Genomic DNA, 54537 nt, shown 5'->3' on the forward strand with positions numbered 1-54537 from the left:
CACCTCGGCCACCCGAGAGATCACGCTCACCTTGCCGGCTCAACCGCGACGACCCGTCAAGGCGCAACAGCAAGAACCCACCCGACCCGTCCCCCTCCCGGCAGTCGATCTGGCGCCACGCCCGTAACCGGTCCTCACCGACCCGGGTACGTCGGTCCGCGTGTGGGCAACGCACCCGGGGATCCCTACGGGCTGCAGGGACAGAAGGGCTACGGCTCCAGGGCCGACGGCTGGACTGCGAGGTAGGCGTCGACCCGCTCCCGACGCAGGACCTCCTCCAGCCGCTCCTCCTCGAACTCGAGGTTGCAGTGGTTACCCTCGACGCAACCCTTCGCGCCACAGCCGTGCGGGTCCACGTAGCGGACGGCGCTCTCGCCGATACGCGCCATGAGCCACCGGGCGCGGGCGGCGTCCACGTGCCCGGCTGCGACCAGGTCGAAAAGCTCCAGCACCGCCGGGACCTCGACCAAGGCGCCCCAGCCCGGCAGACTTCGACGCTCCGGGGAGCAATCCTCATAAGAGAGTCCGCCGCGCAGCCTGATGGCCTCGATCGAGTGGTCCCCGAGCTTCAACCTGGCGTGCATGGCGACTCCTTCACAGGTGAAGCCGGGCCGTGGCAAGACGAAGAACCAAGGTCCCGGCCGAAGATCCGTCGGCCGATCAACGCCCGGACCACCGGATGGTCACGAGTTCGCTGCCAGAAGAGCAGCCATCAGAGGCCCGGAGGACCCGCCCGCTGCGGCACGGTCCTCCCGGCCCTTCCCCTTCACGGACTCAACGGCCCCTCGGCAACGATCCCCGCCACCGCCCGGTCCGCCTGCCGGTTCACCCGCACGGTCAGCACCCGCTCCAGAATCTGGACCTGCCGCCGCCACGCCACGCTGGAGCAAGCAACCCGCAGCCGGCCCCGGTCATCGAGTCCGAGCGGGCGCACCCCGGCCGCAACCTCATCCCCGACCGCCGACCGCCACCACTGCGGCACGAAGCCCATGTCAGTCGGTCTGGCCGTTCAACCGGCGCAGCTCCACCAGGATCGAGGCCTGGCCCTTCATCAGAGTTTCCAGCGCCTTGCCCTGGGCTTCCAGCGTCGTGGCCTGTGCCGCCAGTGCCGACCCGTGCTCCTCCAACGACCGGCTGTGGCTCTCCAGCAGTCGGCTCTGCTCGGCCTGCCCGGCTGCCAGCGCCCCGACCGCCTCAGCCAGGCGCTCCAAGGTGCGGCCCTGAGCAACCAAGGCGTCACGCTGGGCGACCTGGTCCTCGCGGATCGCGTTCAGCACCTGGGTGTGCCCGCGCAACGACGTACGGACCTCGGCGCTGTCGCGGTCGGCCATCGCCGCCATCGTGCGCGTGGCCGCGGACTCCTCCCGCAGACGGTCGACCTCCGCCTCCAGCGCCGCCAGCCGCGCGCGCAGATCACCATCGCTGTCGCTCATGTTTTCCATTGTCCAGATCCCTCCCCCAGTGCCCCAGTGACAGTGAGCCGCGGTCACCGACGAATCCGTCCACCCTAGCGCGCGACGACCGGCGCCAAGCCGGTCGCCAAGGTCATGCGGCACCGCTTCGCCGCGCGGCCGCCTGTGCGGCGCGTAGCGGGCCGGCCTACTCCTGGTCGGGGACAGCCTTGATGGTGCGCCGCCGACGAGCGTCGACGTTGCCGACCTTGCGGGGGCCTTCGGCGCGGGCGTCGGGGGTGATCTCGGGTGCCTCCATCGCCTCACCGACCAGGCGGCGGATCTCAGGGTTGGAAGCGAAGAAGAACCGGGGGTTGACCCGGTAGCTTCCGGGGTCGGGGTGATCGACCAGGTGGAGCGTCTCCAGGCGGGCCAAGGCCTCGTACGCGGTCGACGTCGAGGTACCGCAGTCGTGGGCGATCTCCTCGACGTCGGCGGTGATCGGGTCGAACACGGCGCCATGGCTGGTGAGCCATTCCAGGACGCTGCGCTGGCTGGCGCTCAGGTTGAGCGTGTAGACGGGCGGCATGCCAAGGCTGTCCGGGTCGAAGCCGCCGTGGTGGCTGTGGGTGGCGGCGCTCATCGGGTACCTCCGGTCATCGTGTCCCTGGCCGTGGTGGTGCGGCGCGGTCCGGGCGCCTTGGCGGCGGCCTTCTCGGCCGCCTTCTTCGCGGCGGCGATCGCCTTGGCATCCGGCGTGATGGGCGGCGGATCCAGCCGTCGGCATGCCTGCACCTGGGCGTCGCCAGAGCCCTCCCAGAAGCGCCGCGGGTTCAGCTGGTACGTCTGGCTCCGAGGGCTGGTCTTGAGCAAGATGTTCAGCTTCACCAGGCGGGCGAGCGCCGTCTTCGCGGTCGTCTCCGTCGCCAGGATCGCCTCCGCCACGGCGACCGCGGTCACCTTCACCGCCGCGCCGGCCCCGCCGTTCGAGCGCACCCAGTCGATCGTCGCCCACTCCGCCCCGGACAGCGCCAGCGAGTACAGCGGCGCGTCGTCCGTGTAGGCGTTGAGGGTGTAGGAGCCGTCCATGGTGTGCGGCGTCCGGGGCTTCGGCGCAGGCAGCACCGCCCCCGTGTCCAGGTTCACCAGGGCGATGTTGCCCCTGCGAGCCATGCTGCTCCTCACCATGCTGTCGCGGTCCGCAACCGGTCCAACGACCGGTCCGCCTTCAGGTCCCTAAGGGCTGATTTTTCAGACGTTAGCTCCGGAAAACCCGACCTTAATGGCAAGAACCTACAGGATGGGACCCAGAAAACGCAGGTTCCCTGCAGCGTGTCGAGCCACACTCCCCCCGGCGGCCTCTGCCGTAACGTCTGGTTTTCTGGCAGCAACGTCTGGAAAACCAGACGTTAGCAAGGGGAAAACCGCAGGTCAGGGCATATGTCTCTTCTTAGGTAGTAAAGGTGCACGTCCGTACCTGGCTCCGCCACCCATGCCTCGGTGACCTGGCACCGCTGGGGCCGTAGGCCCCAGCTCGGTACAGGCGAGCTGGCAGTGGCTCTCCGGCGGATTGGCTGTTCGTGCCGCTGCTGTTGTCCGGGCTGAGCACCGAGGCTGGCCTGCTAGCCGCAGGTGGTAGAGGTCGCGGCTCCGCTCGGGTTGCTGCTGCTGTCAGGTGCATCGGTACCGGTTGCAGGGCGGCCCCGGGCCTTGTTCCCGGTGGTGAGGGTGGGCATCACGGCGTTTGTCAAGTGGGTGGTGACATCGGCCACCGCTCGGAGGCGGGCAAGTCGAGCAGGTGTCGGGCAGGCCGGACGGCAGGTCTCCCTGACCAGGGCGGACGCCAGCCACTTGATCCGGGGCAACTGCCCAGGGAGGGCCGTCAAGGCCCGAGCGGTAAACGCGCGAGCATGCGAGTGCGTTTAGGGCAGGCGGCAGCGCATGTCCAGCCCGCGCAGGGCTGGTGGGGGGTGTGGGGGGAGGAGCCCCCCACATAGGTAGGCGGGTCCAGCGCCGCCGGGCGCTGGCCACGGGTGCGGGGGCGGAGCACGCCGCGCCCAGCCACCCGGTCCGCTGCCGACCGCAACGTCGTTGTGGTTGCCGCCCCGTTCCGGCCGGGGCGGAAGGGCACCTGGGTCACCGACGACGTGGCGAGATCGAGGGGCCGACGTGCCAGGAGCCAGCTGGTCGGTTCGGTTAGGGCTCGATGTGCACGGTGACGTAGAGGTCGCCGGGCTGGCCTCCGTTGTAGCCGCTACCGCCCAGGCCGCGCAGACGCAGGCGTTGTCCCTCGCGGACGCCGGCGGGGATGCGGACGTTGTGCTCGTACCGCCTGGTCACGACGGTGCCGGTGTCCGAGCAGGTGGAGCACCAGGCGGTCCTGCGCTTGGAGCCGCGGCAGTCGGGGCAGGGGGTGTGTTCGCTGCGGCGGATCGGGATGATCTCGCCAAGGGCAGCTTCTGCGGCGGTGAGGGTGACATCGCAGGTACTGTCCTTGCCCTTCTGCGGGGCGCTGGGGTTGTAGTACCGGTCGGTGATCGCCCTGAGTTCGCGGGCCGTCTCCTGAGCGGTGGCGGGGCGGTGGTCAGGAGACTTGGCCAGGAGCCGGACGATCAGGTCCTCAAGTTCGAGGGGGACTTCGGGGCGGAGGGTGCGCAGCCGGGGTGGGGTGTCGTTGGCGTGTTGGTGGGCGTAGCGCCAGAATCCGCCGGTGCCGTCGAAGGGGCGTTGGCCAGCTGCCATTTCGTGGATGACGCAGCCGAGGGAGTAGAGGTCGGAGCGGTGGTCGAGAGCGCCGTTGAAGGCTTCGGGGGCCATGTAGGCGGGGGTGCCGATCAGGATGCCGGTGGCGGTGATGTCGTGCCGGGTGTCGGCGCTCTTGGCGATGCCGAAGTCGACGAGCTTGGTGCCGTTGTGTTCATCCCTGATGATCATGATGTTGGACGGCTTGATGTCGCGGTGGATCAGGCCCTCGCGGTGGGCGGCGGTGAGGGCGTCGGCAACACACCACGCGATGTACAGGAGGTCGGGCATCGGCAGGGGCCCGCGTTCCTGGACGGTGCTCAGCGGGGTGCCGTCGATCAGCTCCATGACGAGGTAGGACAGCGGTCGGCCGTCGTGTTCGGTGGTGCCGACATCGTGGACGGTGACGATGTGGGGGTGGGAGAGACTTCCGGCGACGGTGGCCTCGCGGGTGAACCGGGCGCTGTGCGCGGCGTCGTCTTCGAGAAGGAGCTTCACCGCGACGGGGCGACCGATCTTCGGATCGTAGGCCTCCCACACCTGCCCGAAACCGCCTGCGCCGATCCGCTGGACGAGCTCGTAGCGCCCGTCCAGCACGGTTCCCGCTTGCACGAACTCCCCTTCCGGTAGCGGCCGCCGTGTGGTCCGTCGGTCACGCTACGCGGAACTCCCCGCCTGGGGCAGGGTGAAACCCGAACGCTGGCGGAGGGTCGGCCGTACAGCGAAGGGGCGCCCCGCTTTCGCGTACATGTGACGTGACCCCAGGATCACGTCACATGTACGTGAAGCTCATCAGGGCCTGGGACTTCGGGTGCAGCGCAGTCGGCTACCGGGCGGACGGCGGAGTGACGGCGTTGGCCATGGCGGCGGCCAGGGCCTGCGCGTCGTGGTGAGCTCGCTGCCACCAGGCGGCGCCCGGGTGGTGACCTGCGAGGTCGGCGGCGGGTTTCATCGTGGCGGCGAGGCCGGCGAATGCCTTGTGCAGTTGGACCGCCAGCTGGTCGTGGTCGGGGACGCCGGCGCGGACGGACCGGCGCAGCGAGCGGGTTGCGCGTGTCAGCTCCTCGGCCGCCTCCAGCGCGGTGGCGGGTGCCCGCTCCTGGGGCGGGGTGTTGGTGAGAATGCGGATCAGCTCGGCGAGCTGGTCGGTGGTGAGGTTGGTGCGCAGTTCCTGGGCGTAGTCGGCGAGTTCGGCGTTCTGCTGGGCGGAGGGATCGTCTGCGACGCGGGTTCGGCCGCCGGGCGTGCCGGTGAGCACTCCCTTGCGCTTGAGTTCGGTGATGACGCCGAAGGCGGTGGCGGTGGTGGTGCCGTGTTCGCGGGCGAGTTCCCGGACGGGCGGCACGGTGTCGCCGGGCCGCAGCCGGCCTTCCCGGATGTCGGCGAGCAGCGCGTCGGTGAGCCGCTTGGAGCGGCCGCGGACGGCGTCCTCGTCGGGCTCGTCGCCGGAGGGGTTCGCGACGCGGGTTCGGCCGCCGGCCGGTCCGGTGAGCAGCTTCTCGTCCTTCAGCAGTCCGATGGCGCCGGAGACCGTGGCGTGGCTGACGCCGTACGCGGCCGCGAGCTCGCTGCCGCCGGGCAGTGGTTCGCCGGGCTGCCACCGGCCGCTGTCGATCTCGGCGCGCAACGCGGCCGCCAGGCGCAGGGTCCGGCCCTTTCGGGGCCCGGGGAGGTCGACGTTGGTGGTGGTCGTGGTGTCCACGGTGGGCTCCGGTTCGTGTCGGTCCCGGCCGGCGAGGGCGGGAGGCTGCGGACGTACGCTGATGGCCGGGCCCCTCGCGATTCGAGCGTGAGGGGCCCGGCCATCTTCCCGGGTTGTGCTGATGTGGGGTCAGGGTCCGGCGATGACCCAGGTCACGAACACGGACTTCATCTGCTCGTGCACCCGGTAGACGACGCTGATGCGGTCGCCGGTGTCGGCGGCCGGGTCGGTGCGGGCGGTGTAGTCGTCGACCTCGGGGTCGGTGCCGCCGGGCACCGGGATGCCGAGCCGAGGGTAGAGCGCGAGGCGTTCGACGAGCTTCTCGACGGCGTCCAGTTCGCCGGGGCGCAGCTGGGCGAGGGCGGCTTCGGCGGCGTCGGAGAGGAAGACGTGCAGCGGCTCGCGCGGTTCGGTCGGCTGGTCGTCGGTCACCGGTCGCCGCCGGCGGCGCGCACCCGGGCGAAGACGTCGCCGGCCGGACTCCAGTGCTGGCCGCCGATGGGCGCGGCCAAAGAGGCCATGGCCTGCTCGTCGGTGCGCAGGGTCAGGCGGTGGCGGTAGGTGGCGGCGACCTCGGCGACGGCGGCGAAGTCGCCGATCGGGGAGGCGTCGAGGGCGGCGGCCAGGGCCTGCTCGAACTGCTCGCGGTCGCCGGGCAGGCCGTAGCGGGACAGGGCGGTGCGCAGCTCGTGCAGGGTGGCCGGCCGGGGAACGGCCGTGTCCTGGTGGTCGGGCTGGGTGGTCACCTGGTCCTCCTCGGTGGTGGCGGCCGCCGTGGTGGCGGGCCGCAGGTTCGACGGTAGCGGTCGACGGGCGGGCAGTGGAGCGGTCCTGGTCACGCGGCACCGCTGAGGGTCACCGGCTGGCGGGCCTTGCGCAACGGAACGGCGTGGCCGCGGGCGACGGCGAGGGCGGCGTGGTGGCGGGCGAGGGCTGCGCGGGCCCGGGTGGTTCGGGCCAGGGCTTCCTCGTCTTCGACGCAGGGGCGGTGGGCCCCCTCAGGTTCGCGCAGGCGGTTGTAGTGCTGGCGCAGGATCTCCTCCCGGGCGGCGGCTTCTTCGTCGACCGCTGCCTGGCGGGCCTGGGCCTGGTCGCGCATCTGTTGGCGGAGCTGCTGGTAGGCGGTGTGGTCGGCGAGCGGGGGCCGGGCCGGCTGCGCGGCGGGCCGGTCGTCGCGGCGGGTGGGCCGGTCGTCGGGGTCCTGGTCGTGCTGCACGACGGGGGCGGGGCCGACGCGGACGTCGATGGCCCGGACGGTGCCGGGTCGCAGCTGCTCGAGGTCGGTGAGGATGCGGCGGTGGTGGAGGCGGAGCTGGGCGGCCCAGGCCGGGGAGTCGGCGACCACGCGCAGGCGGCGGGTGGTCGGGTCGTAACCGACGAGGTGCCAGTGGCCGGCCGCCTCGGCGCCGACGATCGAGGGCCAGCGGTCGCGCAGGCCTCCGCCGGCGGTGCCGAGGGTCCAGCCGTGGGCGGCGACCAGGGTGAGGAACACGTCCGCGATCGGCTCGGGTTCGCGCGGGCCTCGCCGCACGGCCGTGGTCTGCCGAGTGGCGCGCTGGGCGGGGGCGTTGCCGCTGGTGCGGGCGGCCTGGCGGGCGGCGCGCAAGGCGGTACGGGCGAGGTCGGCCCCAGTGGACGTGGTCATCAGCGGCTCCCAACGAGTTCGCGCTCACGGCGGCGGGCGGCCAGCTGCTCGCGGAAGGCGACGCCCTCGGAGTTGTCCACGGTCATCCAGGTCGGAACCGTGACCGGAGGCAGTTCGGCGCCGCCGATTGCCCGAGGGACCTCGGACAGGGCGGGCTGGTCCAGCAGTGGTGCGCACAGGCCGCACGGCAGCACGGTCCGCATGTGCCGGTCGCAGTACGCCAGTTGCTGCTCCTCGACCTGCTCGGTCTGGCCGTCGATGTCCGCCGGCCCCAGGGCCGGGGCGGTGCGGGCCTTGGCCAGGACCTGGTCCCGCTCGGCCTGGCGGCGCTTCGCGTGCCGGTGCCGGGCGCCCTCGACGTGGTACGCGCAGGTCTGGCACTCGCCGCCGAGTTCCACGTCGGTGCCGGACTCGCAGGTGGGCAGGTGGCAGCCGCGCCGGACCAGGCCGCGGTTGCGTCCCGGGGCGGCGAGCCAGGCGTACGGGTCACGGATCTTGTCGCGCTCCAGGACGTACCGGCGCTCCAGGCGCTGGGCGACGCGCTCGACGTCGCCGCCGACCTCGCGGATCGCCTGGCCGACCGCCCGGGCCACCTCCTGCTGCTGCCAGCGGTTCATCCGGTTCACCAGGTCGGGCACCAGGCGCAGGACCTGGTGGACCTCGGCGCTGACCGTCATCGACGGCACGGCGGAGGCCTCGGTCTTCGAGTTCGTGGTCGTGCTGGGGGTCTTCTGCAGTTCCGGCGAAGCCGCGACCAGACGGGCCACGACGGAGGTCTGCTCGGCGACGGCGGGCACCGGATCGACCAGCGCGGAGTCGCTCGCGTACACGCGGGTGTCGCGCGGTACGGACGTCTCGGCTACGCCGGAACCGCAACCACCAACGGCGCGCAGGGGCTTGTTGGGAAGAGCTTGATCAAGAGAGCTTGATTGTGGAGCCGAAACGAGGGGGGAGGGGGGAGTCAGATCGAGGGGGGAGGGTGGAGCCGAAACGAGGGGGGTCTCCACCGACTCCATCAGGGAGAACAGGTCGAGCTGACCCGCGCAGCCGGACACCTCCTCGACGTCGGCCGGTTTCGCCTGCGGCCGGGCCTGCTGGGGCTGCGCGAACAGCGCCTCCTGCGTCACCACGCCGACCAGCGGGACCGGGTGCACGGTGTACCGGTACGCCCCGCCGACCTCCCCGTCCCGGGAGACCCAGCCCTCCGCCACAAGCTGCGCTGCGACCACGCGGGCGGTCTCGGCCCGCAGCCCGCACAGCACAGCCAGCTGCCGCGCCGAGGTCGTCGTCTCTAGGTGCTCCCGGTAGGACAAGGCCGCGTAGACCTTGAACCTGGTGCCAGACAGCAGGTTCCGGGCGACCGCCGAGATCCACACCGCGCGCACGTCCCGGCCGGCCTGCTCGACCCGGCGGGCGATCGTGCCGCCCTGGCGGTGCTCGCACTCCACCAGGACGCCCTCGGCCTTGCGCAGCAGCGCGGCCACGGTCCGCTCGTGCAGGCCCAGCCCGCCCGCGATCGTCGCGTTCGACGCCCAGCAGTACCCGGCCTTGCTCCGGCAGTAGTCGCCCACCACGGTCACAGCCCGGATCTGGTCCCCAGTGAACCGGGCGAGCCAGGCGACCGGGAATCGGGTACCAAACGCGTCCTCGGCTTCGGTACGCGCGGGAGCCGGGGACTCCATCGACCCGCTGACCCGCTGGCCGGGAACGGCCGGCACGGCCAGAACCGCACGGTTCGGACCCGATCGTGTGACACCGAAGCCCTCACCCGAATGGGTGATGTGCGTCACATTGTCGACAGCGTGCGCGGTGGATCCAACAACCGGTCCCTGAACCGGTCCCCCGACGAATCCCATGGCAGGAACGGGGGAGGAGAGATGTCCCCCCTCTCGGACCGCATCGTCCAAGCTCAAACCGGGGACACCACCCGCCGCGACGGGGACACGGAGGGACTGGAATGGGGCTGTGAGCTGCTGCAAAATGACAGAGCCTTCCTAGGCGCATGTAACCGGCCCACTGCTGCGGGTCGGTGAAACAGCCGCCCCGCACCAACGGGTCGGCAAGACGGACCCCCTCGGGGGTCCTGGTTCTGGAGAACCTGCAGTGCCGCCCTTCCCGGGCCCCGGCCGCCAAGCCGGAGCCCGTTCCGGGCCCTCGTCCGATCGCCAAATCGGACGGATCACGTAAGACCGCAGTCCAGTGGTTGGCCCCACTGGAAGCGGTCCGGGGTTGCTGGCCTCGCCAAAGGCCGGCGCCCCCAAGACGACTAAGTCACACTGACCCCCTTCGGGGGAGAGGTGTGTCCGGATACGACGACGGCACCCCGCCGGAGCGACCTCGAACCGGTCGCCTCTACGGCGGGGTGCCGCGCGTGTGCCTGCTGGCGGGTACGGGTACCCTTCACTGCGTCACCACCTTCCGCGTGGTCGACCGGGACGGGCCCCCGGCCAGGGGCGCCGATCCACTCTGATGCCGTCCGGGCTTGCTCAAGGTCCGGGCGGCAAAGTTCGTTTTGGATCACTGTCGGAGCAAGCCTATCCCTGTGGATAGCACGATGCGTAGCCGCTAGTGCACCGTGTCGATCTGATGATCCAACGGCCAGACGGTCTGACAAGTCCCTGCTCACTTGGACTCCCGCAGAATCCTGAGGGCACCTTCAGCCGAGAGTTCGCCGTTGTCCTTCGCATCCGTCCAACGGTGGAGCGTCTGGGCCACAGCGCGCAGCACCTCGTCCGGCAGGCCTGCCGCCCGCAGCGTGTCGGCGGCCTCCTCCAGCTCCGGCGCCCACCTCCATGCCCGGGCCGCGGTCTTGGCGATGTAGTTGGTCTCAACCAGGTAGCTGCCTGACCGCTTGCTGGCCACGTCCAGCAGTGCCTGGTCGACACCGTGATGTTGTGCGAGACCGTACGAGAGCGCAGCCAGCACCCGGGACGCTTTCTGGTAGGCGGTGTAGGAGACCTTCAGCGCGGACGCCTGACCGATCTCCTCTCCCAGGAACGGCGTCGAGACTGCCGTTCCGGAGAACAGTCCCGAGACCAGGCGGGCAGCATCCGGCGGGCCGGAGAGGAACAACTGCGCGCGCTTGCCGCCGACCGGCGGGGAACCGATCACCGAGCCGTCGACCAACGCCCGAGCGCTCCCACTCACCAGGTCGGCGATCCGCCGCACCCGGTCCGGGCTGATCGCGTTGCTCTCGACGTACACGCCAGCGAACCTGTGCCCGGCGACCTTGCGAGCAACATCCTCGGCAACGGCCGGCGGGCACAGGCTCAGCACGACCTCGGCTCGCTCCAACAGCGCGCACAGCTCGGCCACCGGCTCCAGCCCGGCCTGCTCGGCACGCCGCACGGTTGCGGCGCTACGTCCGGCCGGGCACCAGAGAACCCGGCTGCCGACCGACACCGCACAGGCCGCGACGGCCGCGCCCATGCTGCCCGGGTGCAGTACACCAAGAACCGGCTGGGGCGACGTCACTGGGCGCTCCCGTGAACGTGCGCGAGGGCATCCACGGCGGTCTGGGCGATGAAGTCCGGCTCCGCCCCACCCGCCCAGGGACGGCCATGAGAGATCCAGATGGTGCGCAGCCCGGCGTCTCGACCGCCGACGACGTCCAGTTCGGCGTTGTCTCCGATCATCCACCCGCCCCGGGAGAGGTCCCGGCCGACGCTGGCGGCCGCGGCCTCGAAGATCCGGCGGTCCGGTTTCCGGGCGCCGATCTCTTCGGAGATACACACGTCGTCGACCACGTCGGCGATGCCGGAGGCCTTCAGCTTGGCGCGCTGGATCTGCGCGCCGCCGTTGGTGACGACGACGACCTGGCGGCCGGCCTCCCGTACGGTGGTCAGTGCCTCGATCACGCCGGGGAACGGCGTCACCGACGCGGCGAGCTCCGGCTCGTACCGCGCCCAGAGTTCGCTGGCCGACTCCGGGAGTTCGAGCTCCGTGCACAAGCCCTCGACCACGCTAACGTCCGCTCGGATCCGCATGGCCTCGAGCATCTGCTGCTCGGCCGCCGGACCCAGACGGTTTTCCGTGCAGTACCCGGCCACCCAGTCCGTTACCGCGGAGAGCCGGTTGATCAGCGTGTCGTCGAAGTCGACCAATACCAGGTCGCCGTGTGGTGCGGTGAGCGCCCGGCGGATCTGTGCGGCGGCGGCTTCGGGCCCAACCTCGTTCGTGCGGATGGTCAGGTCGAAGCGGAAGTTCGGGTTGGCGTCGAGGTCGGCCCGGGTCGCATCCCACGCGGCCAGCCGCGCCGGAGTGTCCGTGTCGCCCCGACCCGCCGACCGGGCCTCGGTCGTCTCCCGAGGGCACCACAGCAGGACGGTCAGCCAGTCGGCCGGGTAGCTCTCGAGTACCGCCCGCACACCGTCGACCTGGCCCAGGTGCATCACCGGAACCCCAGCTGTGAAGGCCTCGTCCAGGCCAGGCCGGTCCGTCACGTACGTGCTGTCATACCGGGAGTTCTCGTAGACGACCGCGCCCGACGACCGCAGCTCCTTCAACTGCTCCGGCGTACCCATCCGGTAGCCGGCTGACCGGCCCGGTCCAACTTTCACCCGCGAGAACAGGGCGAAGTCGGGATCGAGTGAGGTGAGGGCTCGCGTGATGGTGTCCTTCCCAGCAGCGGGCGGCCCGTAGAGGATCACCCCCACACCGCGCTTGGAATGCTGCTCATTCATGCGTACACCTCCCGGATCGCCTGCCGGGCCTGGTCGGCGAGCGAGATTGCCGCGCCGAGTCGGTTGTCGACGACCAGGTGCGGCACGGCCGGCCGCAGATCGACGTCGATGGTCTGGAGGTACTCGTCCCAGCGCTGAAGCTTCCAGGCGTCCCGGGCCGCGGAGCGGAAGGTGATGTACTCGCGCATCGACTCCGGGTCGCACTGGACCCAGATCGGCGCAACGTCGACGCCGAGCGATGCGCAGCGGTTCGTGAGCCGCTGCATCCATTCCTTGCTGGTCATCTCGGCGATGAACGGCGCGGTCATCACAGTGGAGATGCGGCAGTTGATGTTGGCCCAGGCCGCCTGCATCAGGCAGTCGTACTCCACGTTGCGCACCTGCTCCCGGTACAGATCGGTGTGCCGGTCGTTCGGGTCACCGCCGAGTGCCACCAGCAGCCGTTCCACCAGCGGCCGGGTCAGCGGGTCCTTGTCCAGCAGCGGCCAGCCGGTCAGCTGGGCGAGGAATCGGGCGAACTCCGTCTTCCCGGACCCGGCGTAGCCGCCGACCAGGACCACGACCGGCCGATGCGGATCGCCGCCGGTGTGCCGACGCTTCCAGGCGTCCAGGATCCGCTGCTGTACGCCCATGTGGTCGGCCTCGTCGTTGCCGGGGGCGATCCGGTGGATCGCTCGCTCGACGGCGAGAACGTGCGTTCCGTTGTGATCGTCGCTGGCTGGCGTCAGACGGAACTTCGTCTCCTCGCCCGGCAGTGCGGCTCGGAATCCGAGCTCCGGATCCGTCGCCCTGTAGAGAAGGCAGTACGCCCGACGGTAGTGCGGTCCGGGATAGACCTCACCCTGCTCGTGCTGCCACAACGTCTGCGGATTCGCGGCCGGGATGCCCTTGAGTTTGGCCTCCTCGGCGACCTGGCGCAGCCGCTCCCCCGCCTTCTCCAACGTCAGCCCGTGCGCCTCCCGCTGCGCGCGCAGCAGGTCAGGCCGCCACCCCGGACGGCTCTTGGCCATTTCCCCACCCTCCAGTGTCACCATGCCCGGCAGCCTAGGGCTGACCAGCCAAAACCCGTGTGTACGCAGATGTGAATACGTGTGTATGAACGTGTTGATGGAGCTGATGACACGTCTGTGATTCTTCGTCAGGTCCCCAGCCGCTGTGATGGACCTCGCAGCAGCTGGGTGATCTGAAGGAATTGGAGGTATGCATCAGTGGTCGTCTTCGGTGACGCCAACCCCATGCGGGAAGCGAGCACTCGGGTGCCGGCTAATCGTGTAGCCGATCTCGAAGAGCTCGCTACTCATGCGCGTGTCGTTGACCTCGGCGACCTGCCCGGTCGGCGAGGTGGTGACCCGCAGCACGCGCAGAAGTGGGACGCCAACATCGGTCGGCAGGTGCAGAGCTTCGGCTTCCTCGGGCGACGGCATGCGGGCGGAGACGCTCTCGCTCCACTCCAGGGGACGGTGGCCCATCTCCTCAAGCCTGTCGTAGATGCCGCCTGGTCCGGTGTCGGAGTCGGCGAGTCGAGTGCCGCGTGCCAGGTCCGCCGGCAGGTAGCTGGTCGCGAGCTGTTTGGGCGCACCAGTTTCCGGATCGCCCATCACCCGGTCGCGTACCAAAACCTCGGATCCGGGCTCCAAGCCCATCAGCGCGGCCAGGTCGATCGGAACCACACCCCAGCGGATTGTGGGGGGCTGCAGAGCCTTCCAGGGCTGGGCGGTGGGATCGAAGTAGTAGCCGATCTCGTCGCGGAAGACCTCGCGGGAGCGGGTGACGCGGAGCTTCTCGGGACGCTCGCGGACGATCGTCCCGCGTCGGCGTACCGCGATAACCAGCCCCTCTTGCTCCAGCAGTGCGATGGCGCTGCGGACTGTTTGGTAGCCCGCGCCGTACTGCTCCTGGAGCTCTGTCAGCATCGGGAGTTTGTCACCGGGCCGGTAGTGGCCCTCGGCGATCTTCTGGCGCAGGTCGGCGGCGATCTCGCGATACGAGGCGGCCACGGCGGTCACCCCTTTCTAAGGCTGGACGGGTCAAGTCTAGCGATAGCTCTATCAGGCGCTGACGGTCCGACACAATGCCGGCGGCGGGTTATAGCTATCGGTATTGACATCATGCCGCCCGTCCGCTCTACTTGGCAATAGCGATAGCTATAACGCTCCGTTAGGGGCGGTAGCTCGCCGTGGCCTAGCCACATGCGCCACATCCCCCATAGCTCGACCTGCGCCGGCCGATGGTGAAGACCAGACCCGGGGGCTTGCGCAGGACCCGCAGCAGCTGTGCTGCCCAGGTCTCGCGGACGACGTGTCGTTCGTGAGGTGTGGAGAACACAGCCGCAATCCAGCCCCTTCGTACTCGGGAGACCGTGATGCGCAGCAACTCTCGGCCGGCTCTCCGGCTCAGCTCTCTCCGCCCCAACCAGATCGAGATGACCCCCGGCATCCCCTTCTCCCTGATCTGCCCCGACTGCTCGGTCTGGCGCCGCATCAACCGCAGCAAGATCCAGCCCCACTTCCTCGACGACGAGACGACGTACTGCCCGGCCAGCGCCCAGCGCGTCGAGCAGGACGTCACCCCCGAGCAGTGGGCGGCGCGGATCGAAGAGGGCGTCGCGGAGATTGCCTCCCGCCGACCGACCAAGGTGCTCCGCAAGGTGCCGACCCCCAAGCCCCCGGCGGTCACCCAGCTCAACCCCGCCCCGGCCACCGCGGACAGCGCCCGCCAGACGTACGAGGCGCACCGCAATGGCTGCTCGGTCTGCACCGGCCGCAAGCACTGCACCGACGGCGGGCGCCTGGCCGCCACCTACCTCCGGCTGCTGCGGCAGGAGCCGCAGCGCCGCGCGGCCCAGGCCCGCACTGAGCAGGAGCAGCGCCGCACCGAGCGCCGTCAGGCCCAGCAGCAGCCGAAGCGCCGGGCGGCCGAGTGGCGCCGGGTCGACCGGGCTGTTGAGGACGCCAACACCCGGCGGTCCGAGCCGCTCAAGGGTGCGCGCAGCCCGATCTTCCCGCTGACGATGCCGAAGGGCACGCCCGCCGAGCCGCTCAAGGAGCGCCCGAAGCGCTCCCGCACCCGCGCCGCCGCCTGACCCTCCGCCAGCACGAACCACCAAGGCCGCCGCCGACCCTATCCCGGGTGGGCGGCGGCCTTGGCTGCTCGTGCAGCCAGAACGCACAGAAGGCCCCCGGGGCGGTACCCCCGAGGGCCTTGGTCGGTCGCACCACCCACCAGCAGTAGACGAGAGGACAACGACCGTGGAAACCATGATGGCACTCTCCGTCGACACCGCGGAGACCGCCGGCACCACCGACTTCGACGAGCTGTACGGCCGGTACTCCACCGCGCTGCTCGTGGCCGCCGCCGAGCAGCTCGCCGAGATCAACCCGGCCGCGACCGACCTCGACGAGGACCTCGCCGACGCCGTCTGGGACGACGTCGCCGCCGGCCTCTACCCCTCCGGCGCCTGCGGCCTGGACGGCCTGCTCGTCCTGCTGCGCGACAAGGCCCGCAAGGTCCGCGCCCGCGCGGCCGCCGCCTCCCGCGCGATCCGCGAGGTCGTCATCGACCTGGACGACCTCGCCGACACCGCGCCGGTCACCGCGATCCCGACCGCCCGGCCGCTCCCGGCCACCGTCTCCAACGCCGTCGCCGACCTCCGCACCCTCCCCCTGGCCGGGTGACGCGATGAGCAGTCAGCACCTGGGCGACGCCGAGTTCGCCCGCCGGATGGAGGAGATCCGCCAGGCCCAGGAGGCCGCCGAGCGGGCCCGCCAGCAGGCCGAGCAGATCCGCCAGCAGCAGGCCGCCAGCCAGGGAGGCACCCAGTGACCATCACCCACGTCGCCGTCTGCCGTTCCTACGCCGGCGGTACCCCCACCCCGCCCGCGCCCCCGGCCCCGCCCTCCCCCACCCCCAGCGGTGGCCAGTGAGCAGCCCCGAGGACCAGGCCTGGACCAGCAAGCAGATGGACGAGCTGCTCCGCCGGGCCCGCGAGATGTACGCGAAGGCGAAGGCCAAGAAGGCCGGCGGACAGCAGCAGTAGCCCGACCCCCGCCGTCGCGCCCCGCCCCGGACCACCGCCGGCGGGGCGCGGCGGTGTTCGGCGGTGCCCGCCCCCGCGCGCACCTATATAGAGGAGGAGCCCTCGTGGCGACCCGACGCACCCCGGCGCGCCGCCCGACTGCGGCGAAGACCCCCGCCAAGAAGACCATCGCCCCGGTCGCGGCCGAGCAGCCCGCCGCGACCCCGGCGCCCGTCGTCGTCGACCAGGCCGTGACCGACGCGGCGCTCGACCAGGCCCGCGCCGAGCTGGCCGACGCCCGCGACCGCGCCGCCGACCTCCTGGGTCTGGCCGAGCAGGCCACTGTCGACGCCGCCGCCCTGACCCGGGCCGCCGACGAGCAGGCGGAGCAGATCCTGAGCGGAGCCCGCCAGCAGGCCACCGACCTGCTGGCCGGTGCCGAGCAGGACGCCCAGGCGCTGTGCCAGGAGACCCGGTCCGCCGCCGGCGCCGAGGCCGAGCAGCTGCTTGCCGACGCGAAGGCGCGCGCCGTCGAGCTGCTCGCCGACGCCGAGACCGCAGCCGACCAGGTCCGTGCCACCGCCGGCGGCGAGGCCGAGCAGCTGCTCGCCGACGCGACGGAGCAGGCCCGGCAGGCGGCTGCGGTGCTCACCGCCGAGGCCGAGGCCGAAGCGGGGCGCCGAGCGGAGCAGATCCTCGCGGACGCGACCGAGACGGCCGGGCAGCTGGTGGAGGCCGCCGAGACCGAGGCCCGGCAGATCCGCCGGAAGTCGGCCTCCGACCTCACCACCGCCCGCGAGCAGCTCGCCGACGCCACCGAGGCCCTGGAGCGCACCCGGAGCCGGGTCGACGACTACCAGGCCGAGGCCGAGCGCGACTTGGCGGGCCGTCGGGCGCTGGCCGACCAGGCCTGCCGCGACGCGCTGGCCGCCGCCGACCAGGCCCGCGCGGACGCGGCCGCCGATGCTCAGCGCATCCGCGACACCGCCGCCGCCAAGGCCCGCCAGCTCGCGGAGGCCACCGAGGCCCAGGCCGAGGAGCTGCGCCGCCAGGCCGAGGACCTGCGCGTGCGGCTGGAGGAGATGGCCCGGGCGGACGCGGACGAGATCCGCGAGACGGCCCAGGCGGAGGCCGAGCGGCTGCGCGAGCAGGCCGAGGCGGAGGCCGAGTCGATCCGGGAGGAGGCCGCCCGCCAGGCCGCCAGCCTTCGCGAGCGCGGCCAGCAGCACGCCGACTCCCTGCGCACCGGGGCCGAGAGCCGGGCCGCTGACCTGGAACGCCAGGCCAAGGCGATGCGCGGCAAGGCCGAGGCCGAGGCGCAGCGGATCGTCAACCAGGCCCGCATCGAGGCCGAGCAGCTCATCGGCGGGGCGGCCGGGCAGGTGGTCGAGGCCGAGGCCAGGGTGAAGGTGCTGGTCGCCGAGGAGCGGCGGATCACGGCCAAGCAGGCGGCGCGCAAGCGTGGCTGGGCCTCGAAGGCCCGGCGCCGCGCCACCCAGCTGACCGGCTGGGCGTGGACGAAGGCGCCGTGGCTGGCGCTGGGCGCCGGCGTCGGCCTGACCGCCAGCGGCGAGTACGCGCTGGCGATGTTGGTCGGCATCCCGGCCGCGATCGGCTGGCTGCTGCCGGTGGCGATCGATGTGTGGGCGATGTCCGCGATCCGCGCCCACAAGAAGGGCGAGGTGTTCATCGCGCTGATGACGATGATCATCGCGAACGCGGTCTACCACATGGCCGACGCCCACCTCGTCGGCGTCGCGCGCGGCGCGGACGGCACGTGGCACGCGAAGTGGCAGTTGATCGTCGGCGTTGCATGCATCGCACCGATCGTCGTGTGGCGCGTCCACGCGCTCATCCCGCACGCCCCTGCAACGCACGACGACGACACCGCCCCGGCGGACGAGCCGTCTGCAACGGAGCCCGACGGGACTGAAACGGGTGCTGCAACGGCCCCGGTTCAGCCCGCCCCGGTGCCGGTGCCGGCTGCCCCGCCCGCGCCCGTTGCACGGCCCGCCGCCCTGGGTGAAACCGCAGGTGGCGCAAGTCGTGCAACGGGTGGCGCTGCAACGCGGCTGGCGCTCGCGGCCGGTGAAACGGGTCGCAACGCGGGCGCTGCAACGGCTGCAACGCGCGGGTCGGCTGCAACGTCCGCCGCCGCGTCGACGCCCGCCGGTGCAACGACGGTGAGCGTTGCACGGGTCCTGACCGAGACCGACATCGAGGTCATCACCCGGCACGTGCAACAGCACCAGGGCCCGCCGGAGAAGCTGCCGTTGCAGCCCATCGCCGACGAGCTCGGCGTCTCCAAGTCCACCGCGTCGCGGCGCGTGGCCGCCTACCGCGACCTCGCCAAGGCGAGCTGACGAGCACCCGGCCTCTCCGGTGGCCACCAGGGCGCGCCCTGGTGGCTGCCGAAGGTGCCGACGGCACCGAGCACCATCCCAAGACCCGTGCATCCGGCCGGAGCCCGGGTCGACAACCTTCCCCACCAGCGCGTGAAAGGACGGCCACCGTGGCCCACGACGACGACTACAACAACGACTTCGGGTGGAAGTCCGACCAGCTGCTCGCCCCCGGCGGCATGGCGATGTACACCGACCAGATCCGCCAGATCTTCCGCGACCACCGCGGGGACTTCCGCGACCTGGCCAACGACCTCCAGGGCGACCTCAAGCACAACCCGCCCGCCGGCGACAACGGCCTCCAGGCCAACTACCACGCCTGGAAGACCGCCCGGATCCTCCACCAGATGGCGGGCCACGCGCAGGCCATCATCACCCTGGCCGCCAAGCTGCGCGCCACCCACCAGGACATCTACGTCGAGCTGCCCAAGCGCCGCGAGGCGAAGGCCGAGGCCAAGGCGCTGGAGAAGGCCAGCCAGGGCGCGCAGGTGGCCCGCACCGCGGGCAACGTCAACGACCTGGTGCGCCAGATGGCGGCCCACACGGCCGGGCAGGCCGATGGCGACCAGGCCGGGCAGCCGACGGCCACGCCCGCGCAGGTCGGTCATCTGCCGGTCTTCGACATGTTCAAGACGGGCACCGGCCAGTGAGCGGCACGGCGCTCGACAAGGCGGCGCGCCAGGCGGTGGAGCGCCGCCTGGCGAACCTGACGAAGTTCTACAAGGACCGCCAGGACGCCGCGACGAGCGACCATGAGCTCGCCGCAGTGGTGCTCGACCGGGCCCGCGCGATCGCCAAATTCGCCGAGAAGAACGGCGATCCGACCAAGTGGTACGCGCTCGCGCAGTACCTCGACGCCTGGTGCAACCAGCACGGAGGGTGACCGGGCCAAGGGCCCGAAATCATCATCATCACCGGCTCCGCGAGCTCATCACGGGGCCCCAAGGCGCGGGCGCGGTTGGCGCGCGCGAGGCGCCCAGAACACAGGCTGTCTGTGAACAAAGTGAGGGGGGCGTGTTGTGCCGCACAGACGACGGAAACGTGGTCACCCTGCACCCCCGGATCGGTCTGCGCCCGCCCATCGGGCCGACCCCGAACACCCCCGCGCCGGCACCTTCCCCGGCGCTTCCGGCACCCGCCGCCGAGGCGTCGCCGCCCTCCTTCCCCCGGGTCCGCCACCGCCGTGCGGCGGCCCCGGCCGTCCTTCCGACGACCCTCCCGGAGAGCACCGCCGGGGGCGGGGAGACGGTTGTCGCCGCCCCCTCCGGCTCCCCCGCACCGGGCCCGGGCGGCCCGGCGCCGGTCCGCGACGCGGTCGCGCTGTCGATGGTCACCTTCGCCGCCGTCGCCCTCGCGGCGGCCCGCGGCACGGTCGGCGTCGCGTCCTGGATCAGGGCCCGCGCCGACCAGGTGAAGGAGGCCGCGGAGAAGGCGAAGGACGCCAAGGCGGCCAAGTCCTCCACAGCGGCGGGCGGCGGCCGGGTCCAGTCCGGCCCTGAGTGGGGCCAGCAGGCCCGCCAGCGCCAGGGCGCAGCAGGAGGGTCCGGCGGCGGCCGTTCCGGCGGTGGCAGCGGCGGACAGACCGGCCGCGGCGGCGCCCAGGTGCCCGCCACGTTCCGCTCCGGCCCGACCGCACCGGGCAAGGGCGGCGACCGGCCCGGCGCGCAGCAGCGCGGCACGGGCGGCAAGACGGGAGGCCCGGACCGGCCGAGGCCGGACGCCGGCCTGGCGGCGCGGGCCGGTCGCCCGCCCGGCAGGGGCCGCGGCCTGGCGGACCGCCAGCGCGACGAGGCCTCCGGCGCCACACCGGAGCGTCCGAAGCGCAGGAAGGACAAGGACCGCAAGGACAGTGACGGCAAGTCCGGTGCCGGCGGGAAGGACAGCACCGGCTCGGGCGGATCCTCCGGCGGGGCGAAGAAGGGCGCCGGCTCCGGCGGTTCGTCGGGCACCGGCTCGGGCGGATCCTCCGGCGGGGCGAAGAAGGGCGCCGGCTCCGGCGGTTCGTCGGGCACCGGCTCGGGCGGATCCACCGGCACGAAGAAGGGCGCCGGCTCCGGCGGTTCGTCGGGCACCGGCTCGGGCGGATCCTCCGGTGGGGCGAAGAAGGGCGCCGGCTCCGGCTCAGTCGGGGGCGGGTCCACCAGCGGAGGCAAGAAGGGCGGCACCGGCAGCGGGTCGGGCTCGGCATCGGACCGGGGCCGCCGCACCACGCTGGGCGAGGCGATCAGCGAGGAGGCCGAGCGGCGCCTCGACAAGCGTCGCGAGAATCACCGGCCCGTCTGGCGCGCCCCGAAGAAGCGCAAGCCTAAGAAGAAGGAGAAGAAGAAGCCTTCGCCGACCACCGGATCCGGCACGCCGAAGATGGCGACGGCCAGCTCCACCAAGGCCGGCGTGAAGCCGCCCACCAAGGGCAAGGCGCCCGGAGCCTCGACAACCAAGGCCACCACCGCGAAGGCGAAGAAGACCAAGACCACCGGCTCGGGCAAAGGCCCAGGGGCGTACGCGAAGCGGGCCGCGGCGAAGGCCCGGGCCGCCTGGGCCAAGCGGCCGAAGCGCGGGGCGAAGCGCCCGGCCTCCGGTCCGGCCGCAGGCGGCCCGTCCTCGACGGGCACCACGTCGGCGAAGGCCGGGACGCGGGCCCGCTGGGAGCGCACCAACGCCCGCACCTCCGCCAGCGGCTCCACGACGGGCCCCCGGTCCACGGGCACGCGGACCGGGACGGGGCCGTCGGCCGACCGGGGCCGGGCGGCCCCGCCGCCCGGGATGCGCCACGAGCCGCCCACGCTCACCGTCGAGCAGATCCGCAAGCCGCCCCCGGCGCCAGCGCCGACCGGCCCCGCCGTCACCGCGTCGGCGCCCAGGCCCGCCCTGGCCGCCGGGGGCGGCACGACCACCGCCGTGAGGAACCACATGACCGCATCCGTCGAGGTGTACGCGCCGTCGGCTGACTCCGAACTGAACATCTACGACCTGGTGGAGGCCGACGAGGCCGCCGCCGAGGAGATCCTCGACCGCGTCGACGAGGCGAAGGACGCCGCCGACGCGTGCGAGGACCTGGAGCACCACCTGGAGAGCCTCAAGGCCCAGGTGCTGAAGCTGAAGATCCCCGGCCGCCTGCTCGGCTACTGCGACCGGCTGCTGGAGAAGGCCGGCCGGGTCAAGAGCGAGGCCGAGGCCCTGGCCGCCGCCCTCCCGGCCGCGTCCGAGGCCATCAAGACCGCCGCCGACAACGCGGCCGCCAAGCACCAGCGGCCCGCCGACGTCAACCGCGACCACGGCTACGCCGCCCCGGCCGAGACCGACTACCACAAGGAGTAGCCCCCGTGTCCGATCTCCTGCCCGCCGCCCGCCAGGCCGTCGGTGCCGCCGTCGAGGTCATCGCCGACGGCGTCCGCTACGGCATCCTGATCGCCCGTCTCGCCAAGGCGGGCCTGGCCCTGCGCCACATGGCCGACCTCGCCAACTCCACGTTCGAGTACGTCGGCGACTGTGCCGCGTCCGTCGACCAGCTCGCCGAGATGGCCGCCGGGATGAACGTCGACGCCGACACCGTCGCCGAGCACCACCAGGCCGCGACCATCATGCGCGGCGCGCTCGCCAACGCCACCACCATGGCGAACGAGTGCCGCGAGATGTCGAGCCTGTTCGACGAGGCCTCCGCCGCGCACCAGGCCGACTACGGCGACGTCGCCGAGGCGTTCCAGAACATGCCCGTCGAACCGGCGGACCGCGAGTTCTACGCCAACCGCTGACCCGCACCCACCCCGCTGCCGCTGCCCGGCACCGCACCCCGCGGTGCCGGGCAGCGCCGCACCCGCCCCGGAAGGACCGCCCCCGTGGCCCCCGAGAACCGCGACACCACCAAGCCGCAGACCCTGCCCGCCCGCCTGCTGGCCGCCCTCGTCGTCACCGCTGGCGCCCTGTGGCTGCTCGGCGAGCTCTACGCCCGCCTCACCCACTGAGAGGAGAACCCGCCGTGCCGAAGCTCGACCGGGCCCGCCACCTCGCGGGCCGCGCCGCCACCGCGGCCGGGGCCGCAGCCCTGACCGCCAGCATCTTCACCCCGCACGTGCTGCCCGTCGCGACCCCGGTCGTCCTCGGCACCACCGTCCTGTCCGCCGCCTTCTCCATCCAGCCCTGGCGGCGCAGCACCCCCGGCGTGCTCAGCGCCCTGTACGCGACGCCGTCCGCGATCCTGCTCGGCGAGATGGTCACCTTCCGGATCATCCCGGGCGTGCACTGGGGCGAGGGCCTGGCCGTCGCCGTCTGGGCGGGCGTCACCTGGTGGCAGCGCCCCTCCCACCTGGCCCGTGAACTGGTCCGCCCCAGCGCCGCCGTTTCGGCCACCCCGGACTACCGGCCGCAAGCCCTGGTGCCCACCACGCCGGCGGAGCACCTGGTGTGCTCCTGGGCGCAGTGGGCGCAGATGGAGCGGTCCCCGGCAGCTGGCACCTTCCTCGAGCACGCGGTGGTCGAGGGCCGCACCGAGTGGCGGGCGCAGATCGTCGCCGAAGGCGGCCGCCCGGTGCCGGACATCCCGATCGCCGCGATCTCGGCGATCGCCAACATCCCCGAGGAGTTCATCTCCATCTCGCCGGTGAAGGGCCACGGCGCCGGCCGCCGCCAGCTGGTCGTCACCGAGCGCACCGGCGCCGACGTCGCTCAGCAGGAGATGGACCCGTTCACCCGCTGGGAGAAGGAGATCGCCCCCGGCGCCATGCCCCACTCCCAGCTGATCGCGATCCGGCGAGGCAACACCAAGACCGGCGAGATGGAAGAGGTGCTGCGCCCCGAATGACCACCACCATGGCCCCGGCGCCGCTCGGCCTGGACGTTGACGTCATGGAGCTGGAGGTCCAGGTCCCTCCCGGCAAGCTCCTCACCTACGACCTGCGGGCCCTGGCCTCCTCCCTGGAGATCCTCGACACCTCCTGCATGGCGGTCGAGACGGACGGCCTCACCCGCGCCCTGGTCACCATCTACCGCGACCCGCCGCTGGAGAAGCTGGAGCCGGTCCGCGGCGAAGACCTGGTGATCGACGCGCAGGGCTGGCTGACGGTTGGCCGCTACCACGACGGCCAGCCCGCCCAGATCCGCCTCTACGTCCCCGGCTCCGGGGCGCAGCGCGGCGCCCTGTTCGGCACCACCGGCGCCGGCAAGTCCCGCGCGCTGCAGCTGATCCTGGCCGCCGAGAAGCGCTCCGGGATCGTGTCCTGGCTCGCCGACCTCAAGGGCGGGCAGTCGGTGCCGGAGGCCGCCGGTCAGGTCGACTGGCGGGTCACCACCCAGGAGGGCCTGCTCGCGATGCTCCAGGCGGCGGTGCGCGTCGCCGAGGAGCGGATGCGCCGCTACGCCGCGATGGGCCGCAGCTCGTTCATCATCAACCGGCCGGACCCGCTGTTGAGCGTGCGGATCGACGAGGCGAACCGGGCGCTGGAGAAGGGCGCGCCGTACCGGGACAAGGTCGCCGCTCTGATCAAGGAGCTCGGCCGCACCGGCCGCTCGGTCGGCGTCGGCATCTCCATCGCGGCGCAGGCCTCGCACGTGGACGAGCTCGGCGGCTCCGACACCCTGCGCGGCATGCTCAAGGAAGGCGAGACCATCCTGCTGCGCTGGTCCAGCTCGATGATGCAGTCGCTCGTCTCCGACGGCCTGCTGCCCCCGGGCACGCACATCGTCCCCATCCCCAAGCGCTCCGGCCCGCCGCTGCTGCGCTCCCGGTTCGCCTCCGCCCGCGGCATGGTCAAGCCCAAGCCCGGCGGCAACACCGGCGGCATGGCCTACCTCCTCGGGAGCGACCGGCCGACCGCGATGATGCGGTTCTTCCCGGTCGGCTCCATGCACGAGGTCGAGGGCCTGGACCCGCTCATCCTCGACCTGTACGGGCCGGGCGAGCCCGCCCACCTCGAGGCCACCTCGCACGAGGCCGCCGGCGCCGTGTACCTGACCCGCGACGGCGACGGCCCCGTCGAGCTGGTCGAGGCGGCGAAGGTGGAGACGGAGCGCCTGGCCGAGCAGGCCGCCGCCGAGCAGAAGAGCGCCGGCTCCGGCAAGGCCACCGTCGCCGCCCGCATCGTCCGCGTCCTGGAGGACGCCGGCGAAGACGAGGACGGCGAGGTGGCGCTCGATTTCGACGAGCTCCTGGACGTCGTCAACGCCGACGGCGGCAAGCCCGTCGGCGCCCCGGTCCTGCGCAACAACCTCACCGCCCTCGGCAAGGTCAAGCGGGTCATCGCCCTCGGCGGCGGCCGCTACACCCTTCCCAGCTGACACCCCGCCACCCCAGCCCGGGGCAGCCCGACGCGGCTGCCCCGGCCCCGTCCTGCCCTGGAGCCCCCGTGGTCGTCTCCGCTTCCCTCGCCTTCGTCTTCGGCATCGCCACCGTCTTCCTCTACCGCAGCGGAGCCGTCCGCGTCCTCTCCGGCCTGACCCTCATCCTGTTCGGCTTCACCCTCGCCAGCACCGGCCTGGGCCCGACCATCAACCAGCTCCTCACCGGCCTGGTCCACCTCATCGGCAGCATCCGCGTCTGACCACCCACCAACCGCGCCCGCCAGCACCACCGACCGGAAGGACCCCGCCGTGAACACCCGCCCCGCCCACTCCCAGCTCGGCACCGGCCAGGTCAGTGCCGTCGACCTGTTCCTCGCCGAGGCCTCCCTCGACCCGCGCGTACGGCTCCGCCCGGCCGGCACCCTCGAGGACGCCGCCACCACGCTCGCCGCCCACCGGGCACTGGTGGAGCTGCGGCTCCTCAGGGCCCTGCCCGCCGCGCCCCGGCGCCCCGAGCTGCAGCCCGGCCCGCCCCGCCAGATCGTCTTCGTCGCCGACGAGGCCGCGTACCTGATCGGCCAGCCGCGCAGCGGCAAGCAGTCCCCCGAGGCCGCCCGCCTGATCCGCGAGATCCTCGCGCTCGGCCGCACCACCCGCCTCCCCAACTGACCATCCTCGCCACCCCGACCGTGCCCGCCGCCCGCCACAGGGCGGCGGGCACGACCCGTCTACCGAAGGGACACCACGCCATGACCTCCGCCGCCGCTCTCGCCCGCTACACCGAACTGACCCGCCAGCACGAGGAGACCGCCCAGCTCGCCGACCCGGCGCCCCGCCCGCCGGCCGACCAGCTCATCGACACCGCCACCGGCACCGCCGCCATCGGCCGCTACGCCGACGGCACCGTGGCCCGGGTGCCGCTGTGGAACACCAACGGCGCCGTGCACCTGCACATCAGCGCCCGTACCGGATCCGGGTCCAGCACGCTGATCGACCACCTGGTCGCCGCCGAGCACGCCTGCCCGCTCACCGAGCCGTGGGTCGCCGACCCCTACGGCGCCCGCCCGGGCCTGGCCGCCCGCACCGCCACCACCAAGGCCGACACCGTCACCCTGCTGCGCGAGGCCGTCGGTCTGCTGCACGGCCGCCTGGGCGACCCCGGCGACCGCGCGGCCTACTCCCCCAGCCCCGAGCGCCCGCTGATCACCATCACCCTCGGCGACTGGCCCCACCTGTCCACCTGCGAGGAGACGGTGCGCCTGGCCGAGGAGATCGCCCTCACCGGCCGCCTGGCCGGGATCAGCCTGCGGGTGGAGAGCTGGGGGCTCTTCCCGGCCGCGACCCCGCTGATCACCACCGCCCTGGCCCACGCCCACCAGGTCGCCCTCACCGCCCGGCTCACCCCGGGCCTGGGCACCCACGCGACGCACCCTCTCGCCCCCGCCCGGCTGTTCCGCACCTGGACCCCCGAGCAGTAACCCGCCCGCTCCCGGCCTCTCCGGGGGCCGCCGGACCCGCCGTCACCGGCCGGGCCCGGCGGCCCCAGAAGGCGCCGCGGCGCCCCCACCCACCCCGCTTCCCCGAAGGAGACCCCCGTGCCCGGCACCGACATCCCGAACAACGACTCGCAGGTCATCCTCCTGGAGCGCGGCTACGTGCCGACGAACATGGACGGGCAGCTCGTCGCCGTGCCGCTGGGCCCGGATTACGGGGACGCCACCTGCGTGCCCGCGCTCGTCGACGGCCAGGCCGTCGCCGTGCCCGTCTTCGACGTGAGCGCCCACCTGGACGCCATGGCCGCCCGCCTGGCCGACCACCGCCGCGCCGTCGACGCCCAGGCCCCCGTCCCTGCGGCCGCACCGGCCGTCGACCCCGGCCTGTCGCTCGCGGTGCGCCAGTACGTCCTGTACGGCTCCATCGCCTCCCTGGCGGCCGGCGGGGCGGTGTGGATGCTGGGCGCCGCCGTCGCCGAGGTCGCCCCGCACGCAGACGCCCTCGGGGACCTCCTCAAGTGGGCGGCCGTGCTCGTCGCGGCCGTGGTGCTCGGCGTCTCCGGCCTGCTCGGCAAGCTCCGCTCGGTCGCCTCCGGCTCCGCGTCCGGCGCGGGCACGAGCGCCAGCGGCGACGGCGCCAGCGCGACCGGCACCGTGCTCGCCCTGGTCCACCGCACCCACCAGACCAACATCGGCCGCCAGAGCGCCGGGTGGCGCGGCTCCATCACCAACAACAACGGCTGACCGCAGACCACCAAGGACACGCCCATGCGCTTCGCCCGCCTTCTCCCACGCCTGGCCCGCCGCCCCGCCCCGGCCTGGCCCGACGAGGAACTGCCCAGCGTCTACCTGCCCGCCTGCGCCGAACCGCCGGTCCCCCACCCGGAGCCCGAGCAGGACTGGTGCACCTGGCCCGACGAACTCGTCGTGCCGCCCGCCCTCGCAGCCGAGCGCCTCTGATCCGGCCGCCCGGCCTCGCCCCCGGCCACACCCGCCCACCCCGCCGAACGCCGGCCGGGTGGGCGGGCCCGTGTCCGGGGCCGTCACCGGCCGACCGGCCCGCACCACCCGACCACACCGGAACGGAGAGCAACAGCGTGCGCGCGATCGACCTCGACCCCGAAGGCCGCCACCACGGCGGCCTGCCCACCTACCCCTGGAAGTTCGGCCCCGAGGGCCTGGCCACCCGCCGCCAGCTGCGCGCCATGGGCCTGCGCCCGGCCGCCCAGGAGCCCACCGCCCAGGTGGTGTGCCGCCGCGGCCGCCGCCACGGCTACCTGTACCGAATCGACGCCGCCAAGCCCGTGCGGCCGATGACCCCGGGCCGGGCCGCCGCCCTCGACCGGGCGATGGCCGCCCGCCAGACGTGCCCGCTGTGCCTCGTCCGCTACGACGCCTGCCTCCCGCTCAAAACCCTCGGCTCCTGCCTCCCGTGCTCGGAACTGTCCGACGACGAGCGCGACCAACTCGCCGCCCTCACCACCGCCGCCTGACCCACCGTCCTTGGAGGACACCTTGAAGCTCCGCGTCTTCGCCAACGTGCTCGCCGAGGCCGTCGCCTTCGCCGCCCGCGCCCTGCCCACCCGCGCCCCCGTCCCGGTCCTCGCCGGCATCCTGCTGCGCACCGACGAGCACGGCCTGCACCTGGCCGCGTTCGACTACGAGACCGCGGCGACCACCCGCGTGGACGCGGAGATCGCCGACGACGGCACCGCGCTGGTCTCCGGCCGCCTCCTCAACGAGATCTGCAAGACCCTGCCGAAGGCCGCCGAGGTCGACATCGAGCTGTCCGGCTCCCGGCTGCTCGTCACCTCCGGCACGGCGAAGTTCACCCTGCCGACCCTGCCGGTCGAGGAGTACCCGCAGCTGCCCGGCGTACCGGACACCGTGCTCACCGTCCAGGCCGACGCCCTCGCCGACGCCGTCGCCCAGGTCGCCGTCGCCGCGAGCACCGAGGAGAGCCTGCCGGTGCTGACCGCCGTGCAGCTGCTCCTCGAGGACGACCGGATCACCCTGGCCGCCACCGACCGCTACCGCTTCGCCGTACGTGAGCTGACCGTCCAGCCCACCGGCACCCTCCCGGCCGTGACGCCCAAGACCGGCAAGAAGAAGGACAAGGCCGACGACGGCGCCGTCCTGATCCCGGCGAAGTTCCTCGCCGAGGCCACCCGCGCGATGACCGGCGAGCACCCGGTCGCCGTCGGCTGGTCGGACGGCCAGCTCACCCTCACCACCGCCGGCAGCAGCATCGGCACCCGGCTCCTCGACGGCGACTTCCCGCGCCACCGCGGCGTGTTCCCCACCCCCGCCGACGCCGAGCTGACCGTCACCGTCCCCACCGACGAGGCGCTGGCAGCGCTCAAGCGCGTCGCCCTGGTCGCCTCCGACAAGACCCCGGTCCGCCTGACCGTCACCGACGACGGCAGGCAGCTGTGCCTGGAGGCCGGGCACGGCGACGACGCCCACGCCGTCGACCGCATCCCCTGCAACACCACCGGCCACCTCGACGGCGGCACGATCGCGTTCAACCCCGGCTACCTCGCCGACGCCCTCAAGGCCCTCACCGCGCCCGAGGCCCGCCTCCACGCCACCTCGGCCACCAAGCCCGCCCTGCTCACCGGGCACTCCGGCGAACTCGCCGACACCGACTACCAGCACCTGCTGATGCCGATCCGCCTCAACGGCTGATCCCGCCTCACCCCGCCCGCCCCGCACCGACGGGGCGGGCCCCGGCACCAACCCCCGGCACACCGACCCGAACAGGAGCAGCACCCCGTGAACCAGCACACCGAGCCCACCGCCCCCCAGGAGCAGCCGAACGTCAGCGTCCGCGAGTCGGCCCGGCGCCGGGCCCGCGCCCTGACCGCCCCCGGCGGCTGGCTCGACCGGCGCCGCCGCGAACTCGCCGGCGCTCTGGACGACTTCTCCGGCGCCGAACCGTGGGTGCGCGCCCTGGCCTACCTGACCGCGATCGCCCTCGCCGCCCTGGTGCTGGGCACCGTCGGCGGCATCCTGTTCAACGCGGCTGGCGCCGTGATCGGCGCCGTGCACCTGCCCCAGGACCTGCCCGCCGGCGGCGACGGCCTGCGCGTCGCCGTCACCGGACCCATCCACGCCTACCTCATCGCCCACCAGGCCTACCCGCTCACCCCTGCCACCGCGTACGGCGCGTGGAAGACGGTGGGCCTGGTCGCCGCGCTGCTCGCCTTCATCACCCAGGGCGCCGTCGCACGTCTCGGCTGGACGGCCTGGTCCTGCGCCACCCTCGCCATGGTCTGGTCCGCCGCTCCCGAGGCTGGGCGCCCGGTCGCCGTCGGCCTGACCGCCACAGCCATCGCGGTCATCTCGCTGTTCGCCCTGCGCGGCATCTCGTTCAGCCTGCGCCCGATGGTGATCAACCGCACCGACGTGCAGCCGCAGATCACCATTCAGACCCCGGAGCCCAAGACAGCCCGGCCCCGCCCGGCTGTCCCGGCGCCGGGCTCGCCCTTCGACCAGCGCTGACCACTCCGGACGGGCCGGTGCCCCGGTGCACCGGCCCGCCCTTCCCCCGTCCGGGCACTGACGCTGCCCACCACTGCCGCCGCCGCCCCTGCCACCCAGGCCGGGACGGCGGGCGCGGTGGTGTGTGGCGCGGCCACCCGGCCGGCACCGAACCGTCCAGCACCCGCCCCCCTTTGGAGGACCCGTGAACGGCCGTCTGCTCCGCCTTCTGCCCGCCCGCCTGCTCCGCCGCCTCGGCTACGGCGCCGTGTACGTCGACCAGGACGCCCTGGCCGCTGTGCTGGAAGCCGACCTCGACACCGCCCGGGCGGGCCAGCCTGCCGACCTGCGCAAGGCCCTGGAGAGGCTGACCTCCCCGCTGGAGTTCCAGCCTGGCCTGGCCGCCCTGCACCGCGAGACGGCCGACACCGTCGTCTACCTCTGCAACCTCGTGTCGGCCTCCGAGACGCACCTCGACCTCCACGACCCCGACCAGCACCGGCTCTACGAGGACCTGGTGGCCGCCGCCCGGGCCGCCGAGGACCTCCGGCTCTGCGTCGCCACCGCCACCGCCCGCACGCTGCCCGTCCCCGACACGACCACCGCCGAGCTCCAGCACCGCTGATCCACGTCCGGGCACTGACGCTGCCCACCACTGCGGCCGCCGCCCCTGCCACCCAGGCCGGGACGGCGGGCGCGGTGGTGCGCGGCGCGGCCGCCCGGCCGGCACCCCGACAGGAGGACCCCGTGACCACCGACACCACCCCGTCCACCCCGGCCGCCACCGCCTACGAACCGTTCGCCCGACCCGACCGCAGCTACCGCCCGGAAAGCGCCCTGCCCGAGGCCACCGACTGGGAGCTGGCCCGCATCGCGCTCGACCGGCGCAGCTCCGCCGCCTACGCCGACGACCCGCACGCCGACGAGGCCCGGCGGATCGGCGAGGAGTTCACCGCCGAGGAAGCCGCACGGGTCGACGCGTTCCTCGCGGCGGGCATCCAGGACGTCGGCCGCCTGGACGCTGTCGCCGCTGGCCAGGCGCTCACCGGCGAGGACCGGACCTGGCTGATCGACCAGCTGCGGCGGGCCTGGGACCGCCTGGACCGCCTGCACGACTGCCTCGACCACTCCGGCAGCCTCCTGACCAACACCTACGCCGCGAGCAGCGTCGACTACGTCCGCTGGTCCCGGAAGCCGCAGGCGCTCTCGCCCCTGAACCGGCCCGGCCGCCCCGGCCGCCCGACCACCGCCGGCTGACCAGAGACACGAACCCCACGCACGAACGAAGGAGAAGGATGAACAGCACCCTGTCCTCGGAGGAGCAGCTGGCGCGCGCCGTGGAGTTCCGTGTGCCGATCCCCCAGGGCCCGGTCGGCGGGTACGGCGAGGTCGTCGTGCGCCGCGACGAGACCGGCGACGGCTGGGCGGTGACCGACGGCGCCCTGGTCGGCCTGCGGGCCTGGCTCGAGGGCGAGGACGGCGGCTGGCGGCCCGTCCGGGACATCGGCCGCGCCGCCGCCTACAAGCACACCCGCGAGGAGGCGCTGGCCCTGGCCCACCGGGTCGCCGAGTACGAGGCCGTCAACCACCAGGTGCTGCTCGGTGTGATCGCCGACCCCCTCGGCCACGCCATTCGCACCCGGCAGTACACGATCACCTGCCCGCGCTGCCAGACGCCCGGTGCCGAGGAGTACGGCGAGCCGGCCTGGAACAGCGACGACTTCGCGGACTGTGCCCGCTGTCGCTCCTGCGGGATCGAATGGGCCCTTGACCCCGGGGCCGACGCCTCCTGCACCACCTGCGGCGGCAGCGGCATCCCCGGTGCCGGGTCCATCCGCCGGCGCACCTTTGACGGCTGGGAGCCCGCCCCGAAGTGCGAGTGCCACGAGTCCGGGCGCTGACCCTGCCCACCACCGCGCCCTGCCCCTGGTGCCGGACAGGCCGGCGGGCGGGGCCCGGTGGTGCGCGAGCCGACCGGCCCCAACTCCGAGAAATGCATACTCTGGACATGCATAGTCTGAGTCTGCATACTTGGTTGAGCGGGAACCCCTCCCGCCCAACCGGGAAGGAACTGCCATGGGCATCTACTGGGGCGAGAACACCGGACACCGCAGCTGCCTCACCACCCAGCGCCTCGCCCGCAGGCTGCGGTGGGCCCGCATCGGCGACAACGCCACCATCCGCACGTTCCTCACCGCCCTGGACGGCGACCACCGCGGTGAACTCGTCCTCACCGCGGACCAAGCCCAGCAGATCATGTTCGCGCTGCGCTGGGCCGCGGACCGGATGCGCTGGTTCGCCCTCCCCGGCTGGACCCGCCTGGCCCGGATCCTGGCCAACGACGCCGAGCGCGCCTGGCGCAGCGGCGGCTGGACCATCGAGTGACCTCCGCCAGGCCCGCTCCGGCCGCACACAGGGCAGACTGCGAGTCTGCATTCTCCGTGAATGCAGACCAGCAGCCGCCCGCACGCCAGGAGCCCGTCATGCCCCGTCCTGACCAGACCACCCGTACCGAAGGCCGCGCCCACATCGCCGCGCTCAAGAAGAGGCGCGACAAGATCCACGCCGATGCCGAGAAGGCCAAGACCGACGCGGACGCCGAGATGTGGGCCGCCATCGCGGAGCTGATCCGCACCGGCCAGGTCCTCCAGGCCGACGCCGCCGCCGAGACCGGCTTCACCCGCGACCACGTCCTCAAGCAGACCAAGCGCTACAGCTCCGGCGGCTGACCGGCCGCCAGCGCGTCCCGGCACCGGCCGGCGAGGGTTCACGACCCAGGCGCGCACCATCCGGGACACCGCGTCCCGGAGCAGCTCGGAGAGGGAAACCCGATGAGCAGCACCACCACCAGCACCGTGTGGACCGCCGCCTGGCCCGAGAACGTCCTCGCCCGCTACCTCACCGTCGGCGGCGCCCAGATCGACCTGACGAGCGTCCGCTTCCGCACCAGGTTCCTCCCGAAGGGCCGCCCCTACGTCGGCGACACCTACCACGAGGTCGACGGCTTCACCTGGAAGTGCAACGGCTGCGGCACCACCGGCAGCGTCGGCGTCTACGGCGACCCGTACCTGCCGAACGAGCGCCAGGACGCCCACCTGGACGCCAACGCCCACGCCAACGAGTGCCGCTCGATGCCCAAGCCCACCAGCTGACCCGCCAGCGCGTCCCCGGCACCCGGCCGGCGCGGGCTCACGACCCGGACGCGCACCACCCCCTTCCGGCACCACCGGCCGCGCACCCGACGGCCGGTCACCCCACCGCGCCCGAACGCGGACCCCTCTGCAGCCCGCCCGTGGCACCCGCACGCCTGCCCAGACGGCGGGCGCCCAGCCCACACCCACACCACAACCACCCGGAGGAATCCGTGACCGCCACCGACCGCGCCGCCCGCTTCGCCACCTCCTACGCCCTCCTGCGGGCCGCCGGAGCGATCGGTGACATGTGGGTCCAGACGGACACCTGCGCCCGGATCAAGGGCGCCACCGACACCAACCCCGTCGTCGACCGCGACGAGGAGACCGGCACCGAGACCGTGCACGGAACCCGCGAGGGCCAGCTCGCCTGCGCCCACCACTGCCTGACCTACTCGGCCACGCAGGCCGGCGCCCTCCTGATCGGCTCGCGCCTGCTGGGCCTGCGCTTGAGGCCCGGCCGCGTCACCGCCGCGCTGGCCCTGTCCTTCGCGACCCACTACATCGCGGACAGGCGACAGCCCTTGGCCCGCCTGGCCAACGCCACCGGCAAGGGCGCCTTCTACGAGCGCCTGGCCCCGGTGTGCGGGTCCTTCGAGCTCGACCAGGCCTGGCACCACGGCTGGGAATCCGCAGCCGCCCTGCTCCTGGCCCGCTGACCCGCGCCGGACGCTCACGCTGCCCACCACGACGCTCCGCCCCCGGCCACCCAGGCCGGGCGGTCGCAGCGCTGTGGTGCGCGGCGCGGCCGTCCGGCCGGACCCACACCGAGAAGGGAACCGATCACCGTGTCGGTCTCGAACTGCGCCTTCTGTGCCATCGTCAGGGGAGAGGCGCCCGCCGACGTCGTCCGGGAGTGGAGCGACGCCATCGCGATCCGCCCGCGCAGCGGCGGTGTCGCCGACGGGCACCTGCTGGTGATCCCCCGCCAGCACGTGGCGGACGTCGGCACCGACCCGCTCGTCTCCGCGGCCACCATGGCGCGCGCCGCCGAGCTCGCCGCCGAGCTGCCCGCCGCCAACGTCCTCACGAGCCGGGGCGCCGCGGCCACGCAGACGGTCTTCCACCTGCACCTGCACGTCGTCCCCCGCACCGACGGGGACGGCCTGCCCCTGCCCTGGACCCCGCAGCACGCCGCCCGGAACGGAGCCACCGCGTGAACCTCCACCTCGTCATGGCCCGCGAGCCCCTGCCCACCCACGGCCCGTCCGTGTTCCTCGCCGGCCCCACCCCCAGGCTCGGCGGCCCCGTCGACTCCTGGAGGCCGGCCGCCTACGCCGAGCTGGGCGCCCAATGGACCGGCCCCGGCCCGCTGACCGTGCTCTCCCCCGAGTCCCGGGGCGGTCGCCGCGCCGAGCACTACGACGACCAGGTCGACTGGGAGACCGCCGCCCGGGCCAGTGCCGACGCGATCCTCTTCTGGATCCCCCGCGACCTCGAGCACATGCCCGGCTTCACCACCAACGTCGAGTTCGGCCTCGACATCGGCACCGGCCGCGTGGTCCTCGGCTGCCCGCCCGACTGCGCCGCCCCCGAGCGCAACCGCTACCTGATCTGGGTCGCACACCGCCACGGCGCCCCCGTGCGCGACACCCTCAGCGACACCGTCGCCGCCGCACTCGCCCTCGCCTCCACCCGCACGCCCAGCCAGCCCGGCCCCGCCGACAACCCGCTGCCCGACGACCCCACCGGCGCCTGGCTCTGACCACCCACCACACCACCTCGGAGGCCCCCGCCATGACGACCACGACCCTCGCCACCGCCCGCTCCCGCGCCCTCGAACCGGTCCAGCCCGGCGACCTGGTCGTGCTGATCGGCGCCGCGGCCAGCGGCAAGACCACCCTCTTGCAAGACGTCCCGGCCCACCAGATCGTCTCCCTCGACCAACTGCGCGCCGCCGTGTCCGAGCCGGGCGACCAGAGAGCCACCGCCGACGCGCTCCTGCTCCAGCACCAGATCCTGACCGCCCGCCTGCGGCGCGGCGTGACGACCTACATCGACGCCGTGTCCGGCCTGCCGCACCACCGGCTGCAGCTGGTCGACCTCGCCCGCCAGCACGGCCGCCGCCCCGTCGCCGTCCTGCTGCGCGTTCCGCTCGACCTGTGCCTCGCCCGCAATGCGCGGCGGCCCGACCACGAGCGGGTGCCGGAGAAGGTTTTGTGCGAGCAGCACGCCCAGACCTCTGCTGCGGCCGCCGCCCTGCTCGGCGAGGGCTTTGCCGAGATCCGCTACCACCGCACCGGGCACTGACGCTGCCCACCACCGCGCCCCGCCCACCGGCCAGCCAGGCCTGGGTGGCCGGGCGCCGTGGTGAGCGACGCGGCCGCCCGGCCCACCCCAACTCCCCTGGAGGCACCTGATGACCGAGCAGACGACCCGCGCCCGCCTGCTGAGCAACGCCCTCGACACCGCCGACAACGTCGCCATCGCCGCTGCGGCGGCCGCCGCCGGCCTCACCACCTACCGCACCCTCGCCGCCCGTCCGGCCGAGACCCGCTTCACCCTCGCCGTGGCCGCCGCCGGCCTCGCCGCCTGCCTCGCCGACCAGGCCACCACCCAGCTCCGCCGCCCGCTGCGCCACCGCCTCGGCGTCCCCACCTACGGCTATGTCCCCGCCCCCGCCCCCGCCGCCGCGGCGCCCGCCCTGGCGCCCTCGCGGGAGCAGCTTGCCGAGGAGGTCGCCGCCGACGCCGCACACCGCGCGGCCACCGGAGCCCACGGCCTCGACCGCAGCGGCGGCAGCCTGACCGAGGCCGCCAACTGGGTCGGCGTGCAGGACGGCACCGCGACGTGCGAGCTGCCCGGCGGCGCGCACCTGCTGTGTGTCCCCTCTCCCGCCGACCAGCACGGCTACAGCACCCGCACCTACCTGCTCGTGCGTGACGGCGAGCAGCAGATCCGGGTGGGCAGCATCAGCGAGCTGGTCGCGCTCCTGGACAGCCCCACGGCCGACGCGGCGCAGCCCGCCGACGACGAGGACCAGGACGACGACCCGTGGGCCGCCCTCGGCGAGGAACTCGCCGTCGCCGAGCTCTGCCCCGCCGCGGCCGCCGACGAGGACCAGGTCGACGAGGACGACGAGGACGACTACCGCGACCAGGAGGCCGAGGCCCACGCGGCCGGCCTCCTGTAGTTCGACAGCACCTCGGCAGCGGGCCGGCCTCCACCGAGAACCGGCCCGCAACGTCACCGCCGCCCTCCACCTCCTCCTGCACCGCCCCACCGCCAGCCATGCCTGACAATCCGCCAGCACCCGGCCCGGCCCCCGCACCGCAGCTGGCCGGGCCGACCCGTCGAAGGAGCCCGCACCATGACGATCACGCCGATCCCCCGCCGCGGCCTCTACACCACCAACCCCGACGAGCGGCTGCGCCCCGGCACCCCGGACCGGCCCTGGGAGCTGTGGCTCACCGGCCCCAACACCCTCCTGCCGATGCCCGACCTCGCCACCGCCCTGATGGCCGCCGCCGAGCACAACGCCCTGTCCACCGACCTGGACGACGGCTCCCCGTACCAGCCCGTCAGCTACGCCGTCGTCCTCGAGCACGGCTACGCCTGGCGGCGCCGGGGCGTGGCGGGGTCGGGCGTCGGAGTGGCCGTCCCGTCGTTGTGCTGGACCGCCAAATGCGGCATCTGCGGTGACGTGCTTGAGCACGAGTTCATCCCCCACCACCCCAGCCCCGAGGACGCCGCAGACGACGCGGTCGGCAGCTGTGAGTGGAGCCAGCTGTCCGACGGGCGGCTGGTGTGCGAGCACCGCGACGAAGCCCACGACCACGCCCGCGCTCAGGCTCGCGCCCACGGCGCCCCCGAGCAGCCGGACGAGAACCAGCTCCCTCTCCTGTAGGCCCACCACCTCGATGGAGGACCACATGTACCGACCCGTCATCGCTCCCCGCCCCGACAGCCCGAGTAGCCAAGCTGTTGGGGTGGACTTCGACGAGACCCTGATGGCGGTCGATGAGCGAGGATGGATGGGCGGCCAGGTGTACGGCGAGCCGATCCCCGGCGCCATCGAAGCGCTGCGCCTGCTCGCCCAGCACCGCGCCGTCTTTGTCTACACCGCCCGACACCGCCGATTCCACGAAGCCGTCGCCGGATGGGTCACCCGACACAGCGGCCTGGTGACCCGGGTCAACGACGACCTGGACCGGGCCTACTGGACCGAGCGCGGCACCATCCTCGTAACCAACCTCAAGCTCGGCGCAGCTGCGTACGTGTGCGACAAGGCCATCCACTTCAACGGTGACTGGACCACTACCCTCGCCACCGTCACCCGCGTGATCGGCCTGACCCCGGCCGCCGTCTGACAGCACTACCCGAAAGGGCCCGTTCCTGGCGTGAGTCGCCGGGAACGGGCCCTCTCGCGTTTCGGGGGTCTTTACGCCGTAAAGGTCTCCTTGGTGAGGCCCATGCCCGCGGCGATGCCCCGGTACTCGATGGCTGGCGCGCTGGCCGGCGCGTACAGCGGGAGGGCGGTCTGCGCGGAGTAGGCCTCGGCGACCTTCGTGCTGCGCCGGACCGAGGGGTGCAGCACGAGCTCGCCGTAGGCCTCGCGCAGCTGATTCTCCGAGTCGCTGTAGACCTTGCCCTGGCTCTCGTGGGAGACCGACTCTCCTATCACGATCCAGTCGATCCCGAGGGAGATGCCGAGCGGGCCGAAGGCCTTGTTCATCTCGGCGAGCGTGGACTCGAGCTCCGTGAGGGCGCGGGCCTCCTTCTCCTGGGACTTCACGCAGGCCATGACCTCGACGCGGTCCTTGTCGGCCAGCAGGGCACCCTTGGTGGTGAGCTTGAGGTCACCGGGGCAGTCGATGAGGATCACGTCGAAGCGGCCCATGACGGCGGGCAGCAGGCGGCTGAACCACATCTCGCGGAGCATCGCTCCCGCGAGCTTGTCGTCCAGCTCCTTGAGCCTGCGGGATCCAGGCACGAGCCAGAGTCCCGGGATGATCGGGCCGCCCTCGCCTCGGCGGGCGGGGATGGCAGCCTCGTCCAGGGTGGCGAGGCCGTCGACCACGTCCCAGAGGGTGGCGATGTTCTCATCCGAGTCCGGGTCGTCGTAGCCCAGGATGTGGGCCAGGTCGCGCTGACTGTCTGCCTCAATGACCAGGACCAGCAGTCCTTCCTCGGCCGCGACTGCGGCGAGGGCGCTGACCGTGGTGGTCTTCACCGATCCGCCGGACTCGTTGACGGCCACGATTACGCGCGTCACGCGGCCGGTGTTCGGCGGGATCTGGAGGAAGGTGTCGGGGATGGTCATCACGTCTCCAGATCTTTACGCCGTAAAGGCGGGGTCGTCGGTCAGCAGGCGCAGCTCCGAGTCCGTTGCCTCGTAGGCGGCGTGCTCGACCAGCCAGCCAATGTAGGGCCGGTCAGCAGGGGTCGCGGCGGCGCCCATGCGCAGCTCGCATCCGGCGAGGGCGAGCGCCAGGACAGCCTGCCGGGGATGGGTGGTGGCCACCGAGGCGACGTAGGACTCGGACTCGGCGTCGCCGTTCACGGCGGCGAGCCACTGTCCGGCGAGTTGCTCGGTCGCGTCGTGGTCGGCCGGGTTCCTGAGAGCGGAGAGGACCACGGCGGTGTCGTCGGTCGGGGTCCCGGTCAGGACGGCCTGGCACGCCGCGCGGCGTGCGCTGGAGGCCGGGTCCTTGTCGGCGCCGACCGGGGCCTGGTGGGGGACCTTGGCCTTCGAAGTCTTGCGGGGCACGCTCTTCTTCGCGGGCTTGTCGGCCGCCTTCTCCTGAAGGCCGGCCCACGCCTCCCGCTGGGCCGCGTGGTCTTTGGTCTTGCCGAGCTCCCGGGCCTGCTCGATCGTCATGCCGCCGGCCTTGAAGGCGTCGAGGACATCGGGAGCGAGGTTGGCCAGACGCCGCCGCTGCGAGACCCATCCCTCGCTCTTGCCCAGCGCCGCCGCCACGGCGGAGTAGGTGCCGAGGAGCCCCTTGAGCTCCTCGATCGTTTCGAGTTCCTCCAGCGGCGACAGGTCCTCGCGCTGGATGTTCTCCGTCAGCGCGAGGACCAGGATCTCCGTACGGGTCGTCGCGTTGGTGTTGATGTGGATCGGCACCTCGGCCAGCGACACCATCGCCGCGGCAGCCAGCCGCCGGTTTCCGTTGACGACGACGTAGGGCACCGCCGCGACCGCGTCGGCGTGCTCCGGATATGCCGCCGCGTACACCGGCGCCGGGACGAGCGTCAGCGCCTGGGCGATACCGCCCTGCCGGATGCTGTCCGCCAGTTCCTCCAGACGCGGCAGCTCCGCCCGCGGATTCGCCGGATTCGCCACCAACTCGCTCAGCAGCGCCGTCACCTTCACGCCCGCGCCCTGCTGTTCCTGCTGCTGTTGCAGCCGCAGGCGGCGGCGCTCGGCGAGGGAAAGGTTGTTCTGCAGACCAGGGGGTTGTGACACGGGATCTCCGGAGGTGGTGGTGCAACTCGGAAAGGAGACTATCCCCCGGCGCCGTCCCGACAGGGGAGCGGGCGGTCTTTACGCCGTAAAGATGCCAGAGGACCCCAGGGAAGGCGAGGCGGCGGCCAGCATGACCGTGGCGTTCACGTCGGAGGCAACCTAGACGCCTGTCGCCCACTCCTTCGAGCGATGGTCCGGTGTGGAAGCTGTCCTGACGTCCGGCAGGTCGCCAGGATCCGGTGGCATGACGCGCAGAATCGGCCCTCTCCAGCAAATGATCCTGGACGCGCTGAGGAAGGCCCAGGGTCCAGAGCCCTACCCGGTGCTCCTCCGATGGAACGCCCTCGCTATCGCCCTGAGGCGACCTCGAAGCGAGCTCGGAAACATCCGGCGTGCCGTAGCCAACCTCCACCTCGTCGAGGAAGTCGAATGGCCGGACAGCTACTCTTACAACTCGTACGGCGTACGGCTTGTTGCCAACCAGGAGCAGCATTGGCTGTGGGAGCAGCTCATCACGGCCTTCCCGTACGTCGGTCGATCGGCCACCGCTTCCGACTACCGCAGGCCGACTGCGGCGGAAGTCAGGGTCGCGTTCGAGCAAGGCTGCTACAGCTCCGACATGTTCGGGGTCGAGCTGGCGGCGCTCACCAGCCTGGTCAACGCGTACTGCCAGACCTCCTACGATCCCGCCGAGGTCGCCTGGGAGCGAGAGCGGAGAGCACGACAGAAGGACCAGCTGATGTGCGGTACGTACCGACTTCAGCTGAGCAGGGCCATGCACAACCTCGCTGCCAAGCTGGAACGGCAGAGCATCGAGGCCCGCATGGTGACGGTCGGGCCATTCCGGGTCGACCCCCAGATGGCCCTCGATTCTTGCCCCTGCTGCCTAAGGACGTTCACCGCCGACTCCCAACCGGAGCCCGCTGCGATCCTGGCGACTGCGTTCCGGCAACCCGCCGACGCGCTCTGCGCCAGCTCCTCCGGCCGATAGCTATCGGCGACGCTCTCAACGGCCGGACAACCGAAGCCAGACAAGCCGGCCACTGCCTCCGGCTCGACGAACGGATTGCGGTGAAGCACTCCTCGAGCGGCCCTGCGCTCCGCAGGCCAGTGCCAAATGCCCGTGCTGTACGACGCGCTGAACCTCTACGGTGACGGGGTGACGATTCCGTGGACCCCTCTGCCCTACCGCGATGGCGGCACCACTCCCCTGCGCGAGGACGTTCCCGCCGCCCTGGAGACGCCGCTGCGGGAGTGGCTCCACGATGCCGTGCTGCGCCACGGCGGGGACGTGTGGCAGAGGGTCGCGATCCGCTGCGACCTGGCCCTGAACACGGAAGACGACTCCGACTACAGCGACGTCGACTACCCGGAGCGCCTGGCCTACTGGACGCCGGTGGAGCGGCTGCTCGAGGCGATCGACGCCCTGCTGGACCTGCTGCCCGTCCCTGCGTCGACCGTCATTCCCGCCCGGCTGGCTCCCCCGGCCGCTGACGTTCCGAGAGCGGGTGCGCTGCTGACCATGGCGGCCGGGATGAGCGCGGTGCTCGCCCAGCAGAACACCGTGAGCCGCAAGCCGCTGCAGCGGCTGCTCGACGACGCGCGCTCGCGCTACACGGTCCGGCCCGACGGCGGCGCCCTGGTCGCCCGCGTCGATCCGGCCATCGCGCGAACCTTGCAGACCGCGGCCGAGAGCGCGGACCAACCAGAGCGGGGATCGGCCTCGGAGCACCTGCGCGAGGCGATCACTCAGGCTTACGCCCTCACCCCGGACCCAGTGAAGGCTTATAGCGAGGCGATCAAGGCGGTGGAGTCGGCGGCCCACGCCACCGTGCAGCCCAACCACGGCCGGGCGACGCTCGGCACGATGCTGGGTGAGATGCCGAAGATCGCGCCCAAGCTCGTGTTCGAGATCGAGGGCTCCGACCCGCAGGACGGCATCGAGATGGTGCGCCGGATGATGCTGCAGCTGTGGGACGGCCAGACCAGCCGGCATGGCAAGCAGCGCCCCACCCGAAAGGAAACCCCGGCCGAGGCCAAGGCTGCCGTTCACCTCGCCGCGGTGCTGGTCCAGTACTTCAGCTCCGGGGCGATCCGCCGGGCGTAGCGGTCGCGGACGGCGGGCCTTGGGCGGAATCGGCCAGCCCCGGCCCCGGGCCCGCCGTACGGCGCTCCGCCCGGCTGCGCCCGCACGCCCTTGACGGCTCATCAGCCGAGCGGAACGGTGGAGGTGCAAGGATCCGCAACCGGCTTGGCAGGAGGAGCGGTCATGGCACTACGGTTCAGGGGCATCGACCCGGACACACCCAACGGTGGCTCTCCGACCGTGTGGCTGGAGGACGAGAAGGCGGAGATCGTCATTCAGGGCTGGCTGCCCGACATGGAGATGTACCGCGTGATCAGCGAGACCGAGTGGGTGGAGGGTCACCCCACCGGCGTCCCGGACCACGAGGGTGTCGTCCGGATCCCGGTCCGGATGATCCCGTTCCTGCGAAAGGTGTGCGATGAAGCCGAGCGTGCCGGACTTTGGCGCCCTGCTGAGGAGCGCTGAGCGCTCAGCGTGCCACCTGGAGATGCGCGACTCCTACATGGACGACCCGGTGTTCGCCGACTGGCGCGCAGGCCTTCCGGTCGAGCGGCCCGAGGCCTACGACCTGCCCGAGGAGTACACCGCCTGGGCCGCCCTGGTGCGGGAGACGGTCGGCCGCGGCGTGGTGATGCGCCGGGCCCGGATCGTCTCGGAGCCGGTCACCGCCTACATCCGGTGGGAGCACGCGATCACCGAGCGGCACAACGTCGCGCTCGGCGAGCAGGTCCGCTGGCTGCCCCGCTCGAAGGCGTCCGACCTCGCGCTGCCGGGCAATGACCTGTGGCTGGTCGACGAGCGTCTGGTCCTGTTCCACTGGTTCACCGGTGACGGGGAGTGGGCCGGCCACGAGGTCACCGAGGATCCGGCCGTGGTGAAGATGGTGACCGGCGCCTTCGAGGCGGTGTGGGAACGGGCCGTCCCACACGCGCAGTACACCGTCTGACCCACCCGTCCACCACCACCCGCCGGGCAGCCAGCACCATGTCGTCGTCCCCGTCGTCCAGCGTCATCGAGGCGCGCAAGGCGCTCGCCAACCGCCTGGTCGGCCTGCGCAAGGACGCAGGCCTGACCGGCGACGAGCTGTCCGCCCGCTGCGGGTGGCACCCGGCGAAGACCTCCCGGATCCAGAGCGGCAAGTCCGCCCCCTCCGAGGACGACCTGCGCGCCTGGTGCGCGGTCTGTGGCGCCGGCGACCAGGTCCCCGACCTCATCGCCGCCGCCCGCGCGGTCGACTCCATGTACACCGAGTGGCGCCGCATGGAGCGCACCGGCCTGCGCGCCGCCCAGGAGTCCGTGGCCGCCCTCTACCGGCGCACCGGCCTCTTCCGCGTCTACGCCAGCCGCGTCATGCCCGGCATGGTGCAGACCCCGGAGTACACCACCGCCGTGCTGCGCTCGATCCAGCGCGAGCGCGTTGCCGTGGACGACGTCGAGGACGCGGTCGAGGCCCGGGTGGAGCGGCAGCGGATGTTGTTCTCCGGCCGGCACCGCTTCGGCCTGCTGATCGAGGAGTACGTGCTCCGCGCCGCGGTCTGCGACCCGGCGACGATGGCCGGTCAGCTCGGCCACCTGCTCGCCGTCTCCTCCAGCCCGTTCGTCAGCATCGGCATCATCCCGACAGGACCGGGCCGGCCGCACCTGCCAGTCGAGGACTTCTACATGTTCGACGACGCCGAGGTGGCGGTCGAGCTGACCTCCGGATACCTGCGGATCACCCAGCCGCGCGAGATAGCCGAGTACGTCCGCACCTTCACCGACCTGGCATCCATGGCCGTCCGCGGGGTGAAAGCCCGTCAACTGATCACCGCCGCCATCACCGCACTGGAGTGACAGAGCGCAAGATGGCGCAACTTCGTTGAGCACTCTTGGCGGCGCTCCCTACCGTCGTTGATGCCGCCCGGTGCGAGGACTCGACCGATCCCCCTCGGCACCGCGGACGCCCCGGGCGGCGCCCCACCCTCCGACGCCCTGGAGTACCGCCATGCCCGCGAGCAGACCGCAGCTTCGACAACCCGGCGGCGACCTGGTGGTGACGGCCGGCGGCAGGACGGTGGTCCGCATCGCCAACCAAAGCATCGCCTACCGCCGGGCCAGGCTGCTGCGCCGGCTGCACCTGCGGGGGTCGCTGCGATGAGCAGTTCCGACTTCGTGCCGCTGGAGAAACGCCGGCGGGGTCTGACCATCCGCTCGTACCGCATCGCGCCCGACGGCACCCGGTCCGACGACACCGGCGTGGTCACCGTCGACCCCGACGACGTGAGCGCCTACGCCCACCACCCGGCGGCGACCTGGCCGATCTGCCGCTGCCCGATCCACGGAGGCGACCGTGCTCACTCAGGTTGACGGCATCCTCGGCCGGCGCGGAATGAGCTCGCCCATCGTGTGGTCGATGTCCGGCGCAGCGCGCGGCCGCGCCGCGCTCCTGGTCGCCGAGCACCGCGTGAGCGGCCAGGAGATCGTCCGGAACCCGCACCTCACCGAGGACTGGGCCGAGTACGCGGTCCGCTCCCCGAACCTGCTCGCCGCGGTCCGGGCCGTCCTCGGGCCGGACGTCGCGGTGGAGAACACGTTTCTCGTCGTGAAGTGGCCGGGCCACTCTTTCGAGATTCCCTGGCACCAGGACGGCATCGGCGCCCGTCTGGAGCTGCACCCCGAGCGGTCGGTGTCCGCGTGGCTGGCCGTCACCGACGCCACCGCGGCCAACGGGTGCCTCGAGGTAGCCCCGGGCTCCCAGTCCGCCGGCTACCTGCCCGTCGAGAAGGAGGCTGCCACGGGCGCCGACCGCGGCCGGGCCGACCAGGCCCACGGCTTCACCCCCGAGACCACCATCCCCGTGCCGCTGCGCGCCGGCTGCGCCGTCCTGATGGACAGCCGCCTGGTGCACCGCTCCGGCACCAACACCAGCGACGGCGCCCGCATCGGGCTGAACGTCCGCTACACCGCGCCGGACGGCATCCTGCGGCGCGACCCCAAGAGCCCCAGCGTCGTGCCGATCAGCGGCACGGGCTGGTAGTCCGCCAGGACAACGGAGAGGAGAGCACCACTGTGACCATCCTCGACACGCTCGACCTGACGACCGCGGTGACCCGCGTGCGCGTCCTGACCGGGGAGGACGCCGACGCGGCCCGCCGCGCCGACAAGACCCCGATCGGCAAGTCCGACTGCACCTACTACTGCCCCGACGCCGCGACCGCCGAGCGGTGCATCGAGGCCCTGCGCGAGTCCGACGAGCGGCTGCGCAGCCGCCCGGAGGAGCTGATGCTCTGGGACTGGCAGTGCACCTACTGGGAGCCCGAGCCGGGCAACCCGAACGGCGGCGGCACCGTCCTGCTGGGCGTCGCCTGGTACGACCCGGCGTTCTTCGCCGACCGGCGCGACGCCTGGTTCGGCGCGATGCACCAGCGCATCTACCAGCAGCTGGGCATCCCGCTGGAGGACATCACCGTCACCCACTGGTCCCTGATCGCGTGATCTGAGACCACCAAGTGCGAAGGGCCGGACTCCCGCACCAGGAGTCCGGCCCCGCCGCATGCCTTCAGCCGCCCACGCTCTCCAGCACCGGCTCGGCGCCCGGCAGCGGCGTGCGGGCCTTCGCCCACCACACCACGACTGCGCACCCGGCGATGCCCACCACGGCGGTGGCGACGCCGCCGGCGGTGAACCCGGCCCTCGGGTGGGCCGCGGCCAGCGCGGGGATCCCGGCCATCGCGAGGGTGCCCATGGTCCGGATGACCGTCTGGTCGAGTGTCAGCAGCCGCCTGCGGGCTGTCGGCGGGAACTGCGCGAGGTGTGTGGACAGCGACACCGCCAGGAACGGCGAGACGGCCCCGTATGCGGCCGACACCGCCACCAGCTCGGTGACCGTGCTGACCGACCCGGTCACCGCCATCAGCGCCCCGGACACCGTCCACGCGGCGCAGTAGAACAGCGGGAGAGAGTTCGGGAGGCGGACGTTCCCGGCGATGGCGTTGCCGACGATCGACCCGGCCCCGGTGGCGGCCAGCATCACGCCGTAGGTGCCGACCCCGCCTCCGAGCCGCACCGCCACCAGCGCGGGCATCACGATCGACACCGCGCCCGCGAAGATCGCGATCCCGTGCACGGCCAGCACCACTCCGGTCTCCGGGTGCGTGCGCACCAGGGCTCGGGCCCGCAGACCGGCCTCGGGGACGGCGGCGGCGCCTGCTGGCGCGGGCTCCCGGTGCGCGGCACCGGCGCCGAGCAGGGCCAGGGCGACGGCGGAGAGCGCGAACGTTGCCGCGTCCAGCCAAAACAGCCCGGCCATCGGCATCACGGCCAGCAGCACGCCGGCGGAGCCGGGACCGGCGACCCGAGCGATCCGGTTGGTCGAGTCCATCAGTCCGTTGACGGCCTGCACCTCCTGGGGTCGAACGAGGTCCGGCACCAGGGCGCCCAGGTTCGGGTCGAACAGCGCCCCGCCGACCCCGAGAAGAGCGGCCGACACCAGCAGCCCCGGCGTACCGAACACCTCCCACATCCATGGCAGCCCCACGACCAGCACCATGCGGACCAGGTCCACCCCGGCGAGCGAGCGCAGCGTGGTGAACCGCTCCATCACCCGCCGGCCGATGGTGCCGAGCACGATGTAGGGCACCGACTCCGCGATCGCCACCAGGCCCATCGCCGCACCGCCGGATCTCTGCCACGCGAGCCACATCACCGCCAGCGCGTACAGCCGGTCGCCGAACACCGACGCCGTCTGCGCGCTCCACAGGAGAAGAACCGGGCCCCGCCGCAGCAGCCGCACGTATTGCAAGATCTTTCGCCCTCCGGAAAGCACGAAGTCCCGGCAGCAGGCGCGCCACCGGGAACTCCCGTAACCCTAGGGCAAGTTGAAGATCACCTGTCGCAGACTCCCCGGTCGCCCCACGCACCTGGCCCGACCGTTGAGTGCCGCCCTTGAGCGATCAGGCCCCGTGCTGGCAGGTCGTTCGGCCGGGCGAGCGTGAGCCGACAGGCGGATCGAACGGCGCCACGCCCGTGCCCCTACTCCTGCGGGCGCAGGCGGACGTAGCGGACGGTGCTGTGGCGGCCGCTGCCGACGGCGACCTCGACGAGCGGGGGTTCCCCGGTGACGGTCCACGTGGAGGGGCTGTCCGGCGGGCCCGGCTCCAGCCGTCTGGCGAGGGTGTCGGCGATCGGCCGGGCCTGGACGGGGGTGAGGCGTGGTGTGGTGACGGCGGTGCTGCCGTCGGGCAGGCGCACCAGCAGGGCCTGCGGCCGCCGTGGGGTCCCGGTGATCGCGATCAGCTGCGCGTCGGTGGTCTCGCTGTGGCGGATCTTCTGCCACGCGCCAGCGCCGTGGGTGGGGCGGTAGCGGGTGTCCAGCCCCTTGGCGACGATCCCTTCGATGCCCATGGACTGTAGGCCGCGGTACCAGTCGGCGGCTTCTGCCCAGCTGGTGGTCGCCATGCAGATCTGCAGGGGCGGCCGGGCTCCGGCGAGCGCCATCTCCAGCGCCTCCCACCGTTCCCACAGTGGCAGGTCCCGGATGTCGCGGCCCGGCAGCGCGAGCGCGTCCCAGGCCACGTACAGCACCTGCGTGCCGGCGGCGGCCCGCGCAGCGGGGGAGCGCAGCAGCGCGGTGAAGTCCAGCCGGCCGCGCCCGCCGCTCGATCCCTCGTACGCGACGATCTCCCCGTCGAGGACCAGGCCGACGGGGAGCGTGGCCAGCGCCGGAGGCAGCTGAGGGAACCGGGCGCCGAGGTCGTTGCCCCGGCGCGACATCAGGCGGACCTCGTGGCCTTCCAGCACGTGCGCCGTCGCCCGGATGCCGTCCAGCTTGATCGTGTACTGGGTCCCGCCCGGCAGCGCGTCCTCGGCCGGCAGTACCGGGACCGGCACGGGCTGCATCACCTCCACCGGCGGGCGCAGCAGCACGGGACTGCGGGTGCGCGGCACGCCTCCACCGCCTCCTACCTGCCGTCGTCCACGAGACGGCCCGGGCCGAGGCCGAGGTAGTAGGCGAGCGCCTCGGGAGCGCTGTCGATCATCGCCTGCTGCTCCTCCTCGGTGGGACGGTCCCGATCGAAGCATTCGAATGAGCACGCGCCCCAGGGGTTCCAGGCCGTCGTGCGGCCGCAGGCCTCGCAGGTCATCGTCGCGGTCCCGGCCATGCTGCACCTCCGCCCGGTGGGCTCCTCTACTCCACGGTAGGCCGCGTCGGAGACGGTCGGAGCTGACGTTTGATCACTCGAACCGGATATCGAACAATTGTTCCCATGACCGAAGCTGTGCCGTTCTCCCACCCCGCGCGCCCGCCAGCGCAGCCCGGGGACGCCGAGCGAGCGCCCCGGGAGCTGATGACCCTGCCCGGGTACTACCGGGACACGCGGCGGTGGCGCCTGGTGGAGATCCGGGTGGGAGGCGGCTGGCGGCCGGCCATGCTGACCGTCTGGCGGCGCCCGCCGGGCAGCGCGGTGTGGGTGGTCCACGTGACCTGGGGCGCCGATGACGCCTCCTGGGGCTGGTTTCTGTTCGACGAGCGCACGGTCAGGCCCATGCCCGAACCACAGGACGACGCTCCGGCCGGGCCGCCGTTCTTCGGACGATGGCGGGACACCACCATCGTCCCGGCCGAGCTCGCGGGCCAGCCCGCCCCGGACGGGGCCGACGGCTGCTGGCGTCTGGCCTGGGTCCGCACTGGTGGCCGGTGGCGCTCGGCCCTGGTGACCGCTCGGCGTCGGCCCGGGCCGACGATGCCGTGGATCATGCACGCCCGCTGGGGCGAGGACAGGTCGGCGGCCTGGCTGGTCGCCGACCCCGTCACCGTCCGTCCGGTCACCGCCACCGTGCCGGAGACCGCCGAGTCCTGCACGGATGGTTCGTCGGAGCCGGCGGGAGCCGCAGAGGGATCGTCGTGAGCGCGCGGATCGCCGCCGTACCGGACACGGCGGCGCCCGACCGCGGTGAGCGGCTGGCGGTCCTGCTCGAGGAGACCAGCCCGGCCGCCCGCCGCGCCCGCGTCGAGGCCGCCTCCCGGCCGGTCCTGCCCGCGCTGGAGCCGCTGCTGCCGGACGGCCGGCTGCCGAAGGGCGTGGTCGTCGAGGTCTTGGACGCGAGCCTGCTTCTTGCGGTGGCGGCGGGGCCGGCCGCCGCGTCGAACACCTCGTGGACTGCGATCATCGGCTGGCCCGAGGCAGGGCTGGCCGCTGCCGCGGCGTACGGGATCCCACTGGAGCGCACCGTGCTGGTGGACGGGCCCGGCGACCACTGGGTCGAGGCGGCCTCGGTCCTCGCCGATGCCTGCGAGACGATCATCCTGCGCCCTACGAGCCGGCCCGTGCCGCGTCAGCTCGCCCGCCTCGAGCAGCGCCTGCGAACCACGGGCGCCACCCTGCTGGCCCTCGACCCGTGGCCGGGTACCGCCGAACTGCGCCTGACCGCCGGGAACGCGGTGTGGTCCGGCCTCGGCGACGGCTGGGGGCAGCTCACCGGCCGCCAGGTCGACGTCCGCTGCGTCGGCCGGGGCCGCGCCGCCCGGCCCCGCGAGGCGTGTCTTCTCCTGCCGGACGAGCACGGCGGCGTGAGCGCAGCGGCACCCGCGCCGGTGGAACGGCTGCCCGGAGCGGGCGACGCCGTCGCGTCGGTCGCCGCTCTGGCGTAGCACAGGCGCCCGGCCCGCCGCGACCACTCGGTGCGCCCCGGGCGGAGCCAGCCGATGGCGTGTCAGGTGAAGTCGTGGAGCCGGGAGCCGTCGACGAGCGCCAGGTCGAACACACCCACCACGCCGAGATGGTCGGCGTAGTCGTGCTCGACCGTGCGGTAGTCCACGATCGCCGGGGTGAGCGCCGGGGTGGCGTGGAACTGGTCGACTCGAAGCCCGCCGTGTTTGCCGGTCGCCCGGCGCAGCGCGGGGTCGTTGCGTTGGTCGGCGAGGTGGGCGGCGACGTCGGTGAGGTCGGCGTCGCGCAGTGTCTGGCCGACGATGCGGTTGCTGACCCACGGGTCGCCGGGGTGCTCGCGCCGCTGGCAGCGGGAGGCCCGGTTGTAGGGCTTCACCCGGGTCCAGTCGATCTCCGGGTCGGTGGCGGTGGGGTGGTTGATGTCGCCGCCGATGAGGCCGATCCCGCCGTGGCGGTAGACCCGGGCGGAGAGGATCTGCGCCTCGACGGCGGCCTGCTGCGCGGAGTAGGGGATCAGGTGGGCGCTGACGGCGACGAGCGGGGCGGGCAGGCCGGCGGCGATGCCCCAGGGGGCGATCCGGGCGGCGGCGTAGCCGTGGTGCAGTTCGGAGGTGTACCGGGTCTCGATGTCCTTGACCTGGAGGTGCGCGGGGTCCCAGGCGACGGCGACCGGCCGGTTGCGTGACGGCGCGACGTACAGCTCCATGCCGAGCGCCTCGCCGGCGGCCTTGGCCTCGTCGGGATCGGCGAGCCAGTCGACTTCCTGGAGTAGTAGGAGCTGCGGGCCGACCTCGCGGATCACCTCGACCAGCCCCGCCCACCGGCCGGCGCCGGCGCCGTACTGGACGTTCTGGCTCATGACCGTCAGCACGGACACGCCGCCCCCTTCCCACCGCGGACGGTCCGCAGCGTGGTCGGCACGCTACCGGCCCGAGCGTGCCGTTCGGACTGGAACCCCGCGGGAGGTGCCAGGCAGATGACTGAGAGGTCCGCCGTGCGCAGTGGCGCTGGCTGACGGGGTGTCGGTCAGGTCGGGGAGGGCGTCAACTCGTGCACGGAGCGGGTGAGCGGGTTCAGGCAGGAGATCCGCACACGCATCGAGTGACGCTAGTCACATTGGTGACTCATCGTAGCCGATTGAATACTGGACAGTAATAAGCGAATCGGCCTGTCGTCGCGGCAGGCATGGGTCGCCGGCATGCGCACTCGTCACACTCCGTCCCAGAAGGCGATCTTTCCGTGAAATCCACTTAGGCCATATGCGTGAACCAGGGTGCTCCTTTGCTTGTCTGGAGGTGGGCCACAAGGTGGCTTCGGCGTGCGGAAACTGACGCCGTACTTGACCGAAAGAGTGAGATGGGCACCCTCTGCGACACGGCTGCGCCCATCCAGCCGGTCCGCACCAACGTGCGCTTGCGGCCGGTGCTCAGCCCGGCGGCGGCCGCAGCGCACTCCAGTTCGGGAGCGCTCCGGTGAACGACGACACCTTCGCGGGCAGCGAGATTGGACCCGCCGTGCACGAGCCCGTGGACCTCCCGCTGGACTTCGAGGCCTACTACTTGGTCAAGCAGCGGACGTTCCGCCGGTACGCCGCCGAGATGATCGGGGACCCCGCGGTCGGCGACGAGGTCTCGCACGAGGTGTTCACCCACCTCGCCCACAACTGGGCCCAGGCCCTCGCCGCTCCGGACTTCGAGCAGCACACCTGGGGGATCCTGGCCGGCGCGGTCATGTACCGGGTCCACTGGCTCCAGCGCGAGAGGGACCTGGCCGCCCGGCTCAGGGAAGCACGCCGAACGCTGAAGCAGATGCACCAGGCCCTCGCCAGGATCGAGGGCGGCGCCGGCCTCTACACCGCCCTGGCCGAACTGCCGACCCGCCAGTGCGAAGTGTTCGTCCTGCGCACCAGCATGGGCTACACCGCCGAGTACAGCGCGGAGATCCTGGGCATCCACCCGCGGACCGTCGACTACCACCACCGCCGCGCGCTCGCGGCCCTCGACCGACTGCTGACCGCCCGGCACGTCCTGCGCTGCACCACCGCCGTACCCGGGCCCCGCCGCGAAGGAGCCGACCGATGAAGCCCGAGAACCTCGACCACCTCCTCGAGGCCCCCGCCGACGGCGAGCCCGACGACTTCGACGTGCCCGCCGCGCTGCGCCGGATCTCTGCCGACGTCGCACGGATTCGGCGGGGTAAGCAGCCGCCGCCCGGCTGGTGGGCCGAGCAGGACCGGGCCCGGCGGTGCCTGGAGACGGTGGTGGCCGCGGAGATCGGCACCACCCGCCTCGCCCGGATCACCGATCTCGCCGATCTTCTGGACGACCCCCGGCACCCGCGCGACCAGCGTGTGGAGGACATCACCCAGGAGATCGAGGGGTTCCGGCTGTTCGGCTGCCTGCTCCACTACACCGGGCACCCCGTCAGCGCCGAGTTCTGGTGGAAGATCGGGGCAGGGGCCGGCGACCACACCTCTGCCTGGTGCCTCTACCTGCACCACCTCGGCCGGGGGGAGATCCGCGAGGCCCGGCTGTGGTTCGAGCAGGCCGTGAGTGTCGACGGGGACCTGGGGCCCGGTGTCCCGGTGCCGGCCGTGCCGGAGATGCCCGACTACTTCCGCACCGCCCCCATCGTCATGGACACCCGCACCGCCATGCCCTCCACGCCCTCCGGAGCCCTGGCCGTCGAGGTCGACCGCCTGGTGATGCACACCGGCGACGACACAGACGGTCTCGTCCCCTGCCCCGACCGCCGCCTGGCCGACCGCGTCGAGGAGTACGCGGGTCTGCGCTGACCCGGTCCGGCGAAGCCGGCCGCCGGCGCCGCCCCGGCTGCCCTGCCTGCCCTGTCTGCGGTGCCCGGAGGCCGGGCGCCGCCTTCCCCCCCCAGCCGAGGAGAGGCCCACGATGTCCACCGTGCTCCAGCACGCCGCCCTCATCACCGCGGCCAGTGCCGCCTGGTACGCGCTCGCCGTCACCACCGCCGCCGTGACCGCCGTCGTCGCGCGCAGCGACGCCCGGCGCCACGACGCCCGCGAGGTCCTCAAGGTCCTGGTCCGCCGGACCCGCTGACCAGTCAAACCGTCGGCCCCGGCCACCCCGTGCGGTGGCCGGGGCCGAGCGCTGCCCGCCTGCTCCTGGCGCCGGATGGTGAGCGTCCGTCACGATGACGGCATGACGCTACTGCTGGACGTCCTCCTGGACCGGCGCAACGAGGCGGAGGCCGGCCCGCCCGGCTGGCAGCCGGCCTGGGACCGCGCCCTCGACCTGCTCGCCCCGCACCTGCGGGGCTGGACCATGACGGTCGACGGGCCGATCCTCGCCGACGGCACCGCCGCGCTCGCCCTCGCCCTCTACCTGCTCTCGCACCAGACCGGGCAGGATCCGGCCGCTGTCACCCGCGCCCAGGTCGAGGAGCTGCTCGACCGCCACGGCGGCACCGACTACGACGTCGCCCCGCGCTGGGAGAAGATGCTGCGCGCGGCCGGGCACGCCCTGGAGGACCCGTCGGACCCGGTGTCGGCCTGCTGGCGGCAGCTGCGCGTCGACAACTCCCCGCCCGAGGACGCCAACGAGGAGCACGACTTCGACAGCTTCCGCCGGTGGGGACCGGGCTACATCGAGGGCCTGCGGCACGCCCTGGCACCCCGGTTCGCGGTCCAGTTCTGACAATGCCGTCGCAGGCCGACCGGGCCGGCCCCACTTGAGCGCGGTCAGCCCGGTCGGCGCGCGCCACCGGCAGCCACGGAGACAGAGCGCCTTGGCCTGGTCACGCGATGTGCTGGTCCGTCAGGATGGGGCCATGACGCTACTGCTCGATGACATGGCGGCCCGGCGGGACGCTGCGGCGGGTGGCCCTACCGGCTGGTACGAGGCGTGGGACCGCTCGGTGGCGCTGCTGTCCCCGTTCTGGCGGCGCGACATGCCGTACGGGGCGACCTGGTACATGGAGAACATCGTCATGGCCGACGGGTGCGCCGCCCTCGCGCTCGCCCTCTACCTGATCACCCGCAAGAGCGGCCTGCCGGTCGACGCCGTCACCCTCGCCGAGGTGAAGTCCCTGATCGAGGGCCCGGGACTGACTTGGGGCAACATCCCTGGTCGCTGGGAAGACGCGATCCGAAGCCTGGGCCACAACCTGGAGGACCCCGACGACCCGGTCTCGGCCTGCTGGCAGGAACTGCGCCTCGACAACACCCCGCCGCCCGACGCCCCCGACGAGATCACCATGGACATCACCCGGCGGTGGGGCCCGCGGTTCCTGGAGGCGCTGAACGTCACCTTCGGCCGTACCCAGGTCAGCTTCTGATGTCGGTGCAGGTTGGGATGCTGGCGGGCATGGACGACGAGGCGCTGATGCGGGGCCGGGTATACGGGATGGACCACGACGCGGACTTCGGCCCGCAGCCCGGCCACGAGTACCGGGAACTGTGCGCAGGGCCGCTGGACGGTCTCCTGCTGGACGTGACCGGCTGGGATGCCGAGCAGCTCGCCGACGGCGCCGCGCTGGCCACCGAGATCGGCCGGTACGGCGCCGGTGGCCGCGCCCACTACGAACCCCGCCCCGCGGATCCGTCCCGCTGGGACTGGAAGGGCGACACCCCCTGACCCACGCCGGGACCAATCCCGGCAGCAGCGCGACGCCCGCTTACTCACACTGGAAACAGGCTGGTCCGCGCCCGGACCCCCGAGCGGGCAGCGGACCGGCTTCTCTCACCTGCGTGCCGCGTTCTGGCCCGGCGGCCGTCCGCTGGCGCTCCCGGATGGCATGTTCGCGGCCGAAAGTCTGCAGGTCAAAGCCCTGGCCATCGGCTGATCGGCGGGTCTAGCATTCCCGGCACGGCGGCCCCACCACAGCACCACCGGGCCGCCGGCCAGAGCAGCCGCGCCGCGGCTCGGCGCTGCTTGCCTCCCACCGGCCGGGCCCGTGGAACGTACCCCCCGCCGTTCCCGGGCCCGGCCGGGCTGCGTCTCCCCGCGAATCAGGTCGTCGGATCAGCGACGGTGTCCGGGCGGGCGGCCTGCTTGAGCTTCATCTCGGCTTCGTGCCGGTTCCCTACCGTGGCCCAGTGCGGGTGGGCGTACAGCTCGGCGCCGACTGCGGCGAACGCGGTCCGCTTCTCCTCGGTCGGATCGGCGGCCCAGTCGGCCTCGGCGGTGTACCAGCGGCGCTGGAGTTCGAGCAGGTCAGCGGGGAAATCAGCTTCGGTCACCGGCTCATCGTAGGTCGCACACCCGTACGGTCGGCGCGCGCCGTCCCGGACGGGACAGCTGGCGGTCGAGGCTCACTGGAACGGCCCCCAGCCCGAAGCGCGCGCGGCCGTCGCGGTTGTTGCCGCCGTCGTGGGCCTTCGGCTGGCGAGGAGTCATCT

General features: G+C 72.7%; 71 protein-coding genes. 49 read left to right on the plus strand and 22 right to left on the minus strand.

Annotated elements, in window-relative coordinates; genetic code table 11:
• Positions 1 to 209: 209 nt before the first annotated feature.
• The 15 genes from ACFXDE_RS28495 to ACFXDE_RS28565 form a co-directional block, all read right to left on the minus strand.
• The gene (locus ACFXDE_RS28495; RefSeq protein WP_380497530.1) at positions 210 to 584 is read right to left on the minus strand and encodes a hypothetical protein; all 375 of its coding nucleotides are present in this window, start codon (positions 582 to 584) and stop codon (positions 210 to 212) included.
• A gap of 182 nt (positions 585 to 766) precedes the next feature.
• Entirely contained in the window at positions 767 to 991 is a 225-nt protein-coding gene (locus ACFXDE_RS28500; protein WP_380497531.1) for a DciA family protein, read from the minus strand.
• A 1-nt stretch (position 992) separates the two neighbouring features.
• Positions 993 to 1433, minus strand: a complete 441-nt coding sequence (locus ACFXDE_RS28505) for a hypothetical protein (RefSeq protein WP_270151587.1) — start codon at positions 1431 to 1433, stop codon at positions 993 to 995.
• A gap of 166 nt (positions 1434 to 1599) precedes the next feature.
• Positions 1600 to 2034, minus strand: a complete 435-nt coding sequence (locus tag ACFXDE_RS28510) for a MarR family transcriptional regulator (protein ID WP_270151588.1) — start codon at positions 2032 to 2034, stop codon at positions 1600 to 1602.
• Positions 2031 to 2564: a MarR family transcriptional regulator gene (locus tag ACFXDE_RS28515; protein ID WP_270151589.1), complete on the minus strand. Its 534-nt coding sequence runs from the start codon at positions 2562 to 2564 to the stop codon at positions 2031 to 2033. Before ACFXDE_RS28515 ends, ACFXDE_RS28510 begins: the two co-directional genes overlap by 4 nt.
• A 1023-nt stretch (positions 2565 to 3587) precedes the next feature.
• Positions 3588 to 4745, minus strand: coding sequence for a protein kinase (locus tag ACFXDE_RS28520; protein WP_380497532.1), 1158 nt, complete (start codon positions 4743 to 4745; stop codon positions 3588 to 3590).
• Between the two features lie 214 nt (positions 4746 to 4959).
• Complete coding sequence (locus tag ACFXDE_RS28525) at positions 4960 to 5835, minus strand: GntR family transcriptional regulator (protein WP_380497533.1); 876 nt, start codon at positions 5833 to 5835, stop codon at positions 4960 to 4962.
• A 129-nt stretch (positions 5836 to 5964) separates the two neighbouring features.
• The gene (locus tag ACFXDE_RS28530; protein ID WP_380497534.1) at positions 5965 to 6267 is read right to left on the minus strand and encodes a hypothetical protein; all 303 of its coding nucleotides are present in this window, start codon (positions 6265 to 6267) and stop codon (positions 5965 to 5967) included.
• On the minus strand, positions 6264 to 6674 hold the full coding sequence (locus ACFXDE_RS28535) for a hypothetical protein (RefSeq protein WP_380497535.1): 411 nt from the start codon (positions 6672 to 6674) through the stop codon (positions 6264 to 6266). The genes ACFXDE_RS28530 and ACFXDE_RS28535 overlap by 4 nt, the downstream gene beginning before the upstream one ends.
• A complete protein-coding gene (locus ACFXDE_RS28540; RefSeq protein WP_380497536.1) occupies positions 6671 to 7480 on the minus strand; it encodes a DciA family protein in 810 nt (269 codons plus the stop codon). Before ACFXDE_RS28540 ends, ACFXDE_RS28535 begins: the two co-directional genes overlap by 4 nt.
• On the minus strand, positions 7480 to 9060 hold the full coding sequence (locus ACFXDE_RS28545; RefSeq protein WP_380497537.1) for a hypothetical protein: 1581 nt from the start codon (positions 9058 to 9060) through the stop codon (positions 7480 to 7482). The genes ACFXDE_RS28540 and ACFXDE_RS28545 overlap by 1 nt, the downstream gene beginning before the upstream one ends.
• Positions 9061 to 10102: 1042 nt before the next feature.
• A complete protein-coding gene (locus tag ACFXDE_RS28550; RefSeq protein ID WP_380497538.1) occupies positions 10103 to 10954 on the minus strand; it encodes a DUF1932 domain-containing protein in 852 nt (283 codons plus the stop codon).
• The gene (locus ACFXDE_RS28555; RefSeq protein ID WP_380497539.1) at positions 10951 to 12162 is read right to left on the minus strand and encodes an HAD-IA family hydrolase; all 1212 of its coding nucleotides are present in this window, start codon (positions 12160 to 12162) and stop codon (positions 10951 to 10953) included. Before ACFXDE_RS28555 ends, ACFXDE_RS28550 begins: the two co-directional genes overlap by 4 nt.
• Positions 12159 to 13172 carry an AAA family ATPase gene (locus ACFXDE_RS28560; RefSeq protein WP_380497611.1) on the minus strand — a complete coding sequence of 338 codons (1014 nt, stop codon included), beginning with the start codon at positions 13170 to 13172 and terminating at the stop codon, positions 12159 to 12161. Before ACFXDE_RS28560 ends, ACFXDE_RS28555 begins: the two co-directional genes overlap by 4 nt.
• A 195-nt stretch (positions 13173 to 13367) precedes the next feature.
• Positions 13368 to 14159: a GntR family transcriptional regulator gene (locus ACFXDE_RS28565; protein ID WP_380497540.1), complete on the minus strand. Its 792-nt coding sequence runs from the start codon at positions 14157 to 14159 to the stop codon at positions 13368 to 13370.
• Positions 14160 to 14524: 365 nt separating this feature from the next.
• On the opposite strand from ACFXDE_RS28565, the gene ACFXDE_RS28570 reads away from it, so the two are divergent.
• The 32 genes from ACFXDE_RS28570 (at position 14525) to ACFXDE_RS28725 (ending at position 37329) form a co-directional block, all read left to right on the plus strand.
• The gene (locus ACFXDE_RS28570) at positions 14525 to 15244 is read left to right on the plus strand and encodes a hypothetical protein (RefSeq protein WP_380497541.1); all 720 of its coding nucleotides are present in this window, start codon (positions 14525 to 14527) and stop codon (positions 15242 to 15244) included.
• A gap of 175 nt (positions 15245 to 15419) precedes the next feature.
• Positions 15420 to 15836 (plus strand): hypothetical protein, encoded by a 417-nt coding sequence (locus ACFXDE_RS28575; RefSeq protein ID WP_380497542.1) that lies wholly within the window; start codon positions 15420 to 15422, stop codon positions 15834 to 15836.
• A gap of 4 nt (positions 15837 to 15840) precedes the next feature.
• Entirely contained in the window at positions 15841 to 15984 is a 144-nt protein-coding gene (locus tag ACFXDE_RS28580; protein ID WP_380497543.1) for a hypothetical protein, read from the plus strand.
• A gap of 318 nt (positions 15985 to 16302) precedes the next feature.
• Positions 16303 to 18540, plus strand: a complete 2238-nt coding sequence (locus ACFXDE_RS28585; protein WP_380497544.1) for a hypothetical protein — start codon at positions 16303 to 16305, stop codon at positions 18538 to 18540.
• A gap of 149 nt (positions 18541 to 18689) precedes the next feature.
• The gene (locus ACFXDE_RS28590; protein ID WP_380497545.1) at positions 18690 to 19229 is read left to right on the plus strand and encodes a hypothetical protein; all 540 of its coding nucleotides are present in this window, start codon (positions 18690 to 18692) and stop codon (positions 19227 to 19229) included.
• The gene (locus tag ACFXDE_RS28595; RefSeq protein WP_380497546.1) at positions 19226 to 19462 is read left to right on the plus strand and encodes a hypothetical protein; all 237 of its coding nucleotides are present in this window, start codon (positions 19226 to 19228) and stop codon (positions 19460 to 19462) included. Before ACFXDE_RS28590 ends, ACFXDE_RS28595 begins: the two co-directional genes overlap by 4 nt.
• A 134-nt stretch (positions 19463 to 19596) precedes the next feature.
• Positions 19597 to 21897: a hypothetical protein gene (locus tag ACFXDE_RS28600; protein ID WP_380497547.1), complete on the plus strand. Its 2301-nt coding sequence runs from the start codon at positions 19597 to 19599 to the stop codon at positions 21895 to 21897.
• A gap of 5 nt (positions 21898 to 21902) precedes the next feature.
• The gene (locus ACFXDE_RS28605) at positions 21903 to 22331 is read left to right on the plus strand and encodes a hypothetical protein (protein WP_380497548.1); all 429 of its coding nucleotides are present in this window, start codon (positions 21903 to 21905) and stop codon (positions 22329 to 22331) included.
• Between the two features lie 84 nt (positions 22332 to 22415).
• On the plus strand, positions 22416 to 22541 hold the full coding sequence (locus ACFXDE_RS28610) for a hypothetical protein (protein WP_380497549.1): 126 nt from the start codon (positions 22416 to 22418) through the stop codon (positions 22539 to 22541).
• Positions 22542 to 22555: 14 nt separating this feature from the next.
• A complete protein-coding gene (locus ACFXDE_RS28615) occupies positions 22556 to 23377 on the plus strand; it encodes a hypothetical protein (protein ID WP_380497550.1) in 822 nt (273 codons plus the stop codon).
• A complete protein-coding gene (locus ACFXDE_RS28620; RefSeq protein WP_380497551.1) occupies positions 23374 to 24849 on the plus strand; it encodes a transfer protein in 1476 nt (491 codons plus the stop codon). The genes ACFXDE_RS28615 and ACFXDE_RS28620 overlap by 4 nt, the downstream gene beginning before the upstream one ends.
• A gap of 68 nt (positions 24850 to 24917) precedes the next feature.
• A complete protein-coding gene (locus ACFXDE_RS28625; RefSeq protein WP_380497552.1) occupies positions 24918 to 25112 on the plus strand; it encodes a hypothetical protein in 195 nt (64 codons plus the stop codon).
• Between the two features lie 49 nt (positions 25113 to 25161).
• Positions 25162 to 25521: a hypothetical protein gene (locus ACFXDE_RS28630; RefSeq protein WP_380497553.1), complete on the plus strand. Its 360-nt coding sequence runs from the start codon at positions 25162 to 25164 to the stop codon at positions 25519 to 25521.
• An 80-nt stretch (positions 25522 to 25601) separates the two neighbouring features.
• Positions 25602 to 26330 carry a hypothetical protein gene (locus tag ACFXDE_RS28635; protein ID WP_380497554.1) on the plus strand — a complete coding sequence of 243 codons (729 nt, stop codon included), beginning with the start codon at positions 25602 to 25604 and terminating at the stop codon, positions 26328 to 26330.
• 117 nt (positions 26331 to 26447) lie between these two features.
• The gene (locus ACFXDE_RS28640; protein WP_380497556.1) at positions 26448 to 27089 is read left to right on the plus strand and encodes a hypothetical protein; all 642 of its coding nucleotides are present in this window, start codon (positions 26448 to 26450) and stop codon (positions 27087 to 27089) included.
• Between the two features lie 24 nt (positions 27090 to 27113).
• Complete coding sequence (locus ACFXDE_RS28645; RefSeq protein WP_380497557.1) at positions 27114 to 27305, plus strand: hypothetical protein; 192 nt, start codon at positions 27114 to 27116, stop codon at positions 27303 to 27305.
• Positions 27306 to 27442: 137 nt separating this feature from the next.
• Positions 27443 to 27838 (plus strand): RRQRL motif-containing zinc-binding protein, encoded by a 396-nt coding sequence (locus ACFXDE_RS28650; protein ID WP_380497558.1) that lies wholly within the window; start codon positions 27443 to 27445, stop codon positions 27836 to 27838.
• A gap of 22 nt (positions 27839 to 27860) precedes the next feature.
• Positions 27861 to 29033, plus strand: a complete 1173-nt coding sequence (dnaN, locus tag ACFXDE_RS28655) for a DNA polymerase III subunit beta (RefSeq protein ID WP_380497559.1) — start codon at positions 27861 to 27863, stop codon at positions 29031 to 29033.
• An 87-nt stretch (positions 29034 to 29120) separates the two neighbouring features.
• A complete protein-coding gene (locus tag ACFXDE_RS28660; RefSeq protein ID WP_380497560.1) occupies positions 29121 to 29849 on the plus strand; it encodes a hypothetical protein in 729 nt (242 codons plus the stop codon).
• Positions 29850 to 30033: 184 nt separating this feature from the next.
• The gene (locus ACFXDE_RS28665) at positions 30034 to 30453 is read left to right on the plus strand and encodes a hypothetical protein (RefSeq protein ID WP_380497561.1); all 420 of its coding nucleotides are present in this window, start codon (positions 30034 to 30036) and stop codon (positions 30451 to 30453) included.
• Positions 30454 to 30575: 122 nt separating this feature from the next.
• On the plus strand, positions 30576 to 31085 hold the full coding sequence (locus tag ACFXDE_RS28670) for a hypothetical protein (protein ID WP_380497562.1): 510 nt from the start codon (positions 30576 to 30578) through the stop codon (positions 31083 to 31085).
• A gap of 38 nt (positions 31086 to 31123) precedes the next feature.
• A complete protein-coding gene (locus ACFXDE_RS28675) occupies positions 31124 to 31729 on the plus strand; it encodes a hypothetical protein (protein WP_380497563.1) in 606 nt (201 codons plus the stop codon).
• A gap of 175 nt (positions 31730 to 31904) precedes the next feature.
• Complete coding sequence (locus tag ACFXDE_RS28680; RefSeq protein ID WP_380497565.1) at positions 31905 to 32213, plus strand: hypothetical protein; 309 nt, start codon at positions 31905 to 31907, stop codon at positions 32211 to 32213.
• Positions 32214 to 32311: 98 nt separating this feature from the next.
• Positions 32312 to 32557 carry a hypothetical protein gene (locus ACFXDE_RS28685; protein ID WP_380497566.1) on the plus strand — a complete coding sequence of 82 codons (246 nt, stop codon included), beginning with the start codon at positions 32312 to 32314 and terminating at the stop codon, positions 32555 to 32557.
• Between the two features lie 102 nt (positions 32558 to 32659).
• Positions 32660 to 32980: a hypothetical protein gene (locus tag ACFXDE_RS28690; protein ID WP_380497567.1), complete on the plus strand. Its 321-nt coding sequence runs from the start codon at positions 32660 to 32662 to the stop codon at positions 32978 to 32980.
• A gap of 212 nt (positions 32981 to 33192) precedes the next feature.
• Positions 33193 to 33678, plus strand: coding sequence for a hypothetical protein (locus ACFXDE_RS28695; protein WP_380497568.1), 486 nt, complete (start codon positions 33193 to 33195; stop codon positions 33676 to 33678).
• A gap of 129 nt (positions 33679 to 33807) precedes the next feature.
• On the plus strand, positions 33808 to 34179 hold the full coding sequence (locus ACFXDE_RS28700; RefSeq protein ID WP_380497569.1) for an HIT family protein: 372 nt from the start codon (positions 33808 to 33810) through the stop codon (positions 34177 to 34179).
• Positions 34176 to 34724, plus strand: coding sequence for a nucleoside 2-deoxyribosyltransferase domain-containing protein (locus ACFXDE_RS28705; protein ID WP_380497570.1), 549 nt, complete (start codon positions 34176 to 34178; stop codon positions 34722 to 34724). The genes ACFXDE_RS28700 and ACFXDE_RS28705 overlap by 4 nt, the downstream gene beginning before the upstream one ends.
• Before the next feature lie 32 nt (positions 34725 to 34756).
• On the plus strand, positions 34757 to 35269 hold the full coding sequence (locus ACFXDE_RS28710; protein ID WP_380497571.1) for an AAA family ATPase: 513 nt from the start codon (positions 34757 to 34759) through the stop codon (positions 35267 to 35269).
• Between the two features lie 109 nt (positions 35270 to 35378).
• Positions 35379 to 36152, plus strand: a complete 774-nt coding sequence (locus ACFXDE_RS28715; RefSeq protein ID WP_380497572.1) for a hypothetical protein — start codon at positions 35379 to 35381, stop codon at positions 36150 to 36152.
• Positions 36153 to 36329: 177 nt separating this feature from the next.
• Complete coding sequence (locus ACFXDE_RS28720; protein ID WP_380497573.1) at positions 36330 to 36866, plus strand: hypothetical protein; 537 nt, start codon at positions 36330 to 36332, stop codon at positions 36864 to 36866.
• Positions 36867 to 36948: 82 nt separating this feature from the next.
• A complete protein-coding gene (locus tag ACFXDE_RS28725; RefSeq protein WP_380497574.1) occupies positions 36949 to 37329 on the plus strand; it encodes a hypothetical protein in 381 nt (126 codons plus the stop codon).
• A 71-nt stretch (positions 37330 to 37400) separates the two neighbouring features.
• On the opposite strand, the gene ACFXDE_RS28730 is transcribed toward ACFXDE_RS28725, so the two are convergent.
• Both ACFXDE_RS28730 and ACFXDE_RS28735 read right to left on the minus strand, forming a co-directional pair.
• Positions 37401 to 38282 (minus strand): ParA family protein, encoded by an 882-nt coding sequence (locus ACFXDE_RS28730; RefSeq protein WP_380497576.1) that lies wholly within the window; start codon positions 38280 to 38282, stop codon positions 37401 to 37403.
• 15 nt (positions 38283 to 38297) lie between these two features.
• Positions 38298 to 39431, minus strand: coding sequence for a ParB/RepB/Spo0J family partition protein (locus tag ACFXDE_RS28735; RefSeq protein ID WP_380497577.1), 1134 nt, complete (start codon positions 39429 to 39431; stop codon positions 38298 to 38300).
• 244 nt (positions 39432 to 39675) lie between these two features.
• Between ACFXDE_RS28735 and ACFXDE_RS28740 the strand changes: the two genes are divergently transcribed.
• The 9 genes from ACFXDE_RS28740 to ACFXDE_RS28780 all read left to right on the plus strand — a co-directional run bounded on the left by ACFXDE_RS28740 (position 39676) and on the right by ACFXDE_RS28780 (position 44991).
• Positions 39676 to 40422 carry a hypothetical protein gene (locus tag ACFXDE_RS28740; RefSeq protein WP_380497578.1) on the plus strand — a complete coding sequence of 249 codons (747 nt, stop codon included), beginning with the start codon at positions 39676 to 39678 and terminating at the stop codon, positions 40420 to 40422.
• Between the two features lie 132 nt (positions 40423 to 40554).
• Positions 40555 to 41538 (plus strand): hypothetical protein, encoded by a 984-nt coding sequence (locus ACFXDE_RS28745; protein ID WP_380497579.1) that lies wholly within the window; start codon positions 40555 to 40557, stop codon positions 41536 to 41538.
• 162 nt (positions 41539 to 41700) lie between these two features.
• Positions 41701 to 41982 carry a hypothetical protein gene (locus ACFXDE_RS28750; RefSeq protein ID WP_380497580.1) on the plus strand — a complete coding sequence of 94 codons (282 nt, stop codon included), beginning with the start codon at positions 41701 to 41703 and terminating at the stop codon, positions 41980 to 41982.
• Positions 41936 to 42463, plus strand: a complete 528-nt coding sequence (locus ACFXDE_RS28755; protein WP_380497582.1) for a DUF6879 family protein — start codon at positions 41936 to 41938, stop codon at positions 42461 to 42463. Before ACFXDE_RS28750 ends, ACFXDE_RS28755 begins: the two co-directional genes overlap by 47 nt.
• A gap of 38 nt (positions 42464 to 42501) precedes the next feature.
• Positions 42502 to 43350, plus strand: coding sequence for a helix-turn-helix domain-containing protein (locus ACFXDE_RS28760; protein WP_380497584.1), 849 nt, complete (start codon positions 42502 to 42504; stop codon positions 43348 to 43350).
• A 151-nt stretch (positions 43351 to 43501) separates the two neighbouring features.
• The gene (locus tag ACFXDE_RS28765; RefSeq protein ID WP_380497585.1) at positions 43502 to 43654 is read left to right on the plus strand and encodes a hypothetical protein; all 153 of its coding nucleotides are present in this window, start codon (positions 43502 to 43504) and stop codon (positions 43652 to 43654) included.
• Entirely contained in the window at positions 43651 to 43863 is a 213-nt protein-coding gene (locus ACFXDE_RS28770) for a hypothetical protein (protein WP_380497586.1), read from the plus strand. The genes ACFXDE_RS28765 and ACFXDE_RS28770 overlap by 4 nt, the downstream gene beginning before the upstream one ends.
• A complete protein-coding gene (locus ACFXDE_RS28775) occupies positions 43847 to 44533 on the plus strand; it encodes a phytanoyl-CoA dioxygenase family protein (protein ID WP_380497587.1) in 687 nt (228 codons plus the stop codon). The genes ACFXDE_RS28770 and ACFXDE_RS28775 overlap by 17 nt, the downstream gene beginning before the upstream one ends.
• Before the next feature lie 32 nt (positions 44534 to 44565).
• The gene (locus tag ACFXDE_RS28780; protein WP_380497588.1) at positions 44566 to 44991 is read left to right on the plus strand and encodes a hypothetical protein; all 426 of its coding nucleotides are present in this window, start codon (positions 44566 to 44568) and stop codon (positions 44989 to 44991) included.
• A 64-nt stretch (positions 44992 to 45055) separates the two neighbouring features.
• On the opposite strand, the gene ACFXDE_RS28785 is transcribed toward ACFXDE_RS28780, so the two are convergent.
• The 3 genes from ACFXDE_RS28785 to ACFXDE_RS28795 form a co-directional block, all read right to left on the minus strand.
• Complete coding sequence (locus tag ACFXDE_RS28785) at positions 45056 to 46288, minus strand: MFS transporter (RefSeq protein WP_380497612.1); 1233 nt, start codon at positions 46286 to 46288, stop codon at positions 45056 to 45058.
• Between the two features lie 239 nt (positions 46289 to 46527).
• The gene (locus ACFXDE_RS28790; protein ID WP_380497589.1) at positions 46528 to 47442 is read right to left on the minus strand and encodes a DNA ligase; all 915 of its coding nucleotides are present in this window, start codon (positions 47440 to 47442) and stop codon (positions 46528 to 46530) included.
• Positions 47443 to 47456: 14 nt separating this feature from the next.
• Positions 47457 to 47657, minus strand: a complete 201-nt coding sequence (locus tag ACFXDE_RS28795; protein WP_380497590.1) for a hypothetical protein — start codon at positions 47655 to 47657, stop codon at positions 47457 to 47459.
• A gap of 105 nt (positions 47658 to 47762) precedes the next feature.
• Here ACFXDE_RS28795 and ACFXDE_RS28800 point away from each other — a divergent pair, with 105 nt between their 5' ends.
• Together ACFXDE_RS28800 and ACFXDE_RS28805 are read left to right on the plus strand one after the other, a co-directional pair.
• The gene (locus ACFXDE_RS28800) at positions 47763 to 48404 is read left to right on the plus strand and encodes a hypothetical protein (RefSeq protein WP_380497592.1); all 642 of its coding nucleotides are present in this window, start codon (positions 47763 to 47765) and stop codon (positions 48402 to 48404) included.
• Positions 48401 to 49147, plus strand: coding sequence for a hypothetical protein (locus tag ACFXDE_RS28805; protein WP_380497593.1), 747 nt, complete (start codon positions 48401 to 48403; stop codon positions 49145 to 49147). Before ACFXDE_RS28800 ends, ACFXDE_RS28805 begins: the two co-directional genes overlap by 4 nt.
• Positions 49148 to 49209: 62 nt before the next feature.
• On the opposite strand, the gene ACFXDE_RS28810 is transcribed toward ACFXDE_RS28805, so the two are convergent.
• Positions 49210 to 50043, minus strand: a complete 834-nt coding sequence (locus tag ACFXDE_RS28810) for a hypothetical protein (protein WP_380497594.1) — start codon at positions 50041 to 50043, stop codon at positions 49210 to 49212.
• A gap of 595 nt (positions 50044 to 50638) precedes the next feature.
• Between ACFXDE_RS28810 and ACFXDE_RS28815 the strand changes: the two genes are divergently transcribed.
• The 6 genes from ACFXDE_RS28815 to ACFXDE_RS28840 all read left to right on the plus strand — a co-directional run bounded on the left by ACFXDE_RS28815 (position 50639) and on the right by ACFXDE_RS28840 (position 53773).
• The gene (locus tag ACFXDE_RS28815) at positions 50639 to 51247 is read left to right on the plus strand and encodes an RNA polymerase sigma factor (RefSeq protein WP_380497595.1); all 609 of its coding nucleotides are present in this window, start codon (positions 50639 to 50641) and stop codon (positions 51245 to 51247) included.
• Positions 51244 to 51960, plus strand: coding sequence for a hypothetical protein (locus tag ACFXDE_RS28820; RefSeq protein WP_380497596.1), 717 nt, complete (start codon positions 51244 to 51246; stop codon positions 51958 to 51960). The genes ACFXDE_RS28815 and ACFXDE_RS28820 overlap by 4 nt, the downstream gene beginning before the upstream one ends.
• A 112-nt stretch (positions 51961 to 52072) precedes the next feature.
• Entirely contained in the window at positions 52073 to 52237 is a 165-nt protein-coding gene (locus ACFXDE_RS28825; RefSeq protein WP_380497597.1) for a hypothetical protein, read from the plus strand.
• Between the two features lie 102 nt (positions 52238 to 52339).
• Positions 52340 to 52834, plus strand: coding sequence for a hypothetical protein (locus ACFXDE_RS28830; RefSeq protein WP_380497598.1), 495 nt, complete (start codon positions 52340 to 52342; stop codon positions 52832 to 52834).
• 133 nt (positions 52835 to 52967) lie between these two features.
• The gene (locus ACFXDE_RS28835) at positions 52968 to 53474 is read left to right on the plus strand and encodes a hypothetical protein (protein WP_380497599.1); all 507 of its coding nucleotides are present in this window, start codon (positions 52968 to 52970) and stop codon (positions 53472 to 53474) included.
• The gene (locus ACFXDE_RS28840) at positions 53474 to 53773 is read left to right on the plus strand and encodes a hypothetical protein (protein ID WP_380497600.1); all 300 of its coding nucleotides are present in this window, start codon (positions 53474 to 53476) and stop codon (positions 53771 to 53773) included. Before ACFXDE_RS28835 ends, ACFXDE_RS28840 begins: the two co-directional genes overlap by 1 nt.
• Positions 53774 to 54147: 374 nt before the next feature.
• Here the strand turns inward: ACFXDE_RS28840 and ACFXDE_RS28845 are convergent, their stop codons facing one another.
• Complete coding sequence (locus tag ACFXDE_RS28845) at positions 54148 to 54378, minus strand: hypothetical protein (protein WP_153471760.1); 231 nt, start codon at positions 54376 to 54378, stop codon at positions 54148 to 54150.
• Between the last annotated feature and the right edge of the window lie 159 nt (positions 54379 to 54537).

This window comes from Kitasatospora sp. NPDC059408, assembly GCF_042751525.1.
Taxonomy (GTDB): domain Bacteria; phylum Actinomycetota; class Actinomycetes; order Streptomycetales; family Streptomycetaceae; genus Kitasatospora.

Coding starts and splice junctions, on each gene's coding strand:
- ACFXDE_RS28495 (WP_380497530.1), bottom strand. CDS start 584: ATGCACGCCAGGTTGAAGCTCGGGGACCACTCGATCGAGGCCATCAGG.
- ACFXDE_RS28500 (WP_380497531.1), bottom strand. CDS start 991: ATGGGCTTCGTGCCGCAGTGGTGGCGGTCGGCGGTCGGGGATGAGGTT.
- ACFXDE_RS28505 (WP_270151587.1), bottom strand. CDS start 1,433: ATGAGCGACAGCGATGGTGATCTGCGCGCGCGGCTGGCGGCGCTGGAG.
- ACFXDE_RS28510 (WP_270151588.1), bottom strand. CDS start 2,034: ATGAGCGCCGCCACCCACAGCCACCACGGCGGCTTCGACCCGGACAGC.
- ACFXDE_RS28515 (WP_270151589.1), bottom strand. CDS start 2,564: ATGGCTCGCAGGGGCAACATCGCCCTGGTGAACCTGGACACGGGGGCG.
- ACFXDE_RS28540 (WP_380497536.1), bottom strand. CDS start 7,480: ATGACCACGTCCACTGGGGCCGACCTCGCCCGTACCGCCTTGCGCGCC.
- ACFXDE_RS28555 (WP_380497539.1), bottom strand. CDS start 12,162: ATGAATGAGCAGCATTCCAAGCGCGGTGTGGGGGTGATCCTCTACGGG.
- ACFXDE_RS28560 (WP_380497611.1), bottom strand. CDS start 13,172: ATGGCCAAGAGCCGTCCGGGGTGGCGGCCTGACCTGCTGCGCGCGCAG.
- ACFXDE_RS28570 (WP_380497541.1), top strand. CDS start 14,525: ATGCGCAGCAACTCTCGGCCGGCTCTCCGGCTCAGCTCTCTCCGCCCC.
- ACFXDE_RS28575 (WP_380497542.1), top strand. CDS start 15,420: ATGATGGCACTCTCCGTCGACACCGCGGAGACCGCCGGCACCACCGAC.
- ACFXDE_RS28580 (WP_380497543.1), top strand. CDS start 15,841: ATGAGCAGTCAGCACCTGGGCGACGCCGAGTTCGCCCGCCGGATGGAG.
- ACFXDE_RS28620 (WP_380497551.1), top strand. CDS start 23,374: ATGACCACCACCATGGCCCCGGCGCCGCTCGGCCTGGACGTTGACGTC.
- ACFXDE_RS28635 (WP_380497554.1), top strand. CDS start 25,602: ATGACCTCCGCCGCCGCTCTCGCCCGCTACACCGAACTGACCCGCCAG.
- ACFXDE_RS28645 (WP_380497557.1), top strand. CDS start 27,114: ATGCGCTTCGCCCGCCTTCTCCCACGCCTGGCCCGCCGCCCCGCCCCG.
- ACFXDE_RS28675 (WP_380497563.1), top strand. CDS start 31,124: ATGAACAGCACCCTGTCCTCGGAGGAGCAGCTGGCGCGCGCCGTGGAG.
- ACFXDE_RS28680 (WP_380497565.1), top strand. CDS start 31,905: ATGGGCATCTACTGGGGCGAGAACACCGGACACCGCAGCTGCCTCACC.
- ACFXDE_RS28685 (WP_380497566.1), top strand. CDS start 32,312: ATGCCCCGTCCTGACCAGACCACCCGTACCGAAGGCCGCGCCCACATC.
- ACFXDE_RS28690 (WP_380497567.1), top strand. CDS start 32,660: ATGAGCAGCACCACCACCAGCACCGTGTGGACCGCCGCCTGGCCCGAG.
- ACFXDE_RS28710 (WP_380497571.1), top strand. CDS start 34,757: ATGACGACCACGACCCTCGCCACCGCCCGCTCCCGCGCCCTCGAACCG.
- ACFXDE_RS28715 (WP_380497572.1), top strand. CDS start 35,379: ATGACCGAGCAGACGACCCGCGCCCGCCTGCTGAGCAACGCCCTCGAC.
- ACFXDE_RS28720 (WP_380497573.1), top strand. CDS start 36,330: ATGACGATCACGCCGATCCCCCGCCGCGGCCTCTACACCACCAACCCC.
- ACFXDE_RS28730 (WP_380497576.1), bottom strand. CDS start 38,282: ATGACCATCCCCGACACCTTCCTCCAGATCCCGCCGAACACCGGCCGC.
- ACFXDE_RS28740 (WP_380497578.1), top strand. CDS start 39,676: ATGACGCGCAGAATCGGCCCTCTCCAGCAAATGATCCTGGACGCGCTG.
- ACFXDE_RS28750 (WP_380497580.1), top strand. CDS start 41,701: ATGGCACTACGGTTCAGGGGCATCGACCCGGACACACCCAACGGTGGC.
- ACFXDE_RS28755 (WP_380497582.1), top strand. CDS start 41,936: ATGAAGCCGAGCGTGCCGGACTTTGGCGCCCTGCTGAGGAGCGCTGAG.
- ACFXDE_RS28760 (WP_380497584.1), top strand. CDS start 42,502: ATGTCGTCGTCCCCGTCGTCCAGCGTCATCGAGGCGCGCAAGGCGCTC.
- ACFXDE_RS28765 (WP_380497585.1), top strand. CDS start 43,502: ATGCCCGCGAGCAGACCGCAGCTTCGACAACCCGGCGGCGACCTGGTG.
- ACFXDE_RS28770 (WP_380497586.1), top strand. CDS start 43,651: ATGAGCAGTTCCGACTTCGTGCCGCTGGAGAAACGCCGGCGGGGTCTG.
- ACFXDE_RS28795 (WP_380497590.1), bottom strand. CDS start 47,657: ATGGCCGGGACCGCGACGATGACCTGCGAGGCCTGCGGCCGCACGACG.
- ACFXDE_RS28800 (WP_380497592.1), top strand. CDS start 47,763: ATGACCGAAGCTGTGCCGTTCTCCCACCCCGCGCGCCCGCCAGCGCAG.
- ACFXDE_RS28820 (WP_380497596.1), top strand. CDS start 51,244: ATGAAGCCCGAGAACCTCGACCACCTCCTCGAGGCCCCCGCCGACGGC.
- ACFXDE_RS28825 (WP_380497597.1), top strand. CDS start 52,073: ATGTCCACCGTGCTCCAGCACGCCGCCCTCATCACCGCGGCCAGTGCC.
- ACFXDE_RS28830 (WP_380497598.1), top strand. CDS start 52,340: ATGACGCTACTGCTGGACGTCCTCCTGGACCGGCGCAACGAGGCGGAG.
- ACFXDE_RS28835 (WP_380497599.1), top strand. CDS start 52,968: ATGACGCTACTGCTCGATGACATGGCGGCCCGGCGGGACGCTGCGGCG.
- ACFXDE_RS28840 (WP_380497600.1), top strand. CDS start 53,474: ATGTCGGTGCAGGTTGGGATGCTGGCGGGCATGGACGACGAGGCGCTG.